The sequence below is a fragment of the Kitasatospora sp. NPDC038210 genome, assembly GCF_055600605.1.
Window position 1 is genome coordinate 308,428 of sequence record NZ_JBVJYK010000007.1, and the last position, 57,052, is coordinate 365,479.

The 57,052-nt window shown below is 71.4% G+C and carries 45 protein-coding genes and 4 pseudogenes (2 of these 49 running past the window's edge); 26 read left to right on the forward strand and 23 right to left on the reverse strand.

Annotated features, from left to right (window positions below):
* A protein-coding gene (locus tag ACZ7KX_RS17565) for an NACHT domain-containing protein (RefSeq protein ID WP_470327187.1) crosses the window boundary here: on the reverse strand, positions 1-77 show its 5' portion. It extends 2,380 nt beyond the left edge of the window; 77 of the gene's 2,457 nt are visible here — the first part of the coding sequence; it begins with the start codon at positions 75-77; its stop codon lies beyond the left edge, outside the window.
* Positions 78-195: 118 nt separating this feature from the next.
* Between ACZ7KX_RS17565 and ACZ7KX_RS17570 the strand changes: the two genes are divergently transcribed.
* Positions 196-1,557 (forward strand): GH1 family beta-glucosidase, encoded by a 1,362-nt coding sequence (locus ACZ7KX_RS17570; protein ID WP_470327188.1) that lies wholly within the window; start codon positions 196-198, stop codon positions 1,555-1,557.
* Positions 1,558-1,681: 124 nt separating this feature from the next.
* Here the strand turns inward: ACZ7KX_RS17570 and ACZ7KX_RS17575 are convergent, their stop codons facing one another.
* Complete coding sequence (locus ACZ7KX_RS17575) at positions 1,682-1,846, reverse strand: hypothetical protein (RefSeq protein ID WP_470327189.1); 165 nt, start codon at positions 1,844-1,846, stop codon at positions 1,682-1,684.
* 255 nt (positions 1,847-2,101) lie between these two features.
* Here ACZ7KX_RS17575 and ACZ7KX_RS17580 point away from each other — a divergent pair, with 255 nt between their 5' ends.
* On the forward strand, positions 2,102-3,031 hold the full coding sequence (locus tag ACZ7KX_RS17580) for a phosphorothioated DNA-binding restriction endonuclease (RefSeq protein WP_470327190.1): 930 nt from the start codon (positions 2,102-2,104) through the stop codon (positions 3,029-3,031).
* Between the two features lie 120 nt (positions 3,032-3,151).
* Here ACZ7KX_RS17580 and ACZ7KX_RS17585 read toward each other — a convergent pair.
* The 6 genes and pseudogenes from ACZ7KX_RS17585 to ACZ7KX_RS17610 all read right to left on the reverse strand — a co-directional run.
* A pseudogene (locus ACZ7KX_RS17585) lies at positions 3,152-4,123 on the reverse strand (DNA/RNA helicase domain-containing protein); the annotation flags it as partial.
* Between the two features lie 198 nt (positions 4,124-4,321).
* Positions 4,322-4,546 (reverse strand): hypothetical protein, encoded by a 225-nt coding sequence (locus ACZ7KX_RS17590; protein WP_470327191.1) that lies wholly within the window; start codon positions 4,544-4,546, stop codon positions 4,322-4,324.
* Positions 4,547-4,694: 148 nt separating this feature from the next.
* Positions 4,695-5,579: an HNH endonuclease gene (locus ACZ7KX_RS17595; RefSeq protein WP_470327192.1), complete on the reverse strand. Its 885-nt coding sequence runs from the start codon at positions 5,577-5,579 to the stop codon at positions 4,695-4,697.
* Positions 5,579-7,066 carry an AAA family ATPase gene (locus ACZ7KX_RS17600; protein WP_470327193.1) on the reverse strand — a complete coding sequence of 496 codons (1,488 nt, stop codon included), beginning with the start codon at positions 7,064-7,066 and terminating at the stop codon, positions 5,579-5,581. The genes ACZ7KX_RS17595 and ACZ7KX_RS17600 overlap by 1 nt, the downstream gene beginning before the upstream one ends.
* Before the next feature lie 526 nt (positions 7,067-7,592).
* Positions 7,593-9,212: an ATP-binding protein gene (locus ACZ7KX_RS17605; protein ID WP_470327194.1), complete on the reverse strand. Its 1,620-nt coding sequence runs from the start codon at positions 9,210-9,212 to the stop codon at positions 7,593-7,595.
* A 14-nt stretch (positions 9,213-9,226) separates the two neighbouring features.
* Positions 9,227-10,360 carry a hypothetical protein gene (locus ACZ7KX_RS17610; protein ID WP_470327195.1) on the reverse strand — a complete coding sequence of 378 codons (1,134 nt, stop codon included), beginning with the start codon at positions 10,358-10,360 and terminating at the stop codon, positions 9,227-9,229.
* A gap of 372 nt (positions 10,361-10,732) precedes the next feature.
* Here ACZ7KX_RS17610 and ACZ7KX_RS17615 point away from each other — a divergent pair.
* A pseudogene (locus ACZ7KX_RS17615) lies at positions 10,733-10,864 on the forward strand (family 1 glycosylhydrolase); the annotation flags it as partial.
* A gap of 754 nt (positions 10,865-11,618) precedes the next feature.
* Here the strand turns inward: ACZ7KX_RS17615 and ACZ7KX_RS17620 are convergent.
* Positions 11,619-12,248: a winged helix-turn-helix transcriptional regulator gene (locus ACZ7KX_RS17620; RefSeq protein WP_380342642.1), complete on the reverse strand. Its 630-nt coding sequence runs from the start codon at positions 12,246-12,248 to the stop codon at positions 11,619-11,621.
* An 81-nt stretch (positions 12,249-12,329) separates the two neighbouring features.
* Between ACZ7KX_RS17620 and ACZ7KX_RS17625 the strand changes: the two genes are divergently transcribed.
* From ACZ7KX_RS17625 to ACZ7KX_RS17640, 4 genes and pseudogenes are all read left to right on the forward strand, one after another.
* On the forward strand, positions 12,330-13,082 hold the full coding sequence (locus ACZ7KX_RS17625) for an MBL fold metallo-hydrolase (protein WP_375946412.1): 753 nt from the start codon (positions 12,330-12,332) through the stop codon (positions 13,080-13,082).
* Between the two features lie 23 nt (positions 13,083-13,105).
* Positions 13,106-13,750, forward strand: a complete 645-nt coding sequence (locus ACZ7KX_RS17630) for an NAD(P)-dependent oxidoreductase (protein WP_375946411.1) — start codon at positions 13,106-13,108, stop codon at positions 13,748-13,750.
* 3 nt (positions 13,751-13,753) lie between these two features.
* Entirely contained in the window at positions 13,754-15,019 is a 1,266-nt protein-coding gene (locus tag ACZ7KX_RS17635) for a multidrug effflux MFS transporter (RefSeq protein WP_470327196.1), read from the forward strand.
* A gap of 80 nt (positions 15,020-15,099) precedes the next feature.
* Positions 15,100-15,489 (forward strand): annotated as a pseudogene (locus ACZ7KX_RS17640) (alpha/beta hydrolase fold domain-containing protein); the annotation flags it as partial.
* Between the two features lie 303 nt (positions 15,490-15,792).
* Here the strand turns inward: ACZ7KX_RS17640 and ACZ7KX_RS17645 are convergent.
* Positions 15,793-16,665, reverse strand: coding sequence for a LysR family transcriptional regulator (locus ACZ7KX_RS17645; RefSeq protein ID WP_470327197.1), 873 nt, complete (start codon positions 16,663-16,665; stop codon positions 15,793-15,795).
* Positions 16,666-16,787: 122 nt separating this feature from the next.
* On the opposite strand from ACZ7KX_RS17645, the gene ACZ7KX_RS17650 reads away from it, so the two are divergent.
* The 3 genes from ACZ7KX_RS17650 (at position 16,788) to ACZ7KX_RS17660 (ending at position 19,114) form a co-directional block, all read left to right on the forward strand.
* A complete protein-coding gene (locus ACZ7KX_RS17650) occupies positions 16,788-17,786 on the forward strand; it encodes an NADP-dependent oxidoreductase (protein ID WP_470327198.1) in 999 nt (332 codons plus the stop codon).
* A 178-nt stretch (positions 17,787-17,964) separates the two neighbouring features.
* A complete protein-coding gene (locus ACZ7KX_RS17655; protein WP_470327199.1) occupies positions 17,965-18,204 on the forward strand; it encodes a DUF6596 domain-containing protein in 240 nt (79 codons plus the stop codon).
* Between the two features lie 292 nt (positions 18,205-18,496).
* On the forward strand, positions 18,497-19,114 hold the full coding sequence (locus ACZ7KX_RS17660) for a hypothetical protein (RefSeq protein WP_470327200.1): 618 nt from the start codon (positions 18,497-18,499) through the stop codon (positions 19,112-19,114).
* A gap of 200 nt (positions 19,115-19,314) precedes the next feature.
* Here ACZ7KX_RS17660 and ACZ7KX_RS17665 read toward each other — a convergent pair whose 3' ends face one another.
* Positions 19,315-20,262, reverse strand: coding sequence for an alpha/beta hydrolase family protein (locus ACZ7KX_RS17665; protein ID WP_470327201.1), 948 nt, complete (start codon positions 20,260-20,262; stop codon positions 19,315-19,317).
* A gap of 165 nt (positions 20,263-20,427) precedes the next feature.
* On the opposite strand from ACZ7KX_RS17665, the gene ACZ7KX_RS17670 reads away from it, so the two are divergent.
* Positions 20,428-21,021 carry a TetR/AcrR family transcriptional regulator gene (locus ACZ7KX_RS17670; RefSeq protein ID WP_470327202.1) on the forward strand — a complete coding sequence of 198 codons (594 nt, stop codon included), beginning with the start codon at positions 20,428-20,430 and terminating at the stop codon, positions 21,019-21,021.
* A gap of 141 nt (positions 21,022-21,162) precedes the next feature.
* Here the strand turns inward: ACZ7KX_RS17670 and ACZ7KX_RS17675 are convergent, their stop codons facing one another.
* Positions 21,163-22,014 carry a helix-turn-helix transcriptional regulator gene (locus tag ACZ7KX_RS17675; protein ID WP_470327203.1) on the reverse strand — a complete coding sequence of 284 codons (852 nt, stop codon included), beginning with the start codon at positions 22,012-22,014 and terminating at the stop codon, positions 21,163-21,165.
* Between the two features lie 101 nt (positions 22,015-22,115).
* On the opposite strand from ACZ7KX_RS17675, the gene ACZ7KX_RS17680 reads away from it, so the two are divergent.
* Positions 22,116-22,823 carry an SDR family NAD(P)-dependent oxidoreductase gene (locus ACZ7KX_RS17680; protein WP_470327204.1) on the forward strand — a complete coding sequence of 236 codons (708 nt, stop codon included), beginning with the start codon at positions 22,116-22,118 and terminating at the stop codon, positions 22,821-22,823.
* A gap of 271 nt (positions 22,824-23,094) precedes the next feature.
* Here ACZ7KX_RS17680 and ACZ7KX_RS17685 read toward each other — a convergent pair.
* The 4 genes and pseudogenes from ACZ7KX_RS17685 to ACZ7KX_RS17700 form a co-directional block, all read right to left on the reverse strand.
* Positions 23,095-23,265: pseudogene (locus ACZ7KX_RS17685) on the reverse strand (IS256 family transposase); the annotation flags it as partial.
* A gap of 61 nt (positions 23,266-23,326) precedes the next feature.
* Positions 23,327-25,693, reverse strand: a complete 2,367-nt coding sequence (locus ACZ7KX_RS17690; RefSeq protein WP_470327205.1) for an FtsX-like permease family protein — start codon at positions 25,691-25,693, stop codon at positions 23,327-23,329.
* Positions 25,694-25,697: 4 nt separating this feature from the next.
* Complete coding sequence (locus tag ACZ7KX_RS17695) at positions 25,698-26,459, reverse strand: ABC transporter ATP-binding protein (RefSeq protein ID WP_470327206.1); 762 nt, start codon at positions 26,457-26,459, stop codon at positions 25,698-25,700.
* Complete coding sequence (locus ACZ7KX_RS17700; protein ID WP_470327207.1) at positions 26,456-26,959, reverse strand: PadR family transcriptional regulator; 504 nt, start codon at positions 26,957-26,959, stop codon at positions 26,456-26,458. The genes ACZ7KX_RS17695 and ACZ7KX_RS17700 overlap by 4 nt, the downstream gene beginning before the upstream one ends.
* A 144-nt stretch (positions 26,960-27,103) precedes the next feature.
* On the opposite strand from ACZ7KX_RS17700, the gene ACZ7KX_RS17705 reads away from it, so the two are divergent.
* The 5 genes from ACZ7KX_RS17705 to ACZ7KX_RS17725 all read left to right on the forward strand — a co-directional run bounded on the left by ACZ7KX_RS17705 (position 27,104) and on the right by ACZ7KX_RS17725 (position 33,956).
* Positions 27,104-28,411 (forward strand): ABC transporter substrate-binding protein, encoded by a 1,308-nt coding sequence (locus tag ACZ7KX_RS17705; RefSeq protein WP_470327208.1) that lies wholly within the window; start codon positions 27,104-27,106, stop codon positions 28,409-28,411.
* Between the two features lie 193 nt (positions 28,412-28,604).
* On the forward strand, positions 28,605-30,305 hold the full coding sequence (locus ACZ7KX_RS17710) for a glycoside hydrolase family 13 protein (RefSeq protein ID WP_470327209.1): 1,701 nt from the start codon (positions 28,605-28,607) through the stop codon (positions 30,303-30,305).
* An 82-nt stretch (positions 30,306-30,387) separates the two neighbouring features.
* Positions 30,388-31,716, forward strand: coding sequence for an ABC transporter substrate-binding protein (locus ACZ7KX_RS17715; protein WP_470327210.1), 1,329 nt, complete (start codon positions 30,388-30,390; stop codon positions 31,714-31,716).
* Between the two features lie 6 nt (positions 31,717-31,722).
* A complete protein-coding gene (locus tag ACZ7KX_RS17720) occupies positions 31,723-33,036 on the forward strand; it encodes a carbohydrate ABC transporter permease (RefSeq protein ID WP_470327211.1) in 1,314 nt (437 codons plus the stop codon).
* The gene (locus ACZ7KX_RS17725) at positions 33,033-33,956 is read left to right on the forward strand and encodes a carbohydrate ABC transporter permease (protein ID WP_470327212.1); all 924 of its coding nucleotides are present in this window, start codon (positions 33,033-33,035) and stop codon (positions 33,954-33,956) included. The genes ACZ7KX_RS17720 and ACZ7KX_RS17725 overlap by 4 nt, the downstream gene beginning before the upstream one ends.
* Positions 33,957-34,164: 208 nt before the next feature.
* On the opposite strand, the gene ACZ7KX_RS17730 is transcribed toward ACZ7KX_RS17725, so the two are convergent.
* On the reverse strand, positions 34,165-36,291 hold the full coding sequence (locus tag ACZ7KX_RS17730) for a SpoIIE family protein phosphatase (protein ID WP_470327213.1): 2,127 nt from the start codon (positions 36,289-36,291) through the stop codon (positions 34,165-34,167).
* A gap of 200 nt (positions 36,292-36,491) precedes the next feature.
* Between ACZ7KX_RS17730 and ACZ7KX_RS17735 the strand changes: the two genes are divergently transcribed.
* Positions 36,492-38,972, forward strand: a complete 2,481-nt coding sequence (locus ACZ7KX_RS17735; protein ID WP_470327214.1) for an FHA domain-containing protein — start codon at positions 36,492-36,494, stop codon at positions 38,970-38,972.
* A gap of 123 nt (positions 38,973-39,095) precedes the next feature.
* Here ACZ7KX_RS17735 and ACZ7KX_RS17740 read toward each other — a convergent pair whose 3' ends face one another.
* On the reverse strand, positions 39,096-39,323 hold the full coding sequence (locus ACZ7KX_RS17740) for a hypothetical protein (protein WP_350524404.1): 228 nt from the start codon (positions 39,321-39,323) through the stop codon (positions 39,096-39,098).
* A gap of 502 nt (positions 39,324-39,825) precedes the next feature.
* Between ACZ7KX_RS17740 and ACZ7KX_RS17745 the strand changes: the two genes are divergently transcribed.
* Together ACZ7KX_RS17745 and ACZ7KX_RS17750 are read left to right on the forward strand one after the other, a co-directional pair.
* Positions 39,826-40,029, forward strand: a complete 204-nt coding sequence (locus tag ACZ7KX_RS17745) for a cold-shock protein (protein WP_045694210.1) — start codon at positions 39,826-39,828, stop codon at positions 40,027-40,029.
* Positions 40,030-40,400: 371 nt separating this feature from the next.
* Positions 40,401-41,906, forward strand: a complete 1,506-nt coding sequence (locus ACZ7KX_RS17750; protein WP_470327215.1) for a DEAD/DEAH box helicase — start codon at positions 40,401-40,403, stop codon at positions 41,904-41,906.
* A gap of 125 nt (positions 41,907-42,031) precedes the next feature.
* Here ACZ7KX_RS17750 and ACZ7KX_RS17755 read toward each other — a convergent pair whose 3' ends face one another.
* Positions 42,032-42,766, reverse strand: coding sequence for a DUF899 domain-containing protein (locus ACZ7KX_RS17755; RefSeq protein ID WP_470327216.1), 735 nt, complete (start codon positions 42,764-42,766; stop codon positions 42,032-42,034).
* A 330-nt stretch (positions 42,767-43,096) separates the two neighbouring features.
* On the opposite strand from ACZ7KX_RS17755, the gene ACZ7KX_RS17760 reads away from it, so the two are divergent.
* The 5 genes from ACZ7KX_RS17760 to ACZ7KX_RS17780 are packed head-to-tail and all read left to right on the forward strand — an operon-like array spanning position 43,097 to position 47,220.
* On the forward strand, positions 43,097-43,600 hold the full coding sequence (locus ACZ7KX_RS17760) for an RNA polymerase sigma factor (protein WP_470327269.1): 504 nt from the start codon (positions 43,097-43,099) through the stop codon (positions 43,598-43,600).
* A complete protein-coding gene (locus tag ACZ7KX_RS17765; protein WP_470327217.1) occupies positions 43,597-44,421 on the forward strand; it encodes a zf-HC2 domain-containing protein in 825 nt (274 codons plus the stop codon). The genes ACZ7KX_RS17760 and ACZ7KX_RS17765 overlap by 4 nt, the downstream gene beginning before the upstream one ends.
* Positions 44,422-44,453: 32 nt before the next feature.
* Positions 44,454-45,263 carry an ABC transporter ATP-binding protein gene (locus ACZ7KX_RS17770; protein WP_470327218.1) on the forward strand — a complete coding sequence of 270 codons (810 nt, stop codon included), beginning with the start codon at positions 44,454-44,456 and terminating at the stop codon, positions 45,261-45,263.
* A complete protein-coding gene (locus ACZ7KX_RS17775; RefSeq protein ID WP_470327219.1) occupies positions 45,260-46,657 on the forward strand; it encodes a hypothetical protein in 1,398 nt (465 codons plus the stop codon). Before ACZ7KX_RS17770 ends, ACZ7KX_RS17775 begins: the two co-directional genes overlap by 4 nt.
* Complete coding sequence (locus ACZ7KX_RS17780) at positions 46,654-47,220, forward strand: hypothetical protein (protein ID WP_470327220.1); 567 nt, start codon at positions 46,654-46,656, stop codon at positions 47,218-47,220. The genes ACZ7KX_RS17775 and ACZ7KX_RS17780 overlap by 4 nt, the downstream gene beginning before the upstream one ends.
* A gap of 100 nt (positions 47,221-47,320) precedes the next feature.
* On the opposite strand, the gene ACZ7KX_RS17785 is transcribed toward ACZ7KX_RS17780, so the two are convergent.
* On the reverse strand, positions 47,321-50,083 hold the full coding sequence (locus ACZ7KX_RS17785) for a SpoIIE family protein phosphatase (protein ID WP_470327221.1): 2,763 nt from the start codon (positions 50,081-50,083) through the stop codon (positions 47,321-47,323).
* Positions 50,084-50,200: 117 nt separating this feature from the next.
* Complete coding sequence (locus tag ACZ7KX_RS17790) at positions 50,201-52,456, reverse strand: MMPL family transporter (protein ID WP_470327222.1); 2,256 nt, start codon at positions 52,454-52,456, stop codon at positions 50,201-50,203.
* 187 nt (positions 52,457-52,643) lie between these two features.
* Between ACZ7KX_RS17790 and ACZ7KX_RS17795 the strand changes: the two genes are divergently transcribed.
* A complete protein-coding gene (locus ACZ7KX_RS17795; protein ID WP_470327223.1) occupies positions 52,644-53,297 on the forward strand; it encodes a TetR/AcrR family transcriptional regulator in 654 nt (217 codons plus the stop codon).
* A 54-nt stretch (positions 53,298-53,351) separates the two neighbouring features.
* On the opposite strand, the gene ACZ7KX_RS17800 is transcribed toward ACZ7KX_RS17795, so the two are convergent.
* Together ACZ7KX_RS17800 and ACZ7KX_RS17805 are read right to left on the reverse strand one after the other, a co-directional pair.
* Complete coding sequence (locus ACZ7KX_RS17800) at positions 53,352-55,922, reverse strand: acyl-CoA reductase (protein ID WP_470327224.1); 2,571 nt, start codon at positions 55,920-55,922, stop codon at positions 53,352-53,354.
* Between the two features lie 71 nt (positions 55,923-55,993).
* Positions 55,994-57,052, reverse strand: partial view of a LuxE/PaaK family acyltransferase gene (locus ACZ7KX_RS17805; protein ID WP_350524416.1) — the 3' portion only. The gene runs 108 nt beyond the window's last position; only the last 1,059 of its 1,167 coding nucleotides appear in the window; its start codon lies beyond the right edge, outside the window; it ends in the stop codon at positions 55,994-55,996.

Below are 57,052 nucleotides of genomic sequence, written 5' to 3' on the forward strand. Positions count from 1 at the left end.
GGCACGAAGTTGATGGTGTGGCCTTGAATGACCTGGCTCGCATGCCCGTTGAAGTTGTTGTGTGTCGAGTCGGTCATCCCACCATGATGTCAGCGTGGGCAGGGTAGTTGCGGGCCGAAAGCCGTGCCACCCTCTGGCGCTACGGCGACGCGACAGTAACATGAGACTCCCTCACGTTTGATCCAGGAGGCTGCCATGCCGGACCGTTTCGACCTGCCGGCGGGTTTCCGCTGGGGTGTCGCCACCGCCGCCTACCAGATCGAGGGTGCCGTCGACGAGGACGGCCGCGGACCCTCCGTCTGGGACACCTTTGCCACCCGCCCCGGCGCCGTCCGCGACGGCCACACCGGCGCGGTGGCCTGCGACCACTACCACCGCTGGCCCGAGGACATCGCCCTGATGCAGGGCCTCGGGCTGGACGGCTACCGCTTCTCGATCGCCTGGCCCCGGATCCAGCCCACCGGCGCGGGGCCCGTCAACCCCGCCGGACTCGCCTTCTACGACCGCTTGGTCGACGCGATGTTGGAGGTGGATATCACCCCGCTCCCCACCCTCTTCCACTGGGACCTCCCGCAGGCACTGGAGGACGCCGGCGGCTGGCTGAACCGCGACACCGCGTACCGCTTCGCCGACTACGCCGCGATCGTCGCCGACCGCCTGGGCGACCGCGTCCCTGCCTGGATCACCCTCAACGAGCCCTTTGTGCACACCGTCTACGGCTACGCGATGGGCATCCACGCCCCTGGCCGGACCTTGATGTTCGAAGCCCTCCCGGCCGCCCACCACCAGCTCCTCGCCCACGGCCTGGCCGCCGCCGCCCTCCACGAGCGCGGACTGGAAGTGATGCTCTCCAACAACCTCACCCCGGTCGAACCGGCGACCCCTTCACCGGCCGACGCCGCAGCAGCCGCGGCCTACGACACTCTCCACAACCGGCTGTTCACCGACCCCGTCCTGCTCGGCCGCTACCCCGACCTCGCTGCTCTCGGCGTCCCCGACGACATCTTCGGCGCCGTCCGCCCCGGCGACCTCGACCTCATCCACACCCCCGGCCTCGACGGCCTCGGCGTCAACTACTACAACCCCACCCGCGTCGCCGCCCCCACCGACTCCGGACTGCCCTTCGACCTCCTCGACATCCCCGACGTCCCCCACACCGCCTTCGGCTGGCCCGTCGTCCCCGACGGCCTCCGCCGACTCCTCCTCGGTCTCCGGGACACCTACGGCACGGACCTCCCACCCGTCACCATCACCGAGAACGGCTGCTCCGCCACCGAGGACCTCGACGACACCTTCCGCATCGACTACCTCTCCACCCATCTCGACGCCCTCGCCACCGCCGTCGCTGAAGGCGTCGGCGTCCGCGGCTACTACACCTGGTCCCTGATCGACAACTTCGAATGGGCCGAGGGGTTGTTCAGCCAGCGCTTCGGTCTCGTCCACGTCGACTTCGCGACCCAGCGGCGTACACCGAAGGCCTCCTACGCCTGGTACCGGGACCTGATCGCCGTCCACCGGGCGCGCTGTGCGAAGGAAGGGCCGGTGACTTCTCCGTGAAGTCACCGAGTTGGGTCGGAGGAGTGGCGCGAGGTTCAGCTTCGTCACGATCGTCGGCGGTGCTCGTCGGTTCCGTGGCGGCGAACCGCAGGCGTCGTGGGGCGCCCGCGGTCCGCTCTTGCCACTACCGGGCCACCGCCAGGGAGCGGGGTGCCTCGGGGGCCGGCTTCGGCTGGTAGTGCTCCGTGTGTCCTTCGATGTGGAGGCGAGGCAGACGGCGGTCCAGCCAGCCGGGCAGCCACCAGTTGCATGACGGCCGGTACCAGCAGCCGGCGTGCGCTTCCGACATGAGGGTCCCTCGATCGATCGTCCTGTGACCAACCTCAGGGTCCGACAGTCCGCCGATCTTCACGGTGGATCAAGGGCGCATCGGGGGATCTCAGGGTGCACGGAGCAGGCGGTGCTGCGTGGTGAGCCGGGGGACTGGTCCGGGCATTGTCGGGAGGAGTTTGGGCCCCTCGTGTGTCCGAAGGCGACGCCGGGACGATGTTCTGCCGGGTTGGGGCTCGGGTGGTGTCCGTGTCCCGGAATACGCTGGGTGGTCATGGACTGGCTGGAGCGGGTGGCGAAGCTGAGACGGTGGACGAGCAACGACGTTCGGGCGCCGCACAAACCGTTGTTGCTGCTGTACGCGCTGGGCAGCTTCCAGCGCGATGCCGACGGCGAACTGCGGTACAGCGCTGTCGAGCAGGAGTTGAAGCGGCTGCTGGAGGAGTACGGGCCGTCCCGTCCGACGACTCCCGCGTACCCGTTCCACCATCTGGTCAGTGACGGTGTCTGGGAGGTCAGGACGGACCAGGGACTCGGGAGCCCGGGAAGTGGCGTGCGGGTCCTGCGCTCCAGCGGCGCGACCGGGAGGCTCGCGCCCGAGCTGCGGACGGCTCTGCGGAAGGAGCCGGCGCTCCTGGGCCGGCTGGCGCGGGTGCTCCTGGACTTCCACTTCCCGCCGTCACTGCACGCCGACCTGTGCGAAGCCGTCGGTCTCGACCTGGACCCGGTCGAGACCGCGGACGTGACCGGTGGCCCGGGCGGGACGGGGCGGGCGGCGCGACGGCAGCGGGACCGGCGGATGCGTGAACTCGTCCTGACCGCGTACGAGTTCCAGTGTGCCTTCTGCGGCTACGACGGGATGCTGGGCGCGAGCACGGTCGGCCTGGAGGCGGCGCACGTGCGCTGGTGGTCGTACGACGGGCCGGACGAGGTCGACAACGGCCTGTGCCTGTGCTCGCTGCACCACAAGCTGTTCGACAAGGGCGTCCTGGGGTTGGGGGAGGACCGCCGCATACTCGTCTCGCAGCGCTTCGTCGGGCGCAGCGAGGCCAGCAGACAGCAGGTGCTCGCCCTGGCCGACCGACCGGTCATCGGCCCCCAGGCAGGGATTCTGCCGGTTGCGTGCCGGCACCGGCAGTGGCACGCCGCACAGGTCTTCCGGGGCGAACCCCGGGAGCCCCTGAGTCCGGCCCATGCGGGCTGACGGGGACTCGGTCCGCTGACCCCTCAGCGTTGACGGCGTGCCTCCGGTCTGCCCGGCCGGGAACAAGCCGTGCAGACCGGACGGCACCGCGTGCCTCGCGTGGAAGTCAGTGAGTGGCTGTCAGCCGCGTTGGCCGTGCGCCACCTCGATCTGCTCCACCTTCCGCTCGGTGGCCAGCTCTCGTAGTTTGGCGCGCGTCTCCGGGGCCGTCGAGTACACGACGGTGCCGATCATCCCCCGCGTCAGCAGCACCTTGTAGGTGTTGCGGATCAGTCGGTCGATGTCGGCGTCGGTGGTGGACTTGCGGAACACGGGGTCCTTGGAGGCCGTGCGGTCGGTGATCCATCGGTCGGTGCGCCAGACGAGGTCCGGCCCGAGGCTGACGCCGCTCCAGTCGTACTCGAAGCTCTGGGCGGTGTACACGCAGCCGACCTGGCCGAAGCCGGCGCGGTCGGTGGCCCACAGGGCGGCTGGCGGGGCGCCGGCGATCGAGCGGTCGCCGTACACGTTCCACGGTCGGGCCCAGCCACCGATGTGCACGTCGAGGGGGAGCGGGTCCCCCGGAGTCACCTTCGTCGTCCACTTCCAGCAGTACCCGGCCGATATGCGGGAACCGTATCCCTCGGCGCGCCGGGCCTTGAGGAACGCCTCCAGCTCCTGGGGGCTGTCGACCACCTCCAGGGCGACCTTGCCGTCGGGCTCCCAGCCGACGGGGCTACCGGGCTCGAGGTTCAGCAGCCGCACCACCCAGTTCAGGTAGACGTCGCTGCCGCCGCAGCGGAACTGGCTGTCCAGCTCGACCACCTGGCAGTCCAGGCCCTTCACCGCGGCAGCAGCCCGGATCTGGGCCACGGTGCCCATCTCGCCTGGCCGGACGACCTGGTGCTCGTCCAACAGGAACACCGGCACCCGGGCGGCGTCGATCAACTCCTCGATCTGGGCCTTCCCCGCGCCCTGGGCGGCCCGCGTGTAGCGGTTGGCCGACGTCTCCCGGATTCGGTGCGCCTCGTCGCAGATCAGCACGTCCAGACCGTTGCGCTCGGCGGTCATCAAGCCGTTGAAGTACTTGAACAGGTGCTGCACTTGTCGCTTAGTGAAGCGCTCAGTCACAACCGGTAGGCCGTGGGCGGATGCGTTCCGAGCGGGGATCAGCCGAGGTAGGTCATGCGGAACAGGCCGTCGAAGCCGAGACCGACCGATGTACAGCCGCTCGAAGCTGCCCCACTCCCTTCCGGTGTCGTCGGGGTTGCGGGCGCCGTCGACCTCGTCGGCGTCGAGGTCGTGCTCCTGCTACTCGTGCGCGCAGCGGCAGCGGACGAAGACGAGGTTGCCCACCTGGATCAGGAGCCAGTCGCGGCCGGCTCCACGGGCGGTGCAGGTGATGATGATGCCGCGCGGGCGCAGGGCGGTGGGGTGGGGAACGGCGAGGACGGCGGCCGGCTCGGGGGCCTCGCCGTAGCGGAAGTGGGTGTGTCGGGGAGTCTCGGGGTCGCGGCCGTCATCGGGAGTGTTCAAGGAGCCCCCCTCGCGTGGTGTACGGGAGTACAGCTCAAAGATGCGTAGATGGTTCCTTGTTGACCGATTTGATGGGTGTTGACTGGGTCACATTTCCTCGGTCCTTGCGGGCGGGGCATGCTCTTCCGGGGGCGGACCTGCGGTGTTGTCAGCCGGTGGCCGGTCCGCTGTCCCGGTATCCCTCGGTGGTGTACCAGTCGTCCGCGGCGAGGGCGGTGTACAGGGCCGCCTGCCAGCCGTTGCGGTTCTCCGCCGTCCAGAACTCGGCCTGGGCGGCGAGGTGGCTGCGGGCCTGCTGCGGGGTCAGGCCCCACATCTGCAGGTTGCGGCTCTCCACCCGGACGGGGGCGGCGGCCTGGGACACGTACATGTCTGCGAGTTTCAGCTCGGCGAAGTGGTAGCGGGCGCGGGCGGCCAGCACCGGGGGCATCTCCGGCGGAGGTGTGGCGTGGAAGGTGACGGCGATGGGTGGGCCGACGATGCGCGCGGTGACCCAGGTGTACTGCTGGGCTTCGTGGTCGAAGTAGGGGTTGAGGGTCTGCTGCTGGGCGTTGAGGGGTGCTTTGTCCCGCTTGGTGGTGTTGCAGTCGCGGCAGGCGGGTGCGAGGTTGCTGGGCGCGACGGCGAGGAGCGGGTAGGTCCCCTTGGGGAGCTGGTGGTCGAGGGTCTGGGCGGTGCCGTGCCCGCACAGTGAGCACCGCCCGTCCGGGGCGGACGACCTGAGTCTCTCGTAGTAGTCGTGGCCGACGCTTGTTTCGGGGACCATGCGGGACGTGTAGCCGTTGACGAGGGCCCGGTTCGCGGGAGTCGGCTTGGGCGGGTTTCCGGTCGGGGGCCCGCCGGGCTGGTGCTGGAGGTGCGTAAGCCCGTGAAGAGCCTGGCCTTCCGCAGCGGCCTCGTACTGGGCGACGGCGTCGGTCACGTCCGGGGCGAGCTTTTCGAGGATCTTCTGGTCCGCCTTGCGGCGGGCGGTGCTGGAGCAGGTCTCGAAGACGGTCGCGGCGTCCAGTTGCGGCTTGGGCAGGGGCAGCATTACCAGGACTCCTCGTCCGGGTCCTCGCCGGACTCCCTGGTGGCGACCAGGGACCGGGTGAGGATCTGGGCCTCGCTGCCGAGCTTCTGCTCGAACGCGCGAAGGATGCTCTCGTAGGAAAGCCCCTCGGACACGAGCCTGCTGATGGACTGGTGGAACCCGGTGTGGGTGACTTCGAGCCCGAAGACCTCGTGCGTCAGGACGCCGACGTTCTCGCCGAAGGTCTCCAGGGTGGGGCGGTTGGCGACCATGCGGTCGCCGAAGCGGCGGAGCTTGTACACGCAGTCGGCCGGGACCTCCTGCAGGACGACGGGGGAGTGGGTCGCGACGATCGCCAGCGCGTTGCGTTCCGTGAGCAGGTCAGAGACGGCGCGCACGAGGGCGGACAGGAGCGGCGGGTGCAGGTGGGTCTCGGGCTCGTCGATGATCACGAGGGTGCGTTCGCCGACGAGTTCGACCAGCCTGGTGATGGTCAGCAGGGCGACCTTGTGCCCGGAGCTGGCCTGCCGGAACAGCCTGCGGGCCGCGGTCCGGCGCGTGCGGGAGCTGGTGGTCGCGCGGAACCGTTCGAGCCACCCGTTCTCCAGCAGGCCGCTCTCGGCGTAGTCGAGGGTTTCGAGGGCGTTGGTCCAGCGTTCGCTGTGCCCGCCGGTCAGGCACGCCTCGACGCTGCCGGCGAAGTCCTTCCTCAGTCTCTCCGGGGTCTTGAGCTTCGGCGACGAGGCGGGCGTCTGCGCCCGGAGTCCGACGGTGTCGGTCGGGAACTGCTCGTCGTCGGGGATACGGGGCAGGTCGTCGAAGGCGCTGAAGGACACACAGACGAGGTTGGTGAACGACCGGCGCCCCGACCGGCCCGACTCTGTGATCCGTCCGGCGTCGGCGGGGTCTGCCTGTGGGTCTGCCGCAGCGCGGGCGAGTCGGTTGAGCAGGACGGACTTGCCGGCGCCGTTGCGGCCGGTGAGGACGTGGATGTGGTTCGGTGGGCTGGCGTCCGGGCGGGCTCGGAAGGTCAGCCGCAGCTCGTCGTCCTCGTCCCCGCCCGGGTGGGGCAGCCGGTACGTCACCCGGAAGTCCATGACGCGGGGGCCGCCTCGGGCGACACGGAAGAACTGTTCGCGGATCGTGGTCGGCTTGACGAATCGCAGGAGTGACTCCTGTACGACCGGTTCGGTCAGTGCGCTTTCAAGGACTTCCGGTTGGAAGGCCATGTCCTGCAGCCCGGTGAGGATCGCTTCCCGAATATCGGCGCCGAGACCGGCCAGGCGCGCATAGTAGAGGTCTTCCTGGCCGAGTGAGAAGTACTCGTCGGGGAGGGAGTCGAATTCCTCCGGGATCTCGAACTCGCGGTCATCGCGGTCGACCATCCCGTAGCGGCCGATCTTGACCGTGCCGATGTCGTGACGGCGACCTGCGGAGTCGATCACGCGTAGGTGGAACATGGTCCGGAAGCCGTAGTCGTTCCACGCGTCGCGCTCCAGGACGGCCACGGGCAACGGATCGGAGGGCACCCTCCCCTTTCGCCGGACGACCACGAAGCGCATGTTTCCCCCCAGACTGGGCCCGCCAATGCTGTCGTGGGCGGCTGCTCAGATCCTAGACGGGGCGCCTGCCCGGTCCGACGGCAGACTGGTCTGCGAGGCGACTTGTCGGCGGACGCACAGCGCGGACTGTCTACTGTCTGACGTGCAGTGAGGGCTATTGCCGGGCGATTGGGGTCAAGGGGTCCGGTTCCGCCGCGCCGACGGCCGGGGCGCCTCTGCTTCACTTTGCCGCTGGGGACGCTTCGAGGCGCTGGTCACCGGGCGGCAGTGGGGCTGCAGGGGCTCGCGAGACTACAATGACACCCTGTGCGACGAGCCGAGGGGCGTATGGACGGGTCGCCCGTCACTTCGGGCACTCAGACGGGGGCTCGGTGGGCGCCTGCGTCAGAGCTGGCGTTCCACTACTTTTGAGCCGAGCACTGGCATCCACCTGCGCGCGCGGTCGTTACCACTCAGAAGCAGCGGGCTGTGCTTACCCTTCCCAGTCCGTGACGATCAGGTCGAATGCGACGTCGTGCCAGGGACGGACCCACTCCTTGAGATAGCGAACATCGCTCGACGACGGAACGGGATCGGCCTCCACCAGCCGAACCAAGGATGGCATCACGACCGCGTCACCAAGCAGCAGTGCTTCCCCCGAGGACAGCATCGGCAGCGATTCTGTCAGCGGACCGAGCGAGTCGGGAATCAGCCGCTTTACATAATTCTGGTCCTCGGGGTTGGTGAGCCGCATCGCCAGGAAGTTGCTGCATTGCGAGAAGATCGTCTCGGAGATCTCCGACGGCCGCTGACTGACGATCGCCGCAGTGATGCCGTACTTTCGCCCTTCTTTTGCGATGCGCTCGATGGCCGCGCGTGATGCATTGTACTTGGCTGACCCGTTCTTCGGCACGTACTTGTGTGCCTCCTCGTATACCAGAAGGAGCGGGGTCTCCACCTTCATCTCGGGATGCGCATTCTTGTAGTAGTACGCGTAGTCGAACAGAAGTCGTGAGATGAAGGAGACCGTGATGCTCAGCACCTCGAACGGGACGCCACTTAGATCGACGACGGTGACGTTGGCCTTGGACTCGGTGTATCCGGTGAATTGGCGCAGGGTTTTTTCGAGGGTGACGACCTTCGTCCGCTCGCCGAGAAGGAAGTCGAGACGGCGGTCATGGCGGCGCCCCTCAAGGCGGGTCAGAAAGTTGTCCAGCTTGCCGAACAACGGTCCCTGCTTCTGGCCACGGGTTCCGTCGACCATCTCCTCATTCTTGAGTCGAATCTCTTCAAGGACGGTATCGATGTCGAAGAAGACTGGGGAGTCGTAGTGGATGAGGTCTCGGCGGGTCACGTCGCTGAAATTTTTCTGCCGTCCCTCGGTAACGGCTTTCTTTAGTACCGCGACCTGATTATGGGATTGCTCCTCGTGGCTTTCGATCAGCAGATCCTGGAGTTCTTCCGAGCTGAGAAGCCAGTACGGCAGAGTCAATGTATCGACATTCAAATGGTTGGCATCTGGAAATGCCGTCCGGTACTCCCCATGGATGTCGAAAATGATGACATGGGTATTGTTGAGCTTGTATTCATCCCGCTTGAGGTCGCGCATTCCGGTGGCCTGCTGAATGATCTTGGAAATGGCATGGGACTTCCCTGAGCCAGTTGACCCAACGATTGCTAGATGGCGGTTGAAGAATTTGTCGCCGTCCACTGGGACATCCACGTGCCGCTCGCGAGCGAGGTGGGCGAAGAGAAAGCGTTTATCCGGCGGGACCGTGTCATAGACGCGTTGCACATCGTTTTGTCCTGCCACTGCCACTGATTTTGGAGGGATGGCGATGCTCCCACCGCCGCGTTCGAAGGCGCCGTCGGCATCGAGGAAGCCCAGGGGGACGGCCTCTAGTACGTAGACTCGCCGCAGTTCGGCTCCGGGGATCGACTTCAGCTCGATAGAGAAGTTCTCGACAATCGCGATGATCGAACACTGCTCGCTGTCGTAGACCCGCAGGTAGGATCCGACCTTGAGTGGTTCGCCCTCGGCGAGTTCGGAGATGTTATTGACCTCGATTTTGATGCGATCTGGATACACTGCCACGACCTCGGCGCCGGACACGTCAACCTCCTGGTTCAAGCAATGATTTTCTGAATATCGAGAGCTCGCTCGATCGAAACGTGCCAGGATCTCCCCTTGGTTTTCGGGGGTAGAACGGGATCCGACAGATAGAAGTCGTGGACCTCGTGAAATCCCGCTGCGTCGATCACGGACTGGATCTTTCGGAAGTCGACCAACTTGAGCCCATGTCCTCCTCCTGGAGTGTCCACAAGATTGCCGGGTTCGAATCCGGATCCATCAAACGGATATCCATCGTCGAACCAGAGACCTGCCCTCCATATCGCTGTCTTTAGCTCGACGAGGTTGTCAACGTTTCGGAAGCTAATAAACGGCGCTGGCGAGTCTCCGATGAAGTATCGGCGCCGTAGTGTGCTTGTGACATCGACTAGATCGTCGACATGTGCGCCTGGGCCGGCCTCGACGATGAAGAGCCGCCGGCGGTTGGGAACGTTGACCGACGTGCTCTTGTACTGGTCGCGCAGCAGCTTCAGGTAGTCGTCGTACCCGCGGAACTCCGCGTAGCCTGCTTCGAAGATCGCCGATCTGGCACTGCCAACGAGCTGCCTCAAGTCGCGGAAGGACACCCTCCGGTCGCCCTGCGTACGGGTCAGGACCACGTTGCGCAGGTGAGCATGGATGAGTGCGTGGTAATAGAGCGCCTCGGACTCGTTACTCGCCCGCAGTGCTGTCCTCAACAGGCGGAGCACATCGCCGAACTGCTGCTCGTAGTCCGGCGCGAAGAGGATCTCGAATGCCTTGGTAAACGATTCCTTGGTGTCGTCGTCATAGGCCGTCGCGCTGGCTCCGAGCGCCTGATCGAGCTCGGCGAGGGTCAACACCAGGGAAGCCCCCGGAGCGCGGTCAGTGAAATGGCAGTACAGGGCGAACCGTGCCGTACGGTCCGCCGCATACTGGGCCATCATCTGTTGGAGAGCCTTGCCGATCTTCGACAGCGAGTACCGCTCGTTCCGGTTCTTCACCTGGATGTGGAAGTTCTGGACCCCGATGTCCTGTGCCCCCTCGACCTCCACCTCGGCGGCGTGGTTCTCAAGCAGCCGAAGCAGCGAAGCGTCGAACTGGAAGGCGAAGCCCTTGATGGCGTGATACCCGCCGTCGCGCTCGTGCTTGGGGATGTCGCGACGCGTCACAGATGCTGACTCTCTCTCAATCGACCGATGAATCAGGATAGGAGTCGCAGTCGATGCCGCTGCGACTCCCGTGGCAGGTGGGCTAGCCATCGTACGGCCTGTCCACCGGCTCTCGCCCAGGATTCAGCCATGACTGGCACCGGCGGACTGTGGAACCTGGGGTGACAGGGAGCTGGTTGGGCGGTAGCTGATTGCCAGCGGCGCGCCCCGACGCGTCGAGCGCCTGCCTTCGCGCGAGGGCGGCGGCGCAGCGAGGGTGGCCTCAGAGCTATGAGCCCCGTCTGCGACAGCGGAAGTCGCTGGCTAAAAAGGAGCCTTGGGAGTCGTCCCAGATTGATCTGCTGGCCCTGGCTATGATGACAGGGTGTCCGATGGGCCGAGGGCTACCACCAGCGCTTCGGCCTCGTGCACGTCGACTTCGAGACGCAGACGCGCACGCCGAAGGCGTCGTACGCGTGGTACCGCGACCTGATCGCGGCCCATCAGGCCCGGCACCGACGCTGAGGCTGTGAGCCGTACAGGTACGGCCGGCTTGGGGGCGGGCCGCGCAGGCTCAGGGGTGTTGGACCGATATGCCGCGCGCGGAACTGAAACCGCCGCCACGGGTTCCGGCCACCGGGGCGAGGCGTGCCCGTCCGGTCCGGGGACAAGTCGTGCAGTCTCCAGCACGATCCACACCGCCCCCTCACGGAACTCGGCGTCGTCGCCACGTCGCTTACCCGCCCTCAACTCCACATCGGGTCAGAGCTCTACGTTACGAGGGGAAGCACAGCGCAGACCTCTCCGGGAGTCCGGCACGGTCCGCTGCTGGGGTCATCGGGCAGTCGGGGAAACGGACATCCGCGCCATCTCCCGGCCGCTCTCGTCCTCCACGAGCACCACCGCTACGGCCTGGCGTGGTACGGCCGTCGTGATCCTCATGTGCATGGTCTCACCCTCGGGGATGCGCACGCCGCCGCCCAGGGCGCGATTCCCAGCGGCGTTGGCGGTCAGCACACGGTAGTCCGACCGGGATTCAGACCGGTCGGTACCACGGGAACTTCGGTCCCCCATGCGTGCGGGACCATCTGCCCCTCGCGGGTCACGGCGACATGATGCTGTGGTTCCGTTGGCCACGGCCCGAGCCAGACCGTGGTGGTGATCGCCGCGGCCACGGCAGCCGGTCCCAGCAGCCCGTTGCGCACGGCAGAGGACCGTTTTCGAGACCGGCGCAGACTCGGTAGGGCTTGAGGTCGCAGTCTCGCGCGCGGCCGGTCGTTCAGCGGGGCAGGATGCGCAGTACTGCCTCGCGATTGCCGCTGAGCTGCAGGCCTTGCTGTACCGCGGCGCTCAGATCGAGGTCGCCGAGCAGGGTCGCGGCCAGCAGGTGCGGCGGTCCGGTCAGGGACGCGGTGGGGTGGTCGACCCGGCCGGCGTGGGTGTGCACCGAGCCGTCCTTGACTTCGATGACCAGGTCTTCGTTGCCGTCGGCGTGCAGTTGCAGGGCGATTGCCGGCTGGTCGGGACGGTGGTCGGTCAGTGCCCGGGCGGGCATGTCCAGCCAGTGGGTGCGGAAGGTGTCGCTGCCGGCCGGCTCGCGCAACAGCGGAATTCCCCATCGGCTCAGTTCCTGCAGCACCGGTTCCAGCGCGCGGCCACGCTCGGTGAGGGAGAACAGGGTGGTGGCCACCGGCGGCGGGGCGGCCTTGCGGTGGATCAGGCCGGCTTCCTCCAGTTCGCGGAGCCGGTCGACCAGCAGATTACTGGCGATCCCGGGCAGCCCGTTGCGCAGGTCGGTGTGCCGGCACGGACCCAGGGCGAGCAGTTCACGGACGATCAGCAGGGTCCACCGGTCGCCGATGGTGTCCAGTGCTTTCGCGATGCCGCAGTACTGCCCGTAGGTGCGCATGCCACCACCCTACCTTGCCGCGTTGAGATTCAGAACTCTCTTGTTGACTTTCTCAACAACGGCGGTCTAGCGTCGCTGCCCATGACCACCACCCTTTCCGTGCGTCGGCTGGCCTGGGCCGGCGTCGAGATCCGTCTCGGCGACACCCGCCTGCTGATCGACCCGCTTGAGAACGTCGCTCCGCTGGCGCCGGTGATGGGGCCGCCGCACCGGCCGGTCGACCCGGTCGACACCCCGCCCGGCACCCACGCCCTCATCACCCACCTGCACCCCGACCACTACGACCACGACCTGATCGCCCGGATCGCGGCCACCGGCACGATCGGCTGCCACACCCCGAGCGCGGCGGCGCTGCAAGAGGCGGGCATCACCCCCGTTGCCCAGGACCTGGGCCGGTCACGCCGCATCGGAGAGCTGACCGTCACCCCGGTGACCTCGCTGGACTGGCGCGGTAACGACTGCGACCAGGTCGCCTGGGTCGTCGAAGGCGCCGGTCGGCGGATCATCCACTGCGGCGACACCCAGTGGCACGGCAGCTGGTGGCAGATCGCCCGCGACCACGGCCCGTTCGACGTCGCGTTCGTCCCGGTCAACGGCGTCATCGCCCACTTCGAGGGCTACGCGGCCAACGTCCCGGCGACCATGACCCCCGAGCAGGGCGTCGAGGCCGCCGTCGCGCTCGGCGCCGGCACCGTCTGCGCCATGCACTACGGCCTGTTCCACAACCCGCCGTTCTACACCGAACAACCCGACATCGAGCAGCGCTTCCAGCACGCCGCCGACGAGCGCGGCATCACCGCGGCCATCATCGCCGACGGCCGGCCCGTCCTGTGACCATCGGAAACAAGGAGCAACACATGAAGATCGTCCTGTTCGGTGCCGGCGGCAACATCGGCCGGCCCACCACCGAGGAACTCCTGCGTCGCGGCCACACCGTCACCGCGGTCACCCGAGCCGGCCACGTCGACGGACTCAAGCACAAGGCCCTGACCGTGACCACCGGTGACGTCACGGACGCCGCCGCGGTCGCCGGCCTCGCCGCCTCCCACGACGCCGTGCTGTCGGCCGTCGGCCCCCGGATCGGCCAGGAGGACGACCGCGCCACGATCGTCGGTGCCGCCCGTGCGCTGATCGACGGACTCCGCCGAGCCGGCGTCACCCGCCTGGTCACCATCGGCGGTGCCGGCAGCCTGCGCACGCCGACCGGCGCCCGGGTCATGGACGACCCGGACTTCCCCGCGCTGTGGAAGGCCAACGCCGAGGCCCAGTCCGAAGCGCTCGACCTCTACCGCGGCGTGCACGACCTCGACTGGACGTACGTGTCGCCCGCCGCGGTCATCGCAGCGGGCGAGCGGACCGGGGCCTACCGCAGCGCCGGGGACACCCTGCTCACCGACGACGACGGCAACAGCCGCATCTCGTACGCCGACTACGCGATCGCCTTGGCCGACACGATCGAGAGCGGCACCGCGATCCGCCGCCGCATCACCGTGGCGTACTGAGCCATGAGCAACGACGCCGCCGGCCCGCACACCCGATTCATCGTCCTGCTCGCAGCGCTCGTGGCCCTGGGACCACTGTCCATCGACGGCTACCTGCCCGGACTGCCGGACCTCGCCGGCGACCTGCGCGCCGGCGCCGCGGCCACCCAGCTCACCATCACCGCCTGCCTGGCCGGGCTGGCCGTCGGGCAGCTGATCGCCGGGCCGCTGAGCGACACCTACGGCCGGCGGCGTCCGTTGCTGGCGGGCCTCGCCCTCTACACGATCGCCAGCGCGCTCTGCGCGGTGGCGCCCGACGTCCCGACCTTCGTCGGACTACGCCTGGTCCAGGGCATCGGCGGGGCGTTCGGCATCGTCATCGCCAACGCCATGGTCCGCGACCGCACCTCCGGAACCCGCACCGCACGTCTCTTCTCCACACTGACCTTGATCACCGGCCTGGCGCCCGTGTTCGCGCCGGTCCTCGGCGGTCAGCTACTGCGCGTCACGGCCTGGCCCGGAATCTTCGTGGCCCTGGCCGTACTCGGCGCCGTGATGCTGGCGGCCTCCGCCGCAGGACTGCCGCAGACCCGCCCCTCCGCGTCACGCCAGCCGCTGCCGGCTGTCGTCGGGCAGCTGCTCAGCGACCGGGTCTTCACCGGGTACGTCCTGGCCAACGGCCTGGTCTTCGCGGCGATGTTCGCCTACATCTCCGGCTCGCCGTTCGTCCTGCAGGAAATCCACGGCCTGTCACCGCAGCAGTACAGCGCCGTGTTCGCCGCCAACGCCGCCGGCCTCGTCGCGGCCGCCCAGATCAGCGGCCGGCTGGTGGCCCGGGCCGGCGCCCGCGTGCTGCTGCTCGCCGGTCTGCTGGGCGCGACAGCCGGTGGCACCACGGTCCTGGGCGCGGTGCTGACACGGGCGCCCCTGCCCGTGCTCCTGATCGGCCTGTTCGTCCTGGTCTCCAGTGTGGGCCTGGTCATGCCGAACGCCGCGGCCCAGGCCCTGGCCGGCCACGGCGGACACGCCGGGTCGGCCGCCGCCCTGCTCGGCTTCAGCCAGTTCATGTTCGGAGCGGCACTTGCTCCGCTGGCCGGCGCGGGTGGCGCCACCGACGCCTTGCCGATGGGAATCATCGTCGCCGTGCTGCCGGCGCTCGCCCTGCTCACACTCGGCGTCCTCACCCGGTCGATGCCCGGTGAGCGCACCCGCAGGCCGGCCCGCCAAGGACCTCCCGGGCACCGGCGACCGCGTCGGCACACCGATCGCGGACGGGCCCGCATCAAGTGAATCGGGCCGGCGGCCCGGGCCGCGGTCCTCCGGCACGATCACCTCAAGCCATTACGGAGCGGGGGTACGAGGGTGAGCAGGTGGATCACCACGCGTGGCGCCGAGCCGTCGCGACTGGGCAGAACATCGCGGTGTTCGGTGAGAGCGCCGGGGGCAACCTCGCCGCGGCCCTCGTGCAGGAAGCGCAGCGGCGCGGGGGACCTCGGATCGCACTGCAGGTACTGGCGTACCCGGCGGTCGACCGGTTCGACGACAGCCCCTCCATGTACGAGAACATGGCCGGCCCGCTGTTGAGCCGCAGCTGGCTCGAGTGGTTCTGGGGTCTTTACCTCAACACGCCCGACGAAGGCGCCGACCTGCGCGTCTCGCCGGCGCGCTCCGACGAGCTGGCTGGGCTTCCTTCCGCCGTCATCGTCACCGCCGAACACGATCCGCTGCGGGACCAGGGTGACCGGTACGCGCAGAAGCTCGCCGACGCCGACGTGCCGGTCAAGCACCTCCCGATCAAGGGTGCCACCCACGGTTTCTTCTCGTCCACCGGGTCGGTGCAGCTCTCACGGGACGTCTTGAATCAGCTCGGAGATGCGTGGCCATGGCGTTCGACCACTGACCGGCCGGCGTTGAAGTCCCGGTGCGGGGCGTCCTGGGCGATGTCGGCGACGGGTCTGCTCCGGCGACGGCATCCACGGCACCAGGTGGGCCAGGTCCTTGCGCAGGATGCGCACCTCCCGGCCCTCACGCATCGCCTTTGCTGCAGGAGAAGGCGAGCCCCGTCAGGCTGCCGGGGCGGTCAGGACGGCCCTGGCCACCAGTCGGAGATTCCTGATCATCGGATTCGGGTCGCCCTTGCGGCTGACCAGGACAACCTGGCTGGAAGGAGCGCCCTCGATCGGGACCGTGACGAGGTCGGGACGCAGTGAGCTACGCCGATCGCCGACCGGTAGCACGGCGATCGCCCTGCCACTCGCGACGAGTTCGAGCTTGTCCTCGTAGCTCTCGATCGGCGGCACGTCGGCCCCGAGGATCCGGTAGGAAGTCCAGTCCGCGGTCTCGAACGCGCACGGCGCCGCCTCCTCGCCGGCCAGTTCTTCCGCGGTCACCGACGGGCGGTCGGCCAAGGGATGGCCGCGCGGGACCACGAGCATCCGGGGCTCCTCGTACAAGGGGGTGGTGAGGACGTCGGCTGCGAGCGGCAGCGGGGCCCGCGCGATCAGGGCGTCGACGCGCTTGTCGGACAGCGCCCCGACGTCGCGGCAGCTCAGGTACCGGGTGGTGATCTCCGCGTCCGGGTAGCGGCGGCGCAGTTCCCCTGCGGCGGCAGTGATCACCAGGTCCTCGACGTAGCCGATGGTGATTCGTTCGGTCTCGGCTCGTTCACGCACGGCCAGTTCGGCCTGGCGGGCGGCCTGCAGCAGGGCTTGGGCTCGGGGGAGGAACCTCTGGCCGGCCGGCGTGAGCCGGGTGCCCTGGGATACGCGGTCCAGCAGTCGTGTGCCGAGATACTTCTCGAGCCGTTGGATCTGGCGGCTCAGCGCAGGCTGGGCCACGTGCAAGTCGGCGGCGGCCCGGCCGAAGTGCTGGTGCGCCGCCACCACGGTGAAGTAGCGCACCAGGCGTAGTTCCAGGTCCTGTCCGAGATCGTTCACCCTCGCAGCGTACGCGTCATGCCGTTTCGGAATGATCAGGTTGCCGGATTGGTCTTGGACGGCGATGCCGCAGTGGGCGTTGACTCAAGGAGCAACGTTTCCCCAGGAAGGCGACAGACGCGATGAAGGCGATCCAGTTCCATGAAGCGGGCGGGCCGGAAGTTTTGCAGTATGACGAGGTGCCGGTTCCCGAGATCGGCCCGGGCGAAGTGCTCGTCCGGGTGCACGCGGCGGGCATCAACCCGCCGGACTGGTACCTGCGTGAGGGGATGAAGGTCATGCCGGCCGAGATGAGGCCGGCCCTGGAGTTCCCTCTGGTCCCCGGAACGGACGTGTCGGGAGTGGTCCAGGCGGTCGCTCCGGACGTGCTGGGGTTCGCCGTCGGTGACGAGGTCTTCGGCATGCTGCGGTTCCCCGGATTCGACGGCCGGACGTACGCCGAGTACGTGGCCGCGCCGACTTCGGACCTGGCTCACAAGCCGGCCGGTATCGACCACGTGCAGGCGGCTGGGGCGCCGATGGCCGTGCTTACGGCGTGGCAGTACCTGGTTGATCTCGGCCACGACGTGCCGTCTGTCTTCACCGGTCAGGTGCACCGGCCGGTGCCGATCACGCCAGGGATGACCGTGCTGGTCAACGGGGCCGCCGGTGGAGTGGGTCACTTCGCGGTGCAGCTGGCGAAATGGAAGGGGGCCCACGTCATCGCGGTGGCGTCGGGGCGGCACGAGCAGTTCCTGCGCAAGCTCGGCGCCGATGAGTTCATCGACTACACCAGGACGCAGGCTGCGGACGTGGTCAGCGGTGTCGACCTGGTGATCGACACCGTCGGTGGCCCGGACAGCTCACGGTTCCTGACCGTGCTCAAGCGCGGTGGCACCATGCTTCCGGTGTTCTTCGCCCAGTACGACCCGGAAGAGACGGCGAGTCGGGGGATCACGGTCTCGAACATTCAGGTGCGTTCCAACGGCCCCCAGCTCGCCGAGATCGGGCGCCTGTTCGACGAGGGTAAGCTGCAGGTCGGGGTGGACAGCACCTACCCGCTCCCCGAGGCGGGCAGCGCACACGCGCGAGCCGCGCGGGGCCACATCCAAGGCAAGATCGTGCTGACGGTGGTCTCGTGATCGCCGAACCCCAGCAGGCGGTGGCGCACTACGCCCACGCCTGGACGAGCTGAAGGTGCCCGCACCGCCCGGATCCCCTACCGGGTACCGCCCGTCGACGAGCTGCCCGAGCGGATCGACGCTGTCCTCACCGTCGTCCACCTGCTCTTCACCACCGGCCACACCGCCCCCGTGGGGAATGACCTCATCCGCCGCGACCTGGCGGAGCGCGTCCTCGGACCTGGCCCGGATGCTGCGCACCTTGCTCCCCGAGGACGCCGGAGTCGCCGGACTGCTGGCCCTGATCCTGCTCACCGACGCCCGGCGCGAAGCCCGAGCGGCCGAGGACGGCAGGATGCTGCTGCTCACCGAGAACACCGTCGAGCGCGACTTCCTGACCGGCCGGCTGCGGCAGTTGGAGCAGCCCGATGCCGGCTGAGTTCATATGCTGGTGGGGGTGGAGCGCCTGTGGTCGAGACCTGGGCCGGACGGGGTGTCCGTCGGACCCATGCGGGTTCGACGGGGTTCCTGGTGAGGTCGATCCGCAGTCGTGGATCACCCTGGAGCGCCTCCGGCCCGCGCGTGTTGTTGGCGGGCAGCCTGTCGGAAGCCCGGGGCCGTCGAACCGGGCAAGGACGCTCCGGCCGGTCGCACGGCGTCGAAGCCGCGCTGAGCATTGTTCTGTGGGCCCACTCCGCGTCGGTCGGAGCCGGGCCGTGAGGAGGTCCGTGATGAGGAGCCGATCTGCGGCGGCGCTGTGCCTCGGCGTGGTGCTCGGGGGCGTGGCGGGCTACGAGCTGTTGTGGCGCAGGGCGTGCCTGCACTGGGGGGCGACCGGCCAGGAATCCGAGGGCGACGTGGCCGGGGACTCGCTCCTGCCCGATGCCGCGCTCGTGTCGACCCGAGCTGTCACTGTGGGCACACCACCCTCGAAGATCTGGCCCTGGCTGGTGCAGATGGGGTCGGGGCGTGGCGGCGCCTACACGTACGACTGGATCGAGAACCTCCTCGGGCTGAACATGCACAGCGCCGATGTCGTCCTACCCGAATTCCAGGACCTGCGGGCAGGGGACGTCCTGCCGATGGGTGCGAGCGGCCCCCGCATGCGGGTCGAAATCCTCGAACCCGAGCGTGCACTGGTGCTGCGTTCCGAGGACGGAGCGTGGGTCTGGGCATTCGACCTCCGCCCACGGGGCACGGTGACCAGGCTCATCAGCCGTAACCGCATCGCGGCACCCCCCTCCCCTTGGGCCTGGGCGTTCTACCGCTACGTCATGGAGCCCGGGAGCCTGGTGATGGAGCGCAAGATGCTCCTGGGCATCAAGAGGCGTTCGGAAGGGCTCGCGTGACGCCGCGGAGCCCGATGTGGTCCGCGGGTCCTCCTGCCCGGTCACGCACCCGCCCAGGTCGCCGCGTCGCCCTGACAACACGGGTGTCCCGTGACAGCGAAACGTGAGCGCGTGCCGCCGAAGGTTGATCGACCCATCCGGTCGGGGCTGCGCGGGGCCGTCCGCGCCCGGTGTGACCCCGCGCCGTGCGTCCGGGCGGTCTACTTCGCTTCGGCCCGTCCGATGGGGTCGGGATCGGTTCCCAGCGCCTCACATGCGGCCTGCCAGGCCGGGTCGCCGGGGTGGAGGCGGCTGCGGAGGTAGGCCGCGGTGAGTCGCCCGACGGCGGCAACCCGTTCGGGGTTCTCGTCGGTGGTTTCGGCGGCGTCGTATCCGGCGATCCCGCCGAGTCCGTGCTCCGCCCCGAAGAGGGTGAGCAGGGACTTGGGGCCGGGGGCAAGGGTGTAGGGGTCGGCATGCCAATCCGGGCCCGCGTCGGTGAAGTGCCGGGGGTCGTCCTTGTCGCCTGCGACGACCAGGGTGGGAGCGGCCATGGTGGAGAAGTCGACGGCCCCGATGATCGGCCAGTGCCGGGCCATGGGCCCGTTGAGGACCTCGCCACCCCTGCCGGGCGCGGCGAGGAGTACGCCCGCCTTGATCCGCGGCTCGACCAGGTGCACGACGTTCCCCGTGTCGGGGTCGTTGAGCCCGGCGCCCAGGAGCAGGGCTGCGGTGAAGCCGCCGAGGGAGTGTCCGGCGAGGGCGACCTTGGTGTGGTCGATCCGTCCCGCGAGCCGCGGCACGGTGCGCTCGATCACGTCGAGCCGGTCGAGGATGTGGCTCATGTCCTCGGCACGGGAGCGCCAGAAGTCCGGTGCACCGGCGGCGTCGGCGACCAGGTGGCTCAGTGTCCGGGAGGTGAGGTGGGTGGGCTGGACGACGACGAATCCCTGTGCCGCCCAGGCGTTGGCGAGCGGCGCGTAGCCGTTCAGCGAGGAGAGGTTGTTCGACGGGCCGTGACCGTGGGAGAACAGAATGACGGGAAGGCCGGTTCCGCACTCGGGAGCGGAGACGCGTACCTGGAGGTCCACGGGACGTCCGGGTACGGGCAGGACCACGGGGCTGTACGACAGGACGGGGACAGGTGCGGTGTGGGCGGATGCGCTCATGACGAGCGGTTCTCCTTACAGCGATGGGTGCCGCGGCCGGCCCTGATCGGGTGGCGGCGGGCAAGGGCAGCTGCGCCCCGCTTCGGCTAACCTGAAGCGGAACGCTGTCCCGTTTACTATCCGGAACATCGTTCCGCTTTGTCAATGGGTGTCGGAGGGAGAGCCATGTCCAGCGAGAGCTCCACGGGGAGGGTGCCGGCCCGGAGCAAGCGGGCCGACGCGCTGCGCAATCAACAGGCGCTGCTCGCGGCCGCAGCCGAGGTGTTCGTGGCGTCCGGCGTCGACGCGCCGATCCGCCAGATCGCGGCCAAGGCGGGTGTAGGGACGGGAACGATCTACCGACACTTCCCGACCCGGGCCGATCTCGTCACGGCCGTATTCCGCCACCAGATCGAGGAGTGCGCGGAGGCGGGGTCGGTGCTGCTGGCCGACGCCGACTCCCCGTTCATCGCGCTGCGCCAGTGGATCGACCTGTTCGTTGACTTCCTGGTCACCAAACACGGGCTGGCCGACGCGATGCAGTCGGACAGCAGCGGCTTTGCCGCACTGCACCGCCATTTCCTCGACCGTCTGCTGCCGGTCTGCGCGCGGCTGCTCGACGCCGCGGTCGAGGCGGGGGAGATCAGGGCGGGCACCCATCCCTATGAACTGATGCGCGGCATCGGCAACCTGTGCATCGGAGGCGGAGACCCGCAGTACGATCCCCGGCGCCTGGTCGAACTGCTTCTGTGCGGACTGCAGCGCCACCCGTCGGAGTGACGTCGACGGTCACTGCTCGCCGGGCGCGGTCAAGTGTCCGCGGGGTGCGGGCCAGGCCGCCGGACGCCGCGAGGCCCCCTTCGCCCCCCGCACTCGCCGCGCTGCCGAGTTCGACAGCTGAGCCGACCCGCTGCGGCGGTTTCACCCGACGCCCTCGCCGGCGACTTTCACCAGTGCCTGCGTGCCGATCACCGCCAGCAGCGCCAGCCGTTCGGCGTCCTCGGTGCCGGGTTCGGCCGTGTAGACCATGATCCGCAGATCGCTGCCCGCGACGCTCAGCACGTCGCAGTCCAGCGTCAGCGATCCCACCTGCGGATGGTCGATGGTCTTGCGCGAGGCCTCCTGGTGTCCCACCGCGCCGGAGTCCCACAGCTCGGCGAACCGCTCGCTGTTGCCGCGCAGATCAGCGATCAGACGCCGCAGCCGCAGATCCGCGGGGTAGCGGCTCGCCGTCGCCCGCAGGTCGGAGACGACCGCGGTCTCCAACGCCCGCCGGGACTCCGTCGTGTGGCGGACCCGGCTGCCCGAGCCCAGGAAGTTCCGCCACGCCCCGTTGCGCTCCTTGCCGTGCCGTTCACCCATCAGCGCGGTGTAGAGCGGATTGGCCAGCAGCAGCGTCCATGCCGCGTCGGAGACCGCGACGGGTGTGCCGGTCAGCCGGTCCAGCATCCGTTGCACGCTGGGCGTGATGTAGGCGGGCACCGTACCTCGTCCCGGCGCTACCAGCCCGGCGACCCGGAACAGGTGCTCACGCTCCTCCGCGTTCAGTCGCAGCGCCCGCCCCAGCGCCTCGACGACCTGCTCCGACGGGTTGGTCGCCCGGCCCTGTTCGAGGCGGGTGACATAGTCGACCGAGATCCCGGCCAGCAGCGCCAGCTCCTCCCGGCGCAGTCCGGCCGCGCGCCGATGGCCGCCCACCGGCAGGCCGGCCGCCTCCGGCGGGACCCGGTCACGCCAGCGCCGCACCGTCTGCCCGAACTCCGTGGTCGCCATGCCACCACTGTGCACCGCCCCACCCGCGGGTGCCTGGTACTGGCAGTCCCAGGAAGACCGGACGCCTGGCTGACGGCATTGCCGCGCAGCATCGTGGAGGCATGACCACAACACTGATCACCGGAGCGAACAAGGGGCTCGGCTTCGAGACCGCCCGTCAACTCATCGCCGCAGGTCACACCGTGTACATCGGCAGCCGGGACCCCGAGCGCGGGCGTCGCGCCGCCGAGCAGTTGGGCGCGCGGCTGGTCGTCATCGACATCACCGACGACGCCTCGGTCGCCGCGGCGGCGAAGACCGTCGAGGCCGACGGCGGCCTGGACGTGCTGGTCAACAACGCCGGCGTGGAGGAGCGGGCCGAGGGCAACGGCATCATCGGTGCCGCGGACGTCACCGCCGACCTGATGCGGAGCACGTTCGAAACCAACGTCTTCGGCACGGTACGCGTCACCCACGCGTTCCTCCCGCTGCTGCAGCGTTCCGCCGCCCCCGTCGTCGTCAACCTCAGCAGCGGCCTGGCCTCGCTCACCCGCGTCACCACCGCCGACACCCCCACCTACGCGTACCCCGGCGTCGCCTACCCGGCCTCCAAGGCCGCCGTCAACATGGTCACCGTGCAGTACGCCAAGGCGTTCCCGAACATGCGCATCAACGCCGTCGAGCCCGGCTTCACCAAGACGGACCTCAACGGCAACACCGGCATCCAGACCGTCGAACAGGGTGCCGAGATCATCGTCCGCATGGCCAGCCTCACCCCGGACGGTCCCACCGGCACCTACGCCGACGCCGAGGGCCCGCTGCCCTGGTGACCGACCCGCCCACGATGGCCGTCCCGGCCGACGATCACGTCTTCGTCCTGCAGGAGCATGTGCTCAGCCCGTCCTGGTCAAGGCCCTGCGCGACACCATCGGGCTTCCCGCGAAGGCCCCCGCGGCCTGGCAGCAGAGGCGGGCGGCGGATCCCTGGGACATGAACGGAGGTCAGGGACCTGCCGCTCAGCCAGGGGACTTTCAGGTCTTCGGTGTATGGCACCCGTTTGGTCTAGGTGTTGATCTTGTTGGTGGGTGTGGGCCGGTTGGCTCACGCCCGTCCGGCTGACAGGCGTCCGTCGAAGGCGATGTCGAAGGCGTTCAGGGCGCCGAGCCAGCGGTTGCTCCAGCGTTGTCGGCCGCGTCCGGTGGGGTCGAGGGCGAGGGTGGCCAGGTAGAGGCGTTTCAGGGCGGCTTGTTCGTTGGGGAAGTGGCCGCAGGCGGCGCACCCCGAGATCCTCCTACGCCTGGTACCGCGAGCAGTGAACCGGGGTCGGGGAGGTCTACCGGCCGGTGCCGTCCGGGGTCCGGGTGGGCGGGGGGATGCGCAGCACCGGGAGTGCGCAGAGGGCGGCGGCCGCCGTGGCGCAGATGGCGGCCATGGCGAGGACCGTCCAGCTGGAAGGGGCTCGGGCGATGCCCGCGCCGATGCCGCTCAGCTCGCCCTGCCGGTCGATGAGCCGGCGGACGAGCGGGATGGCGACGGCCGAGCCGACGACGACGGTGATCAGGGCGATGGCTGTCCCGCGGACGGCGAGCACGACGGCGCACTGGCCCGGGGTCAGGCCGATCGCCCTCAGCAGGCCGAGGTCCCGGCGCCGCTCGTGGAAGCCGGCGGTGGCCGTGGTGAGCAGGTCGACCAGGCAGATGAGGGCGAGCAGGAGCAGGAGGCCGACCACGCTGGCCCGCAGGGCACCGGGCCGGGTGACCGGGCCGGTGGGGAGACGGATCTCCGTCTGCCCGGCGAGGCCGGCGCGGGCGGGGAGGTCGCGTTGGACCTCTGCCGGGTCTTGGCCGGGGCGCAGGGTCAGCTGCCAGAAGTCGGGGTGGGTGGGGTCGCCGGGCCGGTCGAGGGTGTCGAAGCCGGTGGACAGGACGCGGCCGCCGTGTTCCGGTTCGAGGTTGCGTCCGACGATGTGCAGGATGCGCGGGGTGCTCCCGGTGGTGAGCCGTACCCACTGGCCGACCCGGGCACCGAGCAGGTCGAGGGCGCCCTGTCCGGCCACGGCCTCGTCGGTGGCGCGGATCGCCCGGCCCTCGACGAGCGTGTACGGGTACGGGGCGTCGGTGGTGCCGACGGCGCGCAGGGTGAGCGTCGCGGACTGGCCGGGCGCCAGGGCCTGCACCTCGGTGCCCGGAAAGACGCCCTGCACGGCGACGTCGGCGGCAAGGGCGCCGGCGAGCTGCCCGTCGCCGGGCGTCTGATCGGGGGTGGTGCGGCGGGCGGTGACGGACGGGACGGTGGTGCCGCCGTCGGGCCGGGTGACGGCGTCGAGGGTCGACCAGGTGCTCAGGGCCAGGGTGGCGGCGACGACCGGGACGGTCAGCCGCAGCGCGCTTCCGACCAGGTCCGAGCGCCGGCGCAGGACGCTGCCGAGCCCGAACACGACGGCCGGCGGCATCCGTCGGAGTGGGCCGAGCCGGACCGGCCGGGCCGTCATGACGGGTGGCCGGGTGCCGTCGGTCGGGGGTACGGGGACGACCCGCGCGGCCCGCAGGGCGGGCAGTGCGGCGGCGGCTCCGACGGCGAGGAGCGCGGTGGCGACCACGGCGCCGGTGGTCGCCGTACCGCCGGGGACGAGCCCGTGGAGCGCCTCGGTCCCGCCGCCGAGGGCCGGTACGGTGTGGACGGCGATCGCGGCCCCGCCGGCGCCGAGCAGCACTCCGGTGCCGGCCAGGAGAAGCTGTTCGGCGATGAACATCCAGGCGACCTGGCCGGCGGTGAAGCCGAGCGCCTTGAGCAGGGCGATGTCGCCGGTCCTGGACCGGATCCGCCCGCCGGCCGCGCCGGCCACCGCGAGGGCGGCGGCGAGCAGTGCGGCGAGTCCGCTGAGGCCCAGCAGCAGGCCGGCCAGCCGGTTGTCCTGCTGCCGTGCGGCCCGCGCGTCCAGCCAGGTGGTGATCCGGGAGACCCGCTCGGCGCCGAGGGCGCTGACCACCCGCTGGGCCGTGTACCCGGCGTCGGAGGGGCGGGCCAGTCGCAGGCCCAGGGTGAGTCCTTGGGCCGCCCGTTCGGGCTGCACGAGGTCGAGGGTTGCGGGAGGGGCCCAGCCGAGGTCGTAGCCGGCGGCCTGGCTGGGCAGCTGGTCGGGGCTGTCCGCGATGCCGAGGACCCGGAGGTCGACGGGGCCGCCGTGGGCGTCGAGGACGGTCAGGTGGTCCCCGGGGTGGGCCCAGGCGGCGTCGGCCGCGGACTGTTCGAGCACGATCCCGTGGCTGTCGTCCGGATCGAGCCAGGTGCCGGAGCGCAGCAGCGGGCGGGCCGCGTCCGGGTCGTCGCCGCGCAGGACGAGCGTGGTGCGGCCAGGCGGGCCCGCGTCGGCGGCGCCGTCGGCGCGTCGGCTGACCAGCGTGGCCTCGGCGGTGTGCTGGGGCGGTGAGACGGCGAGTACGCCGGGTTCGCCCGCGAGCACGGCGGCCGAGGGTTCGTCGGCGCTGCCCCCGGCGGTCGCGGACGGGCGCAGGTCGATCCGGATGTCGGGTGATCCGGCGGCACGGAACTGCCGCTGCCACGGGTCGGCGGCGGTGCCGAGCAGCGTGCCGGCGAGCAGCAGGGCGGCGGCGGTGCCGCCGGTGGCGAGGACGATCAGCAGGGCGTGGAGGCGGTGCGAGCGCAGGTCGGCACGGATCCAGCGGAGGACGGCAGACACCGGCTCACCCGCCGAAATCGATGATGTCGCGGACCCCGACGGCGCGCTGCGTGGCCGGGGGCTCCTCCACCCGTGCGTCGTCGGCGACCCGGCCGTCGAAGAGGCTGACGACGCGGTCGGCGGTGCTCGCCGCCCTGGCGTCGTGGGTGACCAGCACGATCGTGGTGCCCTGTTCGTGGTAGCGGCTGAGCAGGGCGAGGACGTCGCGGGTGCTGCGGCTGTCGAGGTTCCCGGTGGGCTCGTCGGCGAGGAGCAGTTGGGGCCGGTTGACCAGCGCGCGGGCCAGGGCGACCCGCTGGCGCTCACCGCCGGAGAGCTCGCCGGGCCCGGCGCCGGCCTTGTGGGCGAGGCCGAGGTCTTCGAGGAGTTCCTGGCGGCGTTCGCGGGCGGTGCGGCCGGACATGCCTGCGAGCACCGCGGTCAGTTCGATGTTGTCGGCGACGGAGAAGTCGGGGAGCAGGTTGCCGCTCTGGAAGACGATGCCGTAGTGCCGGCGGCGCAGGCGGGCCCAGGCGGACTCGCGCAGGCGGTCCACCCGGCGTCCGTCGAGCCGCAGCTCGCCCTCGTCGGGCCGCAGCAGGCCGGCGAGGAGGTGCAGCAGGGTCGACTTGCCGGCGCCCGACGGGCCGGTGACGGCGATGAACTCGCCCCGGTCGATCCGCAGGCTGACGCCGCGGACCGCGGGTATCAGGGTCGAGCCGCTCAGGTGCGAGCGCACCACGCCGTCGGCGGCCAGCAGCGGGGGTATCGGCTCCGAGCCGGTCACGTGAGCTCCTCCTGGCAACGCTCCAGCCAGTCGAGGTCGGCCTGCAGGTGCAGGACCGCACCCTCGATCAGCAGCAGCGAGGTCCGGTTGCCGCGCTCGGTGGCGGCCAGCTTGTTGAGTCCGCGCATCGTGTTGATGCAGTGCCGGCGCTGGTTGTTGATCAGCGTCAGCCGGTCGGCGAGGTCGGTGCCTTCGGCCAGGATCAGCTTCATGAAGAACTCGTCCCTGACCCGGGGCCCCTCGGTGGGCGCCTCGAACCAGCCGGTGAGTTCCTCGGTGCCCTTCTCCGTGATCTCGTAGACCTTCTTGTCCGGCCTGCCCTCCTGCGTCACCTCGGTGCCGCGGATCAGTCCGGACTTCTCCAGTCGGCTCAGGGTCACGTAGATCTGGCCGATGTTCGGCTGAGGGTACGCCGCGCCGAAGGTCTGCTCAAGCCCCTGCTTGAGCTCGTACCCGTAGGCGGGCTGCCGGGCCAGCAGCGCCAGCAGCTGATGGCGCACCGGGCGTCACCTCTTCCTTCTCGTTCCTGTTCGCTGGTTACACCTCGGTCACACAGTACGGGGAGACGGGCCCCCACCAGCAGGGAGGCCGTATAAAGGGACGTGCGTCGGCGCCCACCCGTGCCGGCGGATCGAAGGAGATCCATGGACGACCGGCCGCCCACCGGGCCCGACGCGGGCCGTCGGCGCGTGGTGCGCGCGCTGGTCGGCGGAGCGGCGGTGCTCGCGGCCGGGGGCGCGTCCGCCTGGTACGGCCTCGCCGGCGACGTGCGGGCGGCGGGCGACCCGGAGGGGGTCGGGCCCGTCACGCTGGCCACCGGCCGGGACACCACCCGCTACCTGCGCGGGCTGCTGGCCGACTGGAACGCCGAGCACCCGGACCAGCCCGCCGAGCTGGTCGAGCTGCCCGAGGCGGCGGACGAGGTGCACGCGCAGCTCGCCGGCGAGCTGTCGGCCGGCGGGAGCCGCTTCGACGTGCTCAACCTCGACGTGGTGTGGACGGCCGAGTTCGCGGCCAAGCGTTGGACCGTGCCGCTGGACGAGTCGGACTTCGCACTGGACAGCTTCCTGCCGCCGGTCGTGCGGACCGGACGCTACGACGGTCGGCTGTACGCCGTGCCGTTCGTCGCCAACGCGGCCCTGCTGTACTACCGGAGCGACGTGCTGGCCGCCGCCGGTGAGCAGCCGCCCACCACCTGGGCGGAACTGGTGCGGCAGGCACGGACGCTGGCCCCCGCGCACGGGCTGTCCGGGTACGCGGGCCAGCTGAGCCCCTACGAGGGCCTCGCCGTCAACGCGCTGGAGGCCATTCGCTCGGCCGGCGGGGACCTGCTGGCCGGCGACGGAACCGTGGTGGTCGACAGCCCGCAGGCGCTGGCCGGACTGGAGTTCCTGGCCGGGGGAGTGCGCGACGGCTGGATCCCGCCCGAGGTGCTCGGCTACCAGGAGGAGGAGTCCCGCGCGGCCTTCGGCCGGGGAGGCCTGCTCTTCCTGCGGAACTGGCCGTACGTCTACCACGCGGTCGGAGCCGCCGGGTCGCCCGTGGAGGGGCGGTTCGGCGTGGTGCCGTTGCCCGGCCCGAACGGGCCCGGCAGCGGTGTGCTGGGCGGCTCGGGCCTGGCGGTCAGCCGGTTCTCCCGGCACCAGCGCACCGCCCGGGCGCTGATCGGCTACCTGACGAGCCGCCGGGCGCAGTACCGCGTGCTGACCGACGGTGGGCTGCCGCCGGTCTGGGCCGACCTGTACGCGGACCCGGAGCTGACGACCCGGTTCCCGTACCTGCCCGTGCTGCGCACGGCGATCCTGGCGGCCGGGGCGCGCCCCGGCGTGCCGCAGTACCAGCAGCTGAGCCTCGCGTTCAGCGAGACGGCGTTCGAGGTCGTGTCGGGCCGTCGGAACGCCGAGGCCGCGCTGCCCCGGCTGGCTGCGGACCTGCGCGCCATCGTCGGCTGAGTCGACGCCGACGACGCCCGGGGCGGTCCGCCCCTGCTTCGCGAGGCGCTACCCGCGAGTACCTAACACGTATCTATCCTTGATCAGGAACCTCTTCTCGTAACTCCTGGGAAACGCCACCAAACAAGGGCTTAACAGTTCCCGCATCTGCCTGCTATACCTAACGCGAATGCATAACCGTTGGAGTAGCGAGATGCCCAACCCCACCCTCCCGGACGGCGACGCGGTCACCCTGCCGCGCGCTCGTTCGCACGCACCCACCACCCCCGCCGCCCGTGCCTGGTGGCGCGACGCCGTGATCTACCAGATCTACGTGCGCAGCTTCCGTGACACCGACGGCGACGGCGTCGGCGACCTCGCCGGCGTCCGGGAACAGCTGCACCACGTGCGGCAGCTGGGCGCCGACGGCGTCTGGCTCAACCCGTTCTACGTCTCACCCCAGCACGACCACGGCTACGACATCGCCGACCACTGCGCCGTGGACCCGGTCTACGGCGACCTCGCCGAGTTCGACCGCCTGGTGACGGACTGCCGACTGCTCGGCCTCAAGCTGGTCCTGGACGTCGTCCCCAACCACTGCTCCAGTGAGCACCCGTGGTTCCAGAAGGCGCTGGCCAACGGCCCCGGCAGCCCCGAGCGGGCGCGGTTCCACTTCGCCGACGGGCGCGGTGAGGCCGGGGATCTGCCGCCCAACAACTGGCGGGCCATGTTCGGCGGCCCGGCGTGGACCAGGGCCACCGAGGCCGACGGCCGGGCCGGCCAGTGGTACCTCCACCTGTTCACCCCGGAGCAGCCCGACTTCAACTGGCGCAACCCCGACGTCGCCGCCCACTTCGACGAAGTGCTGCGGTTCTGGCTCGACCGCGGCGTCGACGGCTTCCGGATCGACGTGGCGGCCGGGCTGTACAAGCACCCCGAGCTTCCGGACTCGCCCGACCCGGACGTGGACGAGCGCACCCGCGACTCGGTCAACCCGCTGGCCTGGAACCAGCCGGAGGTGCACGACGTGTGGCGCCGGTGGCGCGCGATCTGCGAGGAGTACACCGTCCGTGACGGCCGGCAGCGGCTGCTGGTCGGCGAGGCGTCGGTGCCCACCCCGGCCGAACAGGCACTGTACGTGCGCCCCGACGAACTGCACCAGGCATTCTTCTTCCACCTGCTGCACGCGCCGTGGGACCTCGCGCACTTCCACCGGGTCATCGACGACGCCGTGCGGGACATCACCGCCACCGGATCGACGGTCACCTGGGTGCTCAACAACCACGACCAGGTCCGCACGGTGAGCCGGTTCGCGGGGGAGGACCCGGCCTCCGGCCCCGCCCGGGCCAAGGCCGCCGCCCTGCTGATGCTGGCCCTGCCCGGAGCCGCCTACATCTACCAGGGCGAGGAATTCGGACTGCCCGAAGTCCTCGACCTGCCGGACGAGTCGATCACCGACCCGATCTTCCGCCGCACGGGCAGCCGGACCGGGATCCGCGACGGCTGCCGGATACCGCTGCCCTGGTCGGGCGCCGAGGCCCCGTTCGGTTTCAGCCCGCCGGACAGTCCGGCCACGCCGTGGCTGCCGCAGCCGGCCTCGTTCGCCGCCCACACGGCCGAGCGGCAGCGGGCCGATGCCGGATCCGTGTTCCACCTGTACCGCGCCGCCCTCCAACTGCGCCGTGAACTCCCGCAGCTCGGCGAGGGCACGCTGCGGTGGCTGGAGACCCCGCCCGGCGTCCTCGCGTTCGTCCGCGGCGAGGGCCTGGTGTGCGCCGTCAACTTCGGCGACACCCCCGCGCCGGCCCCGGTCGCCGGTCCGCCCCTGCTGGCCAGCGGTCCGTGCGATGACGGCTTCCTGCCGCCCGCCACCGCCGCTTGGTGGGTCGGGCCCACTGCTCTCAGCGGCATCTGACCATCCGTCACGTCGCGAATCCACCACGTCGCGATCCACCACGTCGCGAATCCACCACCGCCTCACGGAAGAAGACCCGACGATGAGACTCCGTAACGCCCTTCCCGCCCTGGCTGCCTGTGTCCTGCTGGCCGCGACCGCAACCGCCTGCGGCAGCGGGGGAGGCGGCACCGCCGCCGATTCCGCCGGTCAGGAACTCAAGGGACAGACCCTGACCGTCGCCGCCGTGTGGAGCGGTACCGAGCAGGAGAACTTCAAGAAGGTGCTGGACGCCTTCACCGCGAAGACCGGCGCCACCGTCAGCTACACCTCCACAGGTGACAACCTCTCCACCGTGGTCGGCAGCAAGATCGAGGGCGGTGACCCGATGGACGTGGTCATGGTCGCCCAGCCAGGCGTGATCAAGCAGTTCGCCGCGAAGGGCTGGCTTGCGCCGCTCTCGTCCGCCGTCACCGACGCCGCGAAGAAGGACTACGCCGGCATCTGGTCCAGCCTCGGCACCGTCGACGGCACCCAGTACGGCCTCTACTTCAAGGCCGCCGACAAGTCGACCGTCTGGTACAGCCCCACCGCCTTCGAGAACGCCGGCGTCCAGCCCCCGGCCACCTTCGACGACCTGCTGAAGGCCGGACGGACGCTCTCCGACTCCGGCACCCCGGCCTTCTCGGTCGGCGGCCAGGCCGGCTGGACCCTCACCGACTGGTTCGAGAACGTCTACCTCTCCCAGGCCGGGCCGGAACTCTACGACAAGCTCACCCGGCACGAGATCCCGTGGACCGACCCGTCGGTCCTCAAGGCCCTGACCACCCTCGGCAAGGTCTTCGGCGACAGGCAACTCGTCGCCGGCGGCGGGCAGGGCGCCCTGCAGACCGACTTCCCGACCTCCGTCCAGGACGTCTTCGGAGCACAACCCAAGGCCGCCATGACCCACGAGGGCGACTTCGTCGGCGGTGTCATCGCCTCCGAGCTGAAGAAGCAGGTCGGCACCGACGCCAAGGTGTTCCCCTTCCCCGCCGTGGACGGCGGCAAGGCCCCGGTGATGGGCGCGGGTGACGCGGCGGTCGTCCTCAAGGGCGCCAAGCACCCCGAGGCCGCGCAGAGGTTCGTCGAGTTCCTGGCAGGCCCCGAGGCGGCGACCGTCTGGGCCAAGGCCGGCGGCTTCATCTCGCCCAACAAGGCCGTCGACCCCTCGGTCTACCCCGACGACACCACCCGGCAGTTCGCCAAGTCGGTGATCGACGCCGGCGACGCCTTCCGCTTCGACATGTCGGACCAGGCCCCTGCCGCGTTCGGCGGCACCGCGGGCCAGGGCGAGTGGAAGGACCTCCAGGACTTCCTCGCCGCCCCCTCCGACGTCCAGGGCGCCGCGGCCAGGCTCGAAGCCGACGCGGCCAAGGCCTACAAGGGCTGATCCACCATGTCTCTGCGCTCACCCCGCAGCGGCCGGGCATCCGGTGGCGCCCTCCGGCGCCACCGGGGCCTCGCCCTGCTCTTCGTCCTGCCCGCCCTGCTGCTGCTCGGGGCCCTCGTCGTCTACCCCATCGGCTACTCGGTGGCCCGCAGCCTCTTCGACGCCTCCGGCCGACGCTTCGTCGGACTCGACAACTACGGCACCGCCTTCACCGACCACGCCACCCTCACCGCCGTGCGCAACAACGCGATCTGGGTCGCCGTCGCCCCGGCACTGGTGACCGCCGTCGGCCTGGTTTTCGCGGTGCTCACCGAGAAGATCCGCTGGGCCACCGCGTTCAAGCTGCTCGTCTTCATGCCGATGGCGATCTCCTTCCTCGCCGCCGGGATCATCTTCCGCACGGTGTACGACGCGGACCCGCACCGGGGCGTGCTCAACGCCGCCGCGGTCGCCGTCCACGACACCTTCGACGACCGGTCGACCTATCCGGGTGCCCACCCGCGCCCCGGCGGCGGCCTCGACCAGGCCCGGAGCGGCGACGTCACGGCGCCCGCCGGCACGCGCGTCGTGCTGCTGCCGCTGGTCGGCGTGCAGCCCGGCGCCCTTCCGGCGACCGCCCGGACGGCCCAGGAGCCGGCCGGCGGCGACGGGATCAGCGGCACGGTGTTCCTGGACTTCGTCCCGGGGGGCGGCGGCCACCCCGGCCGACTGGACGCCGGGAAGAAGGGCCTGCCCGGCGTCACCGTCCAACTCCGGGACGGTGGACGGACGGTCGACACCACCACCACCGCCGCCGACGGCACCTTCCGGTTCGGCGCGGCCCCGTCCGCCACCACCTCGGTGGTGATGCCGGCCGCGAACTTCGCCGCCCCCTACCGCGGCGTCGACTGGCTCGGCCCCGCCTTCATCACCCCGGCCATCATCGGCGCCTACATCTGGATCTGGGCCGGCTTCGCCATGGTCATCATCGCCGGGGGCCTCGCCAACCTGCCCCGCGAGACCATCGAGGCGGCCAGGATCGACGGCGCCGGCGAATGGCAGATCTTCCGCCGCATCACCGTGCCCCAACTCGCCCCGGTCCTCGGCGTCGTCTTCATCACCATGGTCATCAACGTGATGAAGATCTTCGACCTCGTGTACATCATCGCGCCCGGACCGGTGCAGCAGGACGCGAGCGTGCTCGCGCTCCGGCTCTACCTGGTCTCCTTCGGCGGCGGCAACGACCAGGGCCTCGGCAGCGCCCTCAGCGTCCTGCTGCTGCTCCTGGTCGTGCCGGTGATGCTTCTCAACGTCCGCCGCTTCCGAGGGAGCCGAGCATGACCACCACCAAGGCGGCCCCGCCCGTCCCCACCACCACCGTGCCCGCAACGGTGTCCGCCGGCCGGTCCGCCCTCCCGCTCACGACCCGGCTCGCCGCCCTCACCCGAAGCGGCCTCGTCCAGAGCGTGCTGATCGTGGCCGCCGTCGCCTGGCTGGTGCCCACCGTCGGCCTGCTGGTCTCCTCGCTGCGCCCCAAGCAGGTCGCGGCCACCGGAGGCTGGTGGACGGCACTGACCGAGCCCGCCCAGCTCACCCTGCAGAACTACACCGCGCTGCTCGGCGGCGGCGACGTCCCCAAGGCGTTGTGGAACACCGTGCTCATCAGCGTCCCGGCGACCCTGCTGACCGTCGCCCTCGCGGCGGGCGCCGGCTACGCCTTCGCCTGGATGCGCTTCCCCGGCCGGGACGCCGTCTTCCTCGGCGTGGTCGGGCTGCTGGTCGTGCCGGTGCAGGTCGGGCTCATCCCGGTCGCCAAGCTGGAGGGCGCCGTCGGGCTGTTCGGCACCATCCCCGGCGTCGTGCTGTTCCACGTCGGCTACGGGCTGCCGTTCGCCGTGTTCCTGATGCGCAACCACTTCCTGGAGATCCCCGCCGAACTCCTGGAAGCGGCGCGGATGGACGGCTGCGGGGAGTGGCGGATCTTCCGCACCCTCGCCCTGCCGCTCGCCGCACCGGCCGTCGCCTCGCTGTGCATCTTCCAGTTCCTCTGGGTCTGGAACGACATGCTGGTCGCGCTGATCTTCGCCGGCAACGACTCGCAGCCGCTGACCGTCTACCTGCAGTCCCAGATGCGACAGTTCGGCAGCAACATGGACATCCTCGCACCCGGCGCGTTCCTGTCCCTCCTGGTCCCCGTCGGGGTGTTCCTCTGCTTCCAGCGGTTCTTCATCCAGGGAGCGATGGCCGGATCCGTGAAGTGACACCAGAGGCGACGACGAGGACGGCCGCCCCGGCCGGGCGGGCTCGCCAGCGCCCCGGCACTCTCGAAACACACTCCCCAGTCGGCCGGGGTGAGGCGGCTTCCGGTGGCCAGTCGGTGGAGTAGTGCGATGCTTCGAAGGCCTCGCACGCCTGGTGCCGCGCCCCGTCCGGTCGGCATCGAGGTGTCGCCGCCGACCGGACGGCAGCTCAGGGGGACGGGGGCGGGGCCGTATCGGGTGCCGGAAGGGCCTGTTCGGCCCAGATGATCTTGCCGTCCGCCGTCTGCCGTGTTCCCCAGCGATCGGCCAGCTGAGCGACGAGGAGCAGACCGCGCCCGCCCTCGTCGCTCGCCCGGGGATGTCGGACGTGCGGTGCAGCGCTGCTGCTGTCGGAGACCTCACAGGTGAGCGTCATGTCGTGGATCAGGCGCAGCTGGACCTTCCCGCCGGCGTACCGGATCGCGTTGGTGACCAGCTCGCTGACCAGGAGCAGCGTGGTGGAGTCGAGTTCCTCCAGGCCCCAGGTGACCAGTTGGCTGGAGGCCAGGCGTCGGGCGGTGGCGACGATGGCGGGATCGTCGGGGAAGGTCCAGGACGCGATTCGGTCGCCGTTGAGGAGCCGGGTTCGTGCGGCCAGCAGGACGACGTCCTTGCGTGGCCGCTCCTGGACCAGTGAGTAGATGGTCGCGTCGCACGTGTCCTGCACGGACCGCTCGGGGTGGGCGAGTTGACGCCGAAGGCGTTGGAGACCGCGGCGGGGGTGGCCGTGCAGGCACCGCAGCAGCTCGGGCGTGTAGAAGGCCAGCAGGCTCCCGGCAGGGAGGTGCAGGCGGCAGCTCTCGAAAGGCGCCCTGTTGAGGCCCAGGCGTGGCCCGTCCGGGACGCGGAAGGCCGCGACGGTGCCATCGGGATGGACGATCTCCGGGGCCGGGTGCGCCGCTCGGGCGAAGACGCACTCACCGCTGGTGGCGTCGTAGACGGCGTAGACGCAGGTGGCGCCGGAGGGCCCGCGCACGGGCGTGCCCTCGTCGGAGAGCTCCTCCCGCGCCCCGCCGAGACGAACCATCAGGTCGTCCAGGTGGGCGAGCAGTTCGTCGGGAGGCAGGTCGATCGCGGCGAGCGTGTGGACGGCGGCCCGCAGCCGGCCGGCCGCGGCCGCAGCCCGGAGGCCGTCCCTGCCGACGGTGCCCACCACCAGCGCCACCCGGGCTCCCGGGAGCGGGATGACGTCGTACCAGCCGGCGGCCTCGGCTGCGGGCACATGGCAGTAGGACGCCTCGACGGCGTTCTGGTCGGGCAGCCGAGTGGGAAGCAGAGTGTGCTGGAGGGCCCGTGCGGCCCGCGACTCCCGGGTGTACCGCCGGGCGTTGTCCACACAGACGGCGGTCCTGGCGGCGAGCTCCGCGGCGGTGGTCACATCGTCCTCGTCGAACTCGGGTCTGCGCCAGCGGTAGAACGAGGCCACACCGAGGATCACCCCGCGGGCGGCCAGCGGCGCCACCACCAGCGAGTCCACGTGGGCCGCCCGGATGCGCTCCGCCCTGAGCGGCTCGCGCACCAGCCAGTCCTCGGCCGCCTCGACGTCCCGGACGAGGCGGGGGCGCAGGTCGGACAGGCACTGGCTGAAGGGAGTGGGCGGTGAGATCACGTTGACGGTCCCGACCGGGAAGGCCGGCTGCAGGCGGCCTTCGGGCTCCGAACGGAATGCGGTGCGGCGCAGGGTGGCGTCGTCGCCGACCGGCCCGGGGGCGAGCGCATAGCCCTGGAACACCGGGTCGAGGATGTCGATCGCCACCGCGTCGGCCAGCTGCGGGACCGCCACCTCGGTCAGTTCCTCCGTCGTCCGGGTCACGTCCAGGGACGTGCCGATGAGAGCGCTGGAGCGGGCGAGCAGCTCCAGGCGGTCCCGGGCCCGGTGGCGTTCGGTGACGTCGATGACGATCGTGGCCACGCCGATGACCTGCTGGTCGTCGCTGCCCACGAGTTGCAGCGCGGAGACGGAGTAGACGTGCTCCCGCTCCGGATCGGACGGCGGGGAGCCGCGCTGCACCAGGTCGATGACCGGTTCCCCGGTTTCGGCGACCTTCCGGAGAATTCGCTCGTTCGTGTCGTTGACCAGGAGCGGCGCCAACTCACGCAGTGGCCGGCCGATGACCTCCTCGCCCCGTACCCCGCGCACGCCCGCCGAGGCGGTGTTGAACCGGATCAGCCGCAGGTCGGTGTCGACGACGTACAGCCCGACCGGCGACTCGGTGAGCAGCGCCTTCATCACGGCCCGGTCGACGCCGTCGGGGCCGGGCGACGCCGTGTTCGCGCGCTCACCTGGATCCGTCATGGGAAAGCCCGGGTTCGGTTCTGTTCTCGTCGGTGGCCCGTACGAGGTCTGGCTCTCCCATCATGGCCTCGCCCGGGCGGGGCCGCGCGCCGGGCTGCTCGGCTTCGAAGCGCAGGGCTTCCCGGACGGCTGGGCACCGGTGTTCGGGCCCCTCGACCAGCGGAAGCCCTTCGTGGGCCGCAGGGGCTATGGTCGAATACATGGGAGAGCGACAGGTCGCACCCATTGCGCCGGACCTGGTACTGACGACTGCCGGCGACTCGCGGATCCTCACCCCGAGCCGCTCGTACCACGTCGGCCGCGACCCGGTCAGCGAGATCCCGCTCAGTGACCCCCGGGTGTCATGGCACCACGCAGTGCTGCACCTCGGCGACGGACACTGGATGCTGGACGATCTGGACAGCGACAACGGCACCTGGTCCGGGGGCCGCCGGATCTCGCGCCTCGATCTCGGTGACCTCGGCACCGACAGTGTCATCCGGTTCGGCAGCCCCGGCGACGGCCCGGAGGTGGAGCTCACCGTGGCGCCCGCGCCGCAGTCCGCCGTCCCGCGTCCCACTGCGCTGACTGCGATCACCGGCTCGTACCGGCCGCCCACCAGCATCCATCCGCTGATCGCCCGCACCGTGCGGATCGGCCGCGCACCCGACAACGACCTGGTCCTGGCCGACCTTGAGGTTTCCCGCCACCACGCCGAACTGCACACCACCGCCGACGGCCGGTACGCGATCACCGATCTGCACAGCCACAACGGCACCTACCTCAACGGTCAACCGGTGGTGGAGGCCGTGATCGGCCCGGGAGACCTGCTGGGCATCGGCCACTCGGAGTTCTGCCTGGTCAACGGCGAACTCCAGGAGTTCGTCGACACCGGCGACATCACCCTCGACGTGGCCGACCTGGTGGTCACGGTCGGCGACGGCCGGCTGCTCGACGGGATCAGCTTTCCGGTCGGCCAGGACTGCCTGCTGGCGGTCACCGGTCCGAGCGGCTCGGGCAAGTCGACCCTGCTGAACGCGCTCACCGGGCTGCGGCCCGCCGACGGTGGCACGGTGCGCTACGACGGTCGCGACCTCTACCGCGACTACGCCGAACTGCGCCACCGGATCGGCTTGGTGCCGCAGGACGACATCCTGCACACCCAGCTGACCGTCCGGCGTGCGCTCGGCTACGCCGCCGAACTGCGCTTCCCCGGCGACACCGGGGCGGCCGAGCGGAACGCCCGGGTCGACGAGGTGATCGCCGAACTGGGCCTGGAGAAGCGGGCCGACCTGGTGGTCGCCAGCCTCTCCGGCGGCCAGCGCAAGAGGGTCAGTGTGGCACTGGAACTGCTCACCAAGCCGTCGCTGCTCTTCCTCGACGAGCCGACCTCCGGCCTGGACCCGGGGATGGACCGCTCGGTGATGCAGATGCTCCGGGACCTGGCGGACGACGGTCGCACCGTCGTCGTGGTGACGCACAGCGTGCTGAGCCTCGATCTCTGTGACCGTCTGCTGATGCTCGCACCGGGCGGTCGCACCGCGTACTACGGACCGCCCGGCGACGCTCTGGAGTACTTCGGGTGCTCGCAGTGGCCGCAAGCGTTCGAGAACTTCGAGACGGAGGAGGACCGCGACTGGATGGGCGAGTACCGGGCTTCGCCCGCGTACCGCCGGTACATCGACCCCATGGAACGGCCCCGAGCCCCGGTCGCGCCGTCGGGGCTGGCCGAGAAGGACGGGGTACCGCCATCGGGGGCGGCCGAGCGGAGTAGTGTGCCCTCTGCACCGTCCGGGCAGCGCAGCCCGAGGTCCCCGCTGCCCGCGCGACGCCGTGCCCGGCCCGTACCGGCCAAGCCACCTCCTCAGCCGCAGCGCTGGGACCGCCAGTTGGGCACCCTGGTGCGCCGCTACACCGCGGCACTGGCCGCCGACCGCACCTTCGTGGTGATCATGATCGCGCTGCCGTTCGTGATGGGCGTGTTGGCCCGGGCGTTGGCCGGCGGCAAGCTCACCGACAGCAGTGTGTTCAGTGCGCTGTTGATCCTCTGCGTCGGCGGAGTGCTCACCGGTGCCGCCAACGCGGTCCGCGAGCTGGTCAAGGAGCGGGTGATCTACCGGCGGGAGCGCGCCGTCGGGCTCTCCCGATCGGCGTACCTCTGCTCGAAGGTGGTGGTGCTCGGCACGGTCACGGTGGTTCAGGCCGTGGTGCTCACCATGGTCGCGTTGGCGGGAGTGCGGCTCAGACCCGAGGGCGGCAGCGGGGTCTTCCTGCCGCCGCTCGCCGAGATCGTCATCGTGATGGCGCTGCTCGCCCTCGCCGGAATGATGCTGGGACTACTGGTCTCGGCGCTGGTCGGCAAGGAAGAGGCCACCATGCCGCTGCTGGTGCTGCTGGCCATCGTGCAGGTCGTCTTCACCGGCACCCAGCTGCGCCTGTACGGGGTGCCGGGACTCGAACAGCTCTCCTGGCTGGTGCCGTCCCGCTGGGCGATGGCGGCGATGGCCGCCACCGTCGATCTGCGCGCCATCTCGCCCGGTAACAACCTGGCGACCGATCCGCTGTTCCGGCACAGCGCGGGGACCTGGCTGCTGAGCACCGGAATGCTGCTGGTGCTCAGCCTGGCCTACGGCCTGGTGGTCTACTGGCTCCTGCGGCGGACCGAGCCGGCGGTCATGCGACGGGCCCGGAAGGCCGGCTGACGGACCCGCTCGTCAGCCGGACCGATCCGGGCACTGCGTCGTCGGCGACGCCGTGACCTGGTCCGGGGCCGCTCCACCCGGGAGACGCGTGCACCTTTGGCGCGGGAGCCGGGGGCGGCCGGGTCAGAGCACGAACAGCGTGCTGTACGGCGGGGAGACGCGTACCCGTTGTGAACCGAAGTCGACGAGCACGGCGGTGTCGCCGTCACCCTCGACGCCGATGACCCGGCCGAGGCCGTACCGGTCGTGGGTGACTCGGTCGCCGACGGCGAAGTGCTTGCGGGGTGCCTCGGGCGGAGCCTTGAAGGGGCTGTTCGGCAGGGGGCGGCGGGCTGCTGCGAAGTTGTTCATCCCCTCCAGTATGCGCCGGAAATCGCGGGAGCGGGCCTATTCGGTGCACTTGCGTTCGAGTGAGGGGTGATAATGCCGCACGCGCAGTCCGGGGGCCCTGAACGGTGCCGACGAGCGCGACGTGATCACTTGTGCGGCGCCGTCGGGACGAGGGGGGCTCGCCGTGTCCGCGGGGACCGTCCTTCCGGGCTCTCGGCGCCGGAACCTCGCGGACGTGTCAACGAGGCTGCTGCCAAGGCGTGTTGAGGCTCATGGCGGCTCAGGTCCGGCGATCACGGGGGTACCCCCAGGAAACTGCGGGCGAAATGTTCACCCAAAGCGCGCTCGGGCCTGCTAGAGTCGTTTTAGTTGCAGTAGTGGTTCCCATGAACTTTGTGTGCGCCTGCTGATGTATTCGCAGGCGCATTTTTGTTTCCCGGCTCTTCCCGGGTGGGTGCTTCCCGCGGCGACTCGGAGCGTGCGCTGTGCGCGCTTCGGACAGCCCCTTGAAGGAGATTTCTTAATGGCTAATGGCACCGTGAAGTGGTTCAACTCGGAAAAGGGCTTCGGCTTCATCGAGCAGGAGGGTGGCGGCCCCGACGTCTTCGCCCACTACTCGAACATCAACGCCAACGGCTTCCGTGAGCTGCTTGAGGGCCAGAAGGTCGAGTTCGACGTCACGCAGGGCCAGAAGGGCCCGCAGGCCGAGAACATCCGCCCGCTGTAGTTCTTCTGCCACGGCACCCGCCAAGCAGCGAGGGGCCCGCACCGCGCACACGCCCGGTGCGGGCCCCTCGGCATTGCGCCACGACGCGCTCCCGGCCGCTCAGGCCCCCTGGCTCCGACTCCGCGGCGGCGGTCACCCCCCGCGCGAGACACAGCGCCGCGCTCCGACCGGCGCCCTGCCGTGGCAGCTCACGGTTCGAGGTCGTTCGCTCCCGCACCGCGTGGTGAGCGCCGACCTCAGGTGACGTGCCGCACGGTTCCACCGTCCACGCTCCGACCGTCACAGTTCCGGCCCGTTTCCTCGCGGTCTCCGCCGACGCCCCGCGCCACGGAGCCTTCCTCGTGACGTGCCGCCCCGAGGAAGGCTCCTGCATGAACCGCTCCAGTCGCTCCCCGTACCAGAACGCCGGCTCCCGTTCCGGCGGCGGTTCCTTCCCCGACACCCGGGCCGCCCGGGGCCGGCGCCCCTCCGGCCGCAGCGTCGGCCGGGGCCCGTCGGCGCCGGGCGAGTTCGCGATGCCGGTGAGTACCACCCCGGCGCTGCCGGCCGCCGCGTCCTTCGAGGAGCTGGACATGCCGAAGGCCCTGCTGCCGGTGCTGGCCCGCCGGGGTGTCACCGCGCCGTTCCCGATCCAGGCCGAAACCCTGCCGAACTCGCTGGCCGGCCGTGACGTCCTCGGACGAGGCCGCACCGGCTCCGGGAAGACCATCGCGTTCGGCCTCGCCGTCCTGGCCCGCACCGCCGGGCACAGGGCCGAGCCGCGCCGTCCGCTGGCCCTGGTGCTGGTCCCCACCCGCGAGCTCGCGCAGCAGGTCACCGAAGCCCTCACCCCCTACGCCCACGCGGTGCGCCTGCGGATGGCGACCGTGGTGGGCGGGGCGTCGATGAGCCGCCAGGCATGGGTGCTGAACCGTGGCGCGGAGGTCGTGGTCGCCACCCCGGGCCGGCTCAAGGACCTGATCCAGCGGGGTGACTGCCGGCTCGACGGGGTCGGCGTCACCGTGCTCGACGAAGCCGACCAGATGGCCGACATGGGCTTCCTGCCGCACGTCACCGAACTTCTCGACCAGGTCGCCGAAGGCGGCCAGACCATGCTGTTCTCCGCCACCCTGGACCGCAACGTCGACCGCCTGGTGCGGCGCTTCCTCAAGGACCCGGTCACCCACTCGGTGGACCCGTCCGCGGGAGCGGTCAGCACCATGGAGCACCACGTGCTGCACGTGCAGAACTTTGACAAGAACGCCACGATCGCCCACATCGCGTCCCGTGACGGCAGGGTGATCATGTTCACCGACACCAGGCACGGCGCGGACCGCCTGGTGCAGGACCTGCTCGCGAACGGTGTGAAGGCCGCGGCCCTGCACGGCGGCAAGCTCCAACCGCAACGCACCCGGACCCTGGAGCAGTTCCGCACCGGCCAGGTGACCGCGTTGATCGCGACCAATGTCGCCGCCCGCGGCATCCACGTCGACGGGCTCGACCTCGTCGTCAACCTGGACCCGCCGGTCGACCACAAGGACTACCTCCACCGGGGCGGCCGCACCGCCCGGGCGGGTGAGTCCGGCACCGTCGTCACGCTGGTGCTGCCCAACCAGCGCCGCGCGATGGCCCGCCTGATGGCAACGGCCGCCATCACCCCCGTCACCACCAGGGTCAGCGCCGGCGGCGAGGACCTGGCCCGCATCACCGGCGCCCGCGTGCCCACCGGCATCCCCACCGTGATCCCCGACCCCGTCACCGAGCGGCCGCGCCGCAGCCCGTCGGCGCGCCGCCCCCGCCCCGCCCACACCGCGGGCGACACGCCGGCCGCCTCCGGCCACGACAATCAGGGCTCCGGCCGCCGCCCGGCGCCCCGACGATCCACCCTCGCCGTATAGGGCCACGGATCCGTGTCGGGGGCGGTGGCGACCGCTTGCCCGGCGGCGGAGCACGGTCGTAGGGAGCGGGCCGTCGCGAGGGGCGAAGACAGCGCGGCCGGAGACAGCGTGGCCGGAGACGGTCCTCAGGTCTTCCCGTACTCGTCGTGGCGGCGCAGCCAGTGGGTCTCCTCGCCCTCTTCGTGCCGGCCCATCGGTGTCCGGTCGAGGAGGCCGTAGTAGGCCATGGCGGGCTCAAGGCCGCGCGCAGTGGTGACGTACGTCCGGTGGACGGTGCCGTTCGAGAGCGCGTAGACGCTCAGTCCGGGGCCTTCGGTGACGTACCCGAGCACGTCGGTGCCGCAGGCCTCCGCCATCTGACGCACGGTCGGCGGGATGTCACCCCCGAGGAACGGTCCCAGCTCCTCCTCGGTGTACTGGAAGCCGAGGTCGCGGTGGAAGTCACTGCCGGCGGCGGAGACCCAGTCGAAGCGCCAGCCCATCCGTTCGCGGTAGGCGAGCAGGTTGTCGATCGGCGCGCGCGAGGAGCAGATCAGCGTCACGTCGCGGGCTTTCAGGTGGACCGCGTTGGGGCTGAGGGTGTCCGCGATCGAGGAACAGACCGGGCATCCGGCCTCGTAGGACGGGCCGAACATGAAGTGGTAGACGAGCAGTTGCGAGCGCCCGTCGAAGAGGTCCGCGAGCGACCTGGTCCCGCCGGCGGTCTCGAAACCGTAGTCCTTCCCGACCGGCACCCAGGGAAGCTCCCGCCGCTTCCGCGCGAGCTCGTCACCGAGCCGGGTGAGCCTCTTCTCCTCCGCGAGCAGCTCCTCCCGGGCCGCCTCGAACTCCTCCTGCGTGCCGATCCTGTACTCGGGCATGGCCTTTCCCTCCTGTAGGGGAGCAGAACGCCGCATCGCGGCGTGCAGTCACCCGCGGTGGCAGCCGGAAGTGCCTGCCACCGGCTACCCGCCCGGCCGTACATCCACCGTACGCGCGTGGCGGCGGGCCCTCGCGACCACGCCACACGGCCTGCTCGGCGGCGTGATCACGCAACGAGGCGGATCGGAGCCGGCGGCCGGCCGGGATTCCGGACTGTGATGCAGGTCACTACGGGGGCAGAACCTGTGCGCCGCAGCGGGCGTCTGGCTGGTGTGAGATCACGCAGGAGAGCATGGGACGAGCTGGACGAGGAACGCCTCGTCCGGCTGGTGGCCAGAGGCGACCGCCGGGCGTTCGACGAGTTGTACCGGCGCACGTCGCCGTGGCTGGCGGTGCGGTTGCGCCGCCGTTGCGCGGACGAGCAGATCGTCGCCGAGGTCATGCAGGAGACCTATCTGGCGGTGTGGCGCGCGGCCGGCGCGTTCGCCGGGAGCGCGGTCGGCGGGACGGCCGTCGGGTGGCTGTGGACGATCGCGGCGCGGCGCCTCGTCGACGCGTTCCGGCACCGTGCGCACCACGCCGAACCGCCGGTGGCCGCCGCCGAGCGGGCGGTGGTGCCCGCCGCGGAGGAGGAGGCGCTCGCCGGGACGGTCGGCGGCGACGTCGGTGACGCCCTGCGGCGACTGGCGCCGGAACTGCGCGAGGTACTGCAGGCCACGGTGCTCGACGGGCTCTCCGTCCGGGAGACCGCCGTCCTGCTCAGACTGCCCGAAGGCACGGTCAAGACCCGTGCCCGCCGGGCCCGGATCGCGATGCGGGAGGCGCTGGCATGAGCGGGGAACACGCGTCGAGGCGGTTGATCGACGACTACGCACGCGGTGACACGGAGATGGCCGCGGACACGGTGTGGGCGTTGGAGGCCCATCTGGAGGCGTGCGCGCCGTGCCGGCGCCACCTGGCGACCTCCGTGACCACCGAGGCGCCCGACATCGCCGCGCTCCTCGACACCGTCCGGGCCGGTCTGGAACCGCAGCTGGACGCGGCCGTCAGGACGCCTTCGCGGCGGCACCGCCCGAGGTGGGCGTCGGCCTGGCTGACACCGGTCGTGGCGCCGTGGCTGGCCATGACCGTCGCCGTCACCCTCGCGGCGCTGCTGCTGGACGCCGCGGCTCCGTCGAGACTCTTCGGTGCCGCCTCGCCGGTGTTGCTGATCGCGCCCGTGCTGCCGATGTGCGGTGTCGCCGCATCGTGGTCGCGCGGCCTGGACCCGGCGTACGAACTGACGGCCTCGACCGCCCGGGCCGGCCTGCCGCTGCTCCTCCGGCGCACCACGGCGGTGCTCCTGGTCGTCCTGCCCGTGCTCCTCACCGGGGGATGGCTGACCGGGACCGTGACGGCCGCGCAGTGGTTGCTGCCCTCCCTGGCCTTCACCTCCACCGCCCTGGCGCTGGGCAGCGTGGTCGGCGTGACCCGCGCCGTCGTCGGGCTGGTGGTCGCGTGGGGCGTTGCCGTGGCACCCGCGTGGGCCACCGGCCGCGTCCCCCTCGCCCTGCGGCTCGTCATCCAGCCGGAGGGGCTGCCCGCGTGGGGGCTGCTCCTCGCGCTCGGCGTCGGTGCCGTGATCGCCCGCAGAAACGCCTACTCAACGCTGTGAAACCATCCTCGACCCTCGAAAGGGACCACCGCATGGCACCCCAGATGACCGCGGCTGACACCGCGCCGAAGACCTATGCCTGGGAGATCCGGGCCAGCGGCCTCAGAGTGCGCGTCGGACGGAAGAAGATGGCCGTCGACGGGCTCGACCTCTCCCTGGGCACCGGCGCCCACGGCCTCCTGGGGCCCAACGGAGCGGGGAAGACCACCCTGATCCGGACGCTGGCCACCGTGCTGCGCCCCACCGAGGGCGACCTGGAGCTGCTCGGCACCTCCGTGCGTGCGATGGGCGACCACCGGGCCCTGCGCCGCCGGATCGGCTACCTGCCGCAGGAGTTCGGCTACTACAAGCGCTTCACGGTGCGCGAGTTCGTCGAGTACATGGCCTGGCTGAAGGAGGTGCCGAAGGCGGCGGTCCCCGCAGCCGTCCAGCGGGCGGTGGAACGGGTGGGCCTGGCGGACCGCGCCGACCACCGGATGAAGACCCTGTCCGGAGGCATGGTGCGACGGGCCGGCATCGCCCAGGCCATCGTCAACGACCCCGAGGTGCTGCTGCTGGACGAGCCGACGGCCGGCCTGGACCCGGCGCAGCGGCTGCGCTTCCGCGAGCTGCTCCAGGACCTGGGCCGCGACACGTGCGTGGTCGTCTCCACCCACCTGGTCGAGGACGTCGCGGCCGCCTGCTCGGACGTGGTGCTCTTCGCCGACGGCCGCCTCGTGTTCCAGGGCACGCCGGACGACCTGGCCGCGGCGGGCAGCCCCGAGCACCCCGGCGACAGCCCCCTGGAGCGCGGCTACTCGGCGCTGCTCCGCGACTTCGGCCAGCCGGGAGGCATCTGGTGAACGGGCGTCTCCTGCGCGTCGAACTGAAGCGCTCCGCCGCCCCCTGGGCGGGCGTCCTCGTCCTTCTCGGCAGCCTGGCGGTCTTCTTCCTGATCGACGGGATCTGGTGGAGGGGCACCGCCGGGTGGGCGGCCCAGTGGACCCCCATGGCCATGTGGACCCGCTACCTGCTCGCCTTCTGGTGGCCGCTCGTGGTGGGCGCGGGCGCGGTGTACGGGCTGCGCGACTCCCGCTCGCGGGTGGCCGAACTCCTGTCGACCACGCCGCGGCCGGCCTGGCGTCGCGCGGCGGTGCCCGCCGGTGCGATGGCGCTGCCGCTGGCGGTCGGCTTCGGGGTGCTGGTCCTCGCCGGTGGATTCCAGGTGGCCCTCGGCCGGACCACCTACACCACCCTCGGATGGCTGCCGATCTCGCTGGTGGCGGCGCTGGGCCTCGTCGCGGGCGCCGTGTTCGGCATGGGCGTCGCGCGGACCCTGCCCCATGTGCTCACCCCGCCGGCCCTGGTGGTGTGCTTCCTCGTGCTGACGAACCTCCTCCGACCGGCCATGGAGGGTCTCGTGCCGGCGGGCCGGGCGCCGAACCGGCTCGTCCTGTTGTCCCCGGCGGTCCCGGAGCCCCGGGAGATGCTGCTGACCCTGTCCGGCGCCGTGCACGTCGGGCAGACGCTCTGGCTGCTCGGTCTGCTCGCCACCGGCTTCGCCCTGCTGTCGGCCGTGACCCGGCGGGCCAAGCTGCTCGCGGTCGTCCCGGTCCTGGTCGGCGCGGCCCTGGCCCTGCCGGTCCTGCCCGGCGCTCCGCGCGACTCCTACGTCGTCGACCAGGCCGCTGCCGCCCTGGTCTGCGACGGGCCGGTGTGCGTGACGCAGGCGAACCGTTCACGTCTGCCCGAGCTCGTGCTGCGCAGCGAGGAGGCGCTGAGCGTGCTGCGCGGCGTCCTGGGCGACCGGGCACCGCACACGGTGCGGGAGGACAACAGGCTGCGCGCGCTCGGCGACGACCGAGAGCTCTCCGACGAGGTGGTGCTGGTCGACTTCGACGAGCGACTGTTCGCCGACGCGAAGGGCGAGGCACTGACGCGCGCCCTGATCTCCCAGGGGCTGGCGCCGAATTGCCACGGGAACAACGACCGGGAAGGCTCCGGGAGCGGTGACGTCGCGTCCCAGAGCATCGCCGTGAGCTGGGTCCTGCACGATCCGCAGCTCCGACCGCTGACCGAGAAGGGTGCCGACGCCTACGCGCAGAAGACCTGGGCGGACGCCGACGCGACGTGGCGGAGACTGATGGCGGTATCACCGGACGAGCAGCGCTCCCGGATCCTCGGACTGCGCGCCGGTGCCTTCTCCTGCGCGCCGGGCGATCCGCTCCTGCTGCTGGCGGGGGAGGCGTCCCGATGAGGTGGCTGACCCTGTACGCCCGGTCACGGCAGGTGTCCGGCTCGGCCGCCGCGGTCGCCCTCGTGACGCTGGCGGTGTGGACCCTCGTCGAGCCCGGCCCGGCAGACCTGGCGCTGGCGCTCCTCGTCCTCACCGCGTACGTGGCGTCGGCCTCGGTCGGGCTCGGCGGGCCGGACGTGGTGCTGGAACGGACGGCGGCGATCCGGTGGATGCCCCGCCGAGCGGCGCACGTCCTGCTGATCGGTACGGTCGCCGCAGTGGCGTTGCTGACGGTCCAGACGGTGGGAACGAAGCTCGCCCCCACCGGGGTCGTCGTCCGGGACACCGCAGGGCTGGTCGGGTTGGCCGGCCTCGGGGCCGCGCTGTGCGGTGCGCACCTCGCCTGGACCCTGCCCACCGGCTGGCTCGGCCTCACCCTCTTCGTCCCGACCCCGAACGGTACCGTCGGGGAGGTCGTGAACTGGATGCTCTTCCCGCCCGGTACGACGGCGTCGGCCTGGACCGCGTGGGTCCTGTTCGCGACCGGCACCGTGGGGTACGCCGTAGCAGGGCCCGGGCGGTGACGGGTACGCCCCGGAGGCCGATTGCGGGGAGCCTGCCATCCGCGCCACCGGGCGGGCCCGCCGGCGCCGGGTCCGTCGACGGCTCGTCCCGGTGTCGGGGTCAGCCCGGGGCGGGGTGGTAGGCGGTGAGCAGCAGGGCGATGTCGTCGGAGCGGTGGGGGGAGCGCCGGGCCTTGCGCAGCAGGTGGTCGGCGAGTTCGTCGAGGTCCGCGGCGCGGGCGTGGGCCAGTGCGGCGCGCAGTTCGTCGACGCCCAGGTCGAAGTCGCGGCCGCGTTCCTCGACGAGGCCGTCGGTGTAGAGGGCGAGGACGGAGCCGTGGGGTAGGTCCAGCCGGGTCTCGGGATAGCTGCTGGTGCCGACGACGCCGAGGAGCGGGCCGCCGGCCAGCTCCAGCACCTCGGTGCTGCCGTCGGGGTGGCGCAGCAGCGGCGGGCAGTGCCCGGCCCGGACGGCGTAGGCGCAGTCGCTGCCGGGTTCGATGCGGAGGTAGCAGCAGCTGGCGAGCAGCCCGGGGTCGAGGTCGGCCAGGAGCCGGTTCGTGCCGGCCAGGACCGCCCCGGGGGAGTGGCCGGCGGTGGCGAAGGCGCGGACGGCGCTGCGCAGTTGGCCCATGGTGCCGGCGGCCGCGATGTTGTGGCCCTCGACGTCCCCGACGACGAGCGCCACGCCGTCCCCGGTGGGGATGACGTCGTACCAGTCGCCGCCGATGTCCATCCCGCTGGTGCCGGGCAGGTACCGGCCGGTGGTGAGGATGCCCGGCAGGACGGGCAGGCGGTGTGGCAGGAGCGCGTGCTGCAGGCCGTGGGCGAGGGCGTTCTTCGCGTCGAAGAGACGGGCGCGTTCCAGTGCCTGGGCGATCAGACCGCTGAGCGCGGTGAGGATGCCGCGGTCCTTGGTGGTGAGGTGGTGGACGTCGTCGAATCCGAGGAGGCAGGCGCCGACGGGACGGTTGGAGGCGATGAGCGGCAGGTAGGCCCAGGCGCCCACGGCTTCCCCGAGTCCTTCGCCGGGTCCTGCCCCGGCCCCGGTTTCGGCTCCGGCTCCGCTGCGGGGCGGCCGGTCGTCGGGCGGGTCGCGCCGGTCCTCGATGAACAGGGGCACGCCGAGGGCCGGCGCTTCCGTTCCGGGCAGCGGGGCGTCGAGCGGTCGGCCCTCCAGGTGGTGAAGGAAGCGGTCGTGGTGGCCGGTGCGGAAGAGCAGGTGCAGCCGGCCCTCCTCGATGGCGTAGACGGCCAGGTGCTGTCCGCCGAAGGCCGGCAGGAGCTGGGCGGAGACGACCTCGCACACCTCGTCCATGGTGACCGCCGCGGTCAGCGCGCTGCCCAGCTGCATCATGCGGTAGATGGCGCCGAGGCGTGCGGGTGCGGCCAGGTCGGTCGGCGGGTCCTGGTCGGCCGGGGAGAACGGGTCGGACGGGGCGGACACGTCGGACGGGGCGGACGGGACGGGCCGGGTTCCCCACGGGGCACCGGTCGGGTCCTCGGGATCCAGCTCGGGATCCAGATCGGGATCCACCCCCGCCTCCGCCTGCCGGGCCCCCACCGGCGGGCCGGCGGCCTGTGAAGGGGCGGCCTGCGGAGGGGCCGCGGGCGCCACCCTGCCGGTCACGCCGTTGGCGTCCGGGTGCAGGGAGAAGGCGAGCCACCGGTCGGGTGGGCGGCGGACCAGGAAGGTGATGGGCTGCTGGGAGACCATCGCAGCCCGGTGCCGGTCCTCGAAGACGGGATCGGACAGCCAGGGGACGACCTCCCACAGGCAGCTGCCGAGCAGCTCCGGACCGGACACGCCGAGCAACTGTTCCAGGCCGTGATTGGTGTAGGCGACCCGGCCGTCCGGGGTGAGGGAGAAGAGTCCGTCCCGGAGCCGTTGGACCGCGGTGACGGCCGCGGCGCCGGCCCCGATGTCGAGCACGCTGCCGACCAGGTGGGACCGGGCCTCCTCGCCGGGCACCTCCGGTACGCGCCCCCACAGCTCCACCGTGCGGTACCCGTAGGTGGTGCGGACGCGCAGTCGCCGGGCGAGCACCCTGCCGTCGGCACGGGCCGTGCGGGCCGCGGCCCGGAGCGACAGCCGGTCGGCGGGATGGAGCCGGGCGGCCAGTGTCTCGGCGCGGCCGTCGAACGTGCCGGGCGTGAGGCCGAACAGGGCGCACAGCTCCTCGTCGGCGACCACGGCGCCGGTGTCGAGCCGCCAGTCGAACAGGCCGACCCGCACCGACGGCGCGTCGGGAGCCGGCACCTGGAGGGGGACGGTGCCGGCGTCGCAGTCGAGGGCGCCCCCGCGGGCTCGCAGGTCGGCGAGGGTGGCGCCGAGCCGGCCGGCGATGGTCCGCAGGTGACGGAGCTGGGTCCGGGACAGTCCCGGGTGCCCGGACGCGGCCGCCCACACCACCGCCAGCGCCCCGAGGCTCTCCTGCCCCGCCCGGACCGGCACCGATGCCGAGCCGAACGCGTACGGGAGGGCCACCGCGAGCTGGGGGTACCGGCGTACCGTTTCGGCGGCGTCGGCCAGGTGGACCGTCCGGCCCGAGCGGTAGGCCACCGCCACCGGGATGGGGCTGTTCACCGGGATGAGCCGCCAGCCGCCGAGCAGGGAGGGCGGGGTGCCGCAGGCGGCGGCCAGCACCACGGACCGTCCGTCCCGGGAGCGGAGGAAGACGCTCCCGGAGTGGGCGCCGCTCTCCGCGACGGCCTTGACCACGGCCGTCACCAGGGCGTCCTCGCACGCGGTCCGCATCCGGTCGGGCTCACCCGCCCCGGGTGCGCGCTCGGGGGCACCGGTGCCCGCCGCGGCGCCCGTGGCCGTACGGGCCGCCGTGCTCCCGTGCGGTCCCGCCCGCTCGCCGGGGTCGTGCCGGTTCATGCTTCCCCGTCTACGTCCGGCCGACGCCACTGTCAAGCGGGGCCGGTGCGTGGCCGGTGGGTGCGGGCCGGGCGGGCATCGCCGCAGCCCGGCCCGCACCCGGTCAGCCGACCACCGTCAGCCGACCACCGCCGGGGAACGGGGTGCCTCGGACGCGGCTGCCGGCCGGTAGTGCTCGGTGTGCCCCTCGACGTGGAGCTGGGGCAGCCGACGGTCCAGCCAGGACGGCAGCCACCAGTTGCCGCGTCCGAGCAGGTGCATCACGGCCGGCACCAGCAGCAGCCGGACCAGCGTGGCGTCGATCAGGATGGCCGATCCCATCCCGACCCCGATCACCTTGATCGGTAGGTCGGGGGACGGGACGAAGGCCGCGAACACGGCGACCATGATGGCCGCCGCTGCGGTGATCACCCGCGCGGTGCCCGCCAGCCCGCTGACGATGGACTCCGCGTTGTCGCCCGAGCGCAGCCAGGCTTCGCGCATGCGACTGACCAGGAACACCTCGTAGTCCATCGACAGGCCGAACAGGACGGCGAAGGTCAGCACGGGGACGAAGGCGGGCAGCGGGGTGGGGTTGTCGATGCCGATCAGTCGCCCGGCGGTGCCGCCCTCCAGGACGAGGGCGACCACGCCGTACGCGGCCCCGACCGAGAGCAGGTTCATCACGGCGGCCTTGAGGGCGACGGCCAGGCTGCGGAAGGCCACGAGCAGCAGGAGCATCGAGACCGTGACCACGCCGCCGACGAGCAGCGGGATGCGGCGGGCGATGTTGTCGGTGCTGTCGATCGCCGTGGCGGTCGCCCCGCCGACGTGCACCCGGACGCCGGGGCCGGCGGCGGCGGGGATGACGTGCTCGCGGAGGTCGCGGACCAGGGCCTTGGTCGCCGTGCTCTGCGGCCCGCCGTCCGGAACGACGGTCAGCAGCAGCGAACGCCCGTCGGAGCCGGGCACCGGAGGGGTGACGGCCGCGACGCCGGGTGCCGCCCGCAGTGCGGTGGGCAGCGCGGCCGTCGCGTCGGCGGGGGCGTCCGGCGACACCTCGGCGACCAGCAGCAGCGGCCCGTTGCTGCCCGGCCCGAAGCCGGCGGCCACCGAGTCGTACGCCAGCCGGTTGGAGCGTCCGGCGGGGTCGTTGCCAGCGTCGGGGAAGCCGAAGCGCACGCCGAGGAACGGCGCCGCCAGGGCCAGCAGCACGACGACCCCGATGACGGCACCGAGGACGCGGTGGCGTTCGACCAGCCGGCTCCAGCGCAGCCAGCCGGCGGCGACCGTGCTCCCGGGCTGCGTGACGCGGCGCCGGGGCAGCGGCAGCCGCAGGCGCTCGATGTGCCGCCCGAGGTAGCCGAGCAGGGCGGGGAAGAGGGTGGCGGACGCGGCGAGCACCACGAGCACGGAGAGGATGGCCGAGACCGCGGCACCGCGCATGAACGACAGACCCATCGCGAACAGCCCGAGCATGCTGACCACCACGGTCATCCCGGCGACCACGACCGCGCGGCCGGCGGTGTCCAGCGCGGCGACCGTGGCGGCCTCGGGTGCCAGCCCCTCGGCGCGCCACTCGCGGAACCGGGTGACCAGGAGCAGCGCGTAGTCGATGCCGACGCCGATGCCGAGCATCGCGGCGAGCGAGGTCGACCAGTCCGGCACCGGCATGACCGCCGCGAGGACCGGCAGCAGGGTGCTGCTCACCGCGAGCCCTCCGAGCGCCGTGAGCAGCGGCAGGCCGGCGGCCACGACCGAGCCGAAGGTGAGCACCAGGATCAGGGCGGCGGCCGCCATGCCGATGCCCTCCGAGCCGATCGAGCCCTGCTCGGCCTGCTGGACCGTCATGCCCCCGAGGTGGACGTGCAGTCCGCCGTCGGCCGGTCGGGCGAGGTCGAGCAGCCGTCGGGTGTCCGCCTTGGGCATGTCGGGGGCATTGGCGACGTCGAGGTGGATCTGTCCCAGCGCGGTGCGGCCGTCGGCCGACACCTTGCCGCGCGGACCGTACGGGTCGTCGATGCCGCTGACGTGCGGCACCTCGGACATCCGGGCGAGCAGGCCCTGGACGCGGGTGCGGCTCGCGTCGTCGGTCACGCCGTTGTCGGAGGTCAGCACCAGGCTGATCGTTTCGCCGCCCAGCCCCGGGAAGTCCTGGGCCAGCAGTTCCTGGGCCTGCTTGGAGTCCGAACCGGGTGCGGAGTAGTCCGCGCTGTACTTCGCGCCGAGGCCGACCGAGAGCCCGAGGGCCACGCCGGCGGCGAGCAGCCACAGCAGCACCGTGCGGCCGCGGTTGCGGAAGCTCCAGCCGGCTATTCGGCCCAGCGGGCCGGGCCGGTGCGGCCCGGCGTCACCGGCGGCCGTGCGCCGGCCGCCCTGCGGTCCCTGGGACATGGGGTCCTCCGTACGTCGTGCGGGGCTCCGCCCCAGCAGAGCGTTACGCTTCATAACGCTTCTGATGTGGCGTAACGTTTCCTGCGACGGGTACGGATTGTCAATGCCGTGACTGCCGCACGGAGCCGATGGAGACGCGATGACGGGCGGGGCGAACGGGGTGGACAGGACGAACGGATCGAACGGGGTGAGCGGCGGGCTGAGCCGCCGTGAGCGGGTGCGGGCCGGCACCGTGGAGGAGATCAAGCACGCGGCCCTGGGCCTGATCGTCGAGCACGGCAGCGCGAACCTCCGCTTCACCGACATCGCCCGCAGCATGGGCATGACCCCGCCCGCGCTGTACCGCTACTTCGCCGACCGGGACGAGCTGCTGACCGCCCTGGTCGCCGATTCCTACGACGGCCTGTCGGGCGCGCTGGCGGCGACGCGGGACACGGTCCCGCCGGAGGACCTGGACGGTCGCTTCCTGGCCACCTGCACGGCCTACCGCGCGTGGGCGCAACGGAACCCGGAGCGCTTCGCCCTCATCTTCGGCTCCCCGGTGCCCGGGTACGCGGCCCCGGCGGACGGCCCGACCGTTGCGGCCGGCCGGCGGGTGATGGAGCACGTGGCCGAGATCGTCGCGGACACGGCCGAGCGCGGCCGGCTCGGCAGCCCGCTGGTGCCCGACGCCGGCGAGGCGATGCTGCTGGCGTGGGCCACGGTGCACGGCTTCGTCACCCTTGAGGCGCACGGGCACTTCGACTCCCTCGACCGGGAGGCGCGGGACCGCCTCTTCACCGCCCAGGCGTGCCTTGCCGCGCGCACCGCGGGTCTGGCACCGCCCGAGGACCGGTTGTGACCGCGGCCGGAGCCCGTGTCCCGGGCCCCGGCCGCGTGCGGTGCTACCGACGGATCACACCGTGAGCTGTCGCCGGTCGATCACCGTGCGGAGCTTGCCGCTGGTGGCCGTCCGCTCGAAGGCCCCGCTGTCGGCCGTCTCGACCGTGAAGGCGAGCAGGTCCTCGTCCACGGCGGAGGCGAGCTCGGGGATGGCAGCCGGGAAGGCGGCCGCCGCGGCCGCGGGGTCGGGGGCGTACCTCTCGTCGAGGCGGACGGTGACCCGCTCCCGGCCGTCGCCGGCGTCCAGGATCAGCTGCAGCTCGCCGCGGTAGCCGAGGCGCTCCTCCGCCACCGCGATGAAGCGCCGGACGTTGAGGAAGTACGTGCCGACCCGGACGACGTCCCCGTACCGGCCGAGGAGTTCGATCCGCGGGGTGTGGCTGCCGCACGGGCAGACGCCCTCGACCGAGCGGCCGAGGTCGCCGATCTGGTAGCGCTCCAGACGCTGCCCGGCACGGGTGCGGCTGGTGAACACCAGGCGGCCCGGCTGTCCGGCGGGGGCCGGGCGGTCGGCCTGCGGATCCAGGATCTCCAGCGTGTGCAGGTCGGTCAGGACGTGGTGGACCGATCCCCCGGCGTGGGTGCACTGGTAGCCGAGCGGCCCCAGGTCGGTGCTGCCGTACGACGCCGAGCGGATCACCTCGACGCCGAACTCCTCGGTGAGCACCCGTCGTTGCTCCGCCGTGAAGTGCTCGCCGCCGTAGAACACCTTGCGGATCCCGCCGTAGGCGCGCAGTGCCGCGCCCTGGGCGTGGAACAGCTGCCAGAGGTAGGAGGGCATGCCGAACACCGCGTCGGCGCCGTGCGTCACCAGCGCCTCGGCGGTGGCTGCGTGGTCGGGGCCGGCGGCGATGGGCAGTTGGGTGGCGTTGAGGCGTTCCAGGATGGAGAAGAAGCTGATGAAGCTCCCGTACATGCCGCCGCAGTAGAAGAGGTTGGCGGCGCGGTCCCGGGCCGGGTCGAACCCGGCGGCGAGCAGGCCGTCGGCGGCGGCCCGCATCTGGGTGTCGTAGTCGGCGTTGGTGAACACCGACAGGGCCGGCGCGCCGGTGCTGCCGCCGCTGCGGAAGTACAGGTGGGCGTGGGCCGGTTCGAGGGTGCGCAGCTGCTCCTGCACGCCGGCCTTGTCGAGCAGCGGGCCGCTCGGAGCGGCCGGGACGACCGCGGGGGCCGCCAGGTCGTCCAGGCAGGCGGTGGTGGTGAAGCCCTCGTCCGCCCGGACGCTGACGCGCCGGCCGTAGCGCTGGAGCGCGTAGACGCCGTCGTGGGGCTCGCCGTGGTAGCTGTCGAGCATCCCGCCGACCGGGGTGACCCGCAGCGCGCCCGCGGCGAGCACGGCCTGCGACAGCCGGGCGACGTCGGCGCGGCTGCCGCCGATCGCGGCGGTCTGCAGGTAGCGGCGCATCGGGCGCAGCACGGTCATCACGGCGGTGCGGGGCAGCGGCTTGACCCAGACGCTGCGGTTGAGCGGTGAGGCCGCCAAGGCCGGGCGGGTGTCGGCGAGGACGCGCCAGGACCCGTCCTCGGCGGCGGTGACCCGGGTGAGGCCGAGGTGTTCCTCCAGCCGCGCGACGAGTTCGGTGGTGGTGATCTCGGCGTGCTCGGCCGGTTCGAGCTCGGGCCGGGGCAGCTCGGCGGAGGTGGCGGCGAGGTGGGCCGCGAAGCGTTCGGCGAACGCGAAGACCTCGGCGTGGTCCTCGGTGTCGAGGTAGACCACCTGGGGGCTGGAGCAGGCCTGCTGCTCGAAGCGGCAGACGTCGGCGGCGAGTGCGTCCAGCGTCGCCCCGTCCGACCACGCGTCACGGGTCAGGTAGGCGAAGGAGATCCGGTGGCCCCACTCGATCAGCCGGCAGCCGGCCGGCACCAGCTCGGCGACCGAGCGGACGGCGTCCTCGCCGCCCCAGACCGCCACCGCGTCGGCGGGCGCGCACAGCATGCGCAGCCACTCGGTGCGGGCGGAGGAGAAGCGCAGCACGACGATGCGGCGGGCCAGGGCGCCGGTCGGGTCGGCGGCGGCCAGCGCGGCGAGCAGGTGCTGGGCGAGCAGGGTGTCGCCGCTGCTGGTCTTCAGCACGTTGAGGTTGCCGGTGAGCAGGCCCTCGATGACGCTCAACGGCGCGACGGCGGCGGCGTTGCCGGGGGCGATGTGGACCAGCAGCCCGACCGGGGCCCAGGCCTCGAAGGTGGTCTCCCGGGCGTCGGGCCGGGTGAGGCGCTCGGGGTGCAGCCCGCCGAGTTCGCGTCGGAGCTTGCGCTCCAGGGCCGGGCGGCTGATCGCGTCGGCGATCTCGGAGAGGGTCGCGGCGGCCTCCTCCGGGTCGGTGCCGCCGTCGTTCAGCACGCCGAGCAGGCGGGCGCGGACGGGGCCGTCCGGCCTGCCGAGGGCGTCGGCGAGGTGCCGGCAGGCGCTCAGCACCAGCTCGGTGGGCAGCGGTTCGGCGAGGGTGCGGGTGGCGAGCTCCGGGAGCTCGGCGAGCCGGCGGGCGGCCTCCTCGTCGTCGACGAACGAGCCCTGCCAGAAGTGCACTCCAGCCGCCGCGAGTTCGAGGTTCACGGCGTCGGACTCCACGGCGTCGGGGTTCACTGCGTCGGGGTTCCCGGGTTCCCGGGTTACGGCTTCCGGTTCCAGGGCCTCGGGGTTCATGGTTTCCGGGTTCACGACAGTCCCTTCAGGAGTTCGGCGGCGGCCGCCGCGCAGGTGCGGTTGCGGCTGACGCCGGCACGCCCGTGGACGGTGAACCACGGCGTGGGAAGCGGGCAGGGGCACTCCTGCGCCGGGTGCAGCGAGGCGAGGTCGCCCATGACGACGCTCTGCGCCGGCACCGAGGTGATGTACGGGGAGACCAGGTGGAGGAAGCCGCGTTCGCCGAACGGCAGCGGCTGCAGGGTGCGGGTGTCGCGCACCGCGGCCCGCGACCAGACCGGGACGTGCAGGCGGTGGTGCTCGCACTCGATGTACGGCACGCAGTGCTCGACCGACCCGAAGGTGTCCCGGATCCGCTCCGAAGGGACGCCCAGCTGTTCGGTGACCGCGGCGTAGAACTCGTCCTTGCCGATCTGCCGGTCGGTGTGCCCCTTCCAGCCGCCGCCGAGCAGGACCAGCGAGCCGGCCGGCAGCTGCAGCGGCGGCAGGCCGAGGGTCCGCATCCGTTCCAGGGTGAAGTGCAGGAACGCGGGGAAGCCGAGGATCCGGACCGGCAGGCCGTCCTCGGCGTAGCGCTGCAGGGCGGCGATGCAGCCGTGGACGTCGAACTCGTGGCCGCCGCCGGTGTGCCGCAGGGCGTGCGTGGTGTGGTGGGCCGGAGCGAAGTCGCAGAGGTAGTTGTCGGTGAACGAGGTGCCGAGCTTGAGCTGCGGGGCGGGCTCGTAGCTGTAGAGCAGGTAGTTGACCGGCTGGTCGGGGGTGATCCAGCCGTAGTGGTCGAAGATCCGGGCCACCATGCGCTGGGCGGACCGGATCGTCCACGCGTCGAAGAACATCTGCGACTTCTGGCCGGTGGTGCCGGAGGAGGTCAGGTGGAGGAAGACCTCCTCCCGGGGGATGGAGAGCACCTCGTGCCGCTTGAAGAAGTTGGCGTGCACCAGGGGCGTGCGGACGTCCTCGCCGACGGTCGGCGCGGCGGCCTCCGCCGGGCCGTCCAGCAGGGAGCGGTAGAACGGCGAGCGCTGCGCGTGCCAGGCGTGGCTCTCCGCCATCGCGGCGGCGAACAGGCG

Excerpts from the sequence above, each read along its gene's own strand:
- ACZ7KX_RS17630 (WP_375946411.1), top strand. The coding sequence starts at position 13,106 with ATGAAGATCGTCCTGTTCGGTGCCGGCGGCAACATCGGCCGGCCCACC.
- ACZ7KX_RS17735 (WP_470327214.1), top strand. The coding sequence starts at position 36,492 with ATGGGAGAGCGACAGGTCGCACCCATTGCGCCGGACCTGGTACTGACG.
- ACZ7KX_RS17575 (WP_470327189.1), bottom strand. The coding sequence starts at position 1,846 with ATGTCGGAAGCGCACGCCGGCTGCTGGTACCGGCCGTCATGCAACTGG.
- ACZ7KX_RS17755 (WP_470327216.1), bottom strand. The coding sequence starts at position 42,766 with ATGCCCGAGTACAGGATCGGCACGCAGGAGGAGTTCGAGGCGGCCCGG.
- ACZ7KX_RS17635 (WP_470327196.1), top strand. The coding sequence starts at position 13,754 with ATGAGCAACGACGCCGCCGGCCCGCACACCCGATTCATCGTCCTGCTC.
- ACZ7KX_RS17750 (WP_470327215.1), top strand. The coding sequence starts at position 40,401 with ATGAACCGCTCCAGTCGCTCCCCGTACCAGAACGCCGGCTCCCGTTCC.
- ACZ7KX_RS17670 (WP_470327202.1), top strand. The coding sequence starts at position 20,428 with ATGTCCAGCGAGAGCTCCACGGGGAGGGTGCCGGCCCGGAGCAAGCGG.
- ACZ7KX_RS17570 (WP_470327188.1), top strand. The coding sequence starts at position 196 with ATGCCGGACCGTTTCGACCTGCCGGCGGGTTTCCGCTGGGGTGTCGCC.
- ACZ7KX_RS17655 (WP_470327199.1), top strand. The coding sequence starts at position 17,965 with ATGACCTCATCCGCCGCGACCTGGCGGAGCGCGTCCTCGGACCTGGCC.
- ACZ7KX_RS17620 (WP_380342642.1), bottom strand. The coding sequence starts at position 12,248 with ATGCGCACCTACGGGCAGTACTGCGGCATCGCGAAAGCACTGGACACC.
- ACZ7KX_RS17705 (WP_470327208.1), top strand. The coding sequence starts at position 27,104 with ATGGACGACCGGCCGCCCACCGGGCCCGACGCGGGCCGTCGGCGCGTG.
- ACZ7KX_RS17715 (WP_470327210.1), top strand. The coding sequence starts at position 30,388 with ATGAGACTCCGTAACGCCCTTCCCGCCCTGGCTGCCTGTGTCCTGCTG.
- ACZ7KX_RS17785 (WP_470327221.1), bottom strand. The coding sequence starts at position 50,083 with ATGAACCGGCACGACCCCGGCGAGCGGGCGGGACCGCACGGGAGCACG.
- ACZ7KX_RS17745 (WP_045694210.1), top strand. The coding sequence starts at position 39,826 with ATGGCTAATGGCACCGTGAAGTGGTTCAACTCGGAAAAGGGCTTCGGC.
- ACZ7KX_RS17625 (WP_375946412.1), top strand. The coding sequence starts at position 12,330 with ATGACCACCACCCTTTCCGTGCGTCGGCTGGCCTGGGCCGGCGTCGAG.
- ACZ7KX_RS17720 (WP_470327211.1), top strand. The coding sequence starts at position 31,723 with ATGTCTCTGCGCTCACCCCGCAGCGGCCGGGCATCCGGTGGCGCCCTC.
- ACZ7KX_RS17765 (WP_470327217.1), top strand. The coding sequence starts at position 43,597 with ATGAGCGGGGAACACGCGTCGAGGCGGTTGATCGACGACTACGCACGC.
- ACZ7KX_RS17710 (WP_470327209.1), top strand. The coding sequence starts at position 28,605 with ATGCCCAACCCCACCCTCCCGGACGGCGACGCGGTCACCCTGCCGCGC.
- ACZ7KX_RS17790 (WP_470327222.1), bottom strand. The coding sequence starts at position 52,456 with ATGTCCCAGGGACCGCAGGGCGGCCGGCGCACGGCCGCCGGTGACGCC.
- ACZ7KX_RS17665 (WP_470327201.1), bottom strand. The coding sequence starts at position 20,262 with ATGAGCGCATCCGCCCACACCGCACCTGTCCCCGTCCTGTCGTACAGC.
- ACZ7KX_RS17595 (WP_470327192.1), bottom strand. The coding sequence starts at position 5,579 with ATGCTGCCCCTGCCCAAGCCGCAACTGGACGCCGCGACCGTCTTCGAG.
- ACZ7KX_RS17725 (WP_470327212.1), top strand. The coding sequence starts at position 33,033 with ATGACCACCACCAAGGCGGCCCCGCCCGTCCCCACCACCACCGTGCCC.
- ACZ7KX_RS17580 (WP_470327190.1), top strand. The coding sequence starts at position 2,102 with ATGGACTGGCTGGAGCGGGTGGCGAAGCTGAGACGGTGGACGAGCAAC.
- ACZ7KX_RS17740 (WP_350524404.1), bottom strand. The coding sequence starts at position 39,323 with ATGAACAACTTCGCAGCAGCCCGCCGCCCCCTGCCGAACAGCCCCTTC.
- ACZ7KX_RS17680 (WP_470327204.1), top strand. The coding sequence starts at position 22,116 with ATGACCACAACACTGATCACCGGAGCGAACAAGGGGCTCGGCTTCGAG.
- ACZ7KX_RS17660 (WP_470327200.1), top strand. The coding sequence starts at position 18,497 with ATGAGGAGCCGATCTGCGGCGGCGCTGTGCCTCGGCGTGGTGCTCGGG.
- ACZ7KX_RS17770 (WP_470327218.1), top strand. The coding sequence starts at position 44,454 with ATGGCACCCCAGATGACCGCGGCTGACACCGCGCCGAAGACCTATGCC.
- ACZ7KX_RS17780 (WP_470327220.1), top strand. The coding sequence starts at position 46,654 with ATGAGGTGGCTGACCCTGTACGCCCGGTCACGGCAGGTGTCCGGCTCG.
- ACZ7KX_RS17650 (WP_470327198.1), top strand. The coding sequence starts at position 16,788 with ATGAAGGCGATCCAGTTCCATGAAGCGGGCGGGCCGGAAGTTTTGCAG.
- ACZ7KX_RS17730 (WP_470327213.1), bottom strand. The coding sequence starts at position 36,291 with ATGACGGATCCAGGTGAGCGCGCGAACACGGCGTCGCCCGGCCCCGAC.
- ACZ7KX_RS17675 (WP_470327203.1), bottom strand. The coding sequence starts at position 22,014 with ATGGCGACCACGGAGTTCGGGCAGACGGTGCGGCGCTGGCGTGACCGG.